The 54,185-nt window shown below is 64.0% G+C and carries 64 protein-coding genes and 1 tRNA gene (2 of these 65 cut by a window edge); 40 read left to right on the top strand and 25 right to left on the bottom strand.

From position 1 onward, the window contains the following. From ENE74_RS05045 to ENE74_RS05035, 3 genes are all read right to left on the bottom strand, one after another. Window positions 1–225: the 5' portion of a ParB/Srx family N-terminal domain-containing protein gene (locus tag ENE74_RS05045; protein ID WP_127689481.1), read on the bottom strand. It extends 432 nt beyond the left edge of the window; only the first 225 of its 657 coding nucleotides appear in the window; the start codon lies at window positions 223–225; the stop codon falls past the left edge of the window. Between the two features lie 67 nt (window positions 226–292). Further along, window positions 293–733: a hypothetical protein gene (locus ENE74_RS05040; protein ID WP_127689480.1), complete on the bottom strand. Its 441-nt coding sequence runs from the start codon at window positions 731–733 to the stop codon at window positions 293–295. Between the two features lie 431 nt (window positions 734–1,164). Then, a tRNA-Ser gene (locus ENE74_RS05035) sits at window positions 1,165–1,255 on the bottom strand. 94 nt (window positions 1,256–1,349) lie between these two features. On the opposite strand from ENE74_RS05035, the gene ENE74_RS05030 reads away from it, so the two are divergent. From ENE74_RS05030 to ENE74_RS05020, 3 genes are all read left to right on the top strand, one after another. Further along, complete coding sequence (locus tag ENE74_RS05030; protein WP_127689479.1) at window positions 1,350–2,255, top strand: peptidylprolyl isomerase; 906 nt, start codon at window positions 1,350–1,352, stop codon at window positions 2,253–2,255. Between the two features lie 154 nt (window positions 2,256–2,409). After that, entirely contained in the window at window positions 2,410–3,528 is a 1,119-nt protein-coding gene (gene ald / locus ENE74_RS05025) for an alanine dehydrogenase (RefSeq protein ID WP_127689478.1), read from the top strand. A 26-nt stretch (window positions 3,529–3,554) separates the two neighbouring features. Then, complete coding sequence (locus ENE74_RS05020; protein WP_127689596.1) at window positions 3,555–3,743, top strand: DUF5818 domain-containing protein; 189 nt, start codon at window positions 3,555–3,557, stop codon at window positions 3,741–3,743. Between the two features lie 13 nt (window positions 3,744–3,756). Here ENE74_RS05020 and ENE74_RS05015 read toward each other — a convergent pair whose 3' ends face one another. The 4 genes from ENE74_RS05015 to acnA all read right to left on the bottom strand — a co-directional run bounded on the left by ENE74_RS05015 (window position 3,757) and on the right by acnA (window position 9,059). Next, window positions 3,757–4,500, bottom strand: a complete 744-nt coding sequence (locus ENE74_RS05015; RefSeq protein WP_127689477.1) for a hypothetical protein — start codon at window positions 4,498–4,500, stop codon at window positions 3,757–3,759. Between the two features lie 8 nt (window positions 4,501–4,508). Further along, window positions 4,509–5,369, bottom strand: coding sequence for a D-amino-acid transaminase (locus ENE74_RS05010; RefSeq protein WP_127689476.1), 861 nt, complete (start codon window positions 5,367–5,369; stop codon window positions 4,509–4,511). A 205-nt stretch (window positions 5,370–5,574) separates the two neighbouring features. Continuing rightward, window positions 5,575–6,219 (bottom strand): hypothetical protein, encoded by a 645-nt coding sequence (locus ENE74_RS05005; RefSeq protein WP_127689475.1) that lies wholly within the window; start codon window positions 6,217–6,219, stop codon window positions 5,575–5,577. 167 nt (window positions 6,220–6,386) lie between these two features. Next, window positions 6,387–9,059 carry an aconitate hydratase AcnA gene (gene acnA / locus ENE74_RS05000; RefSeq protein WP_127689474.1) on the bottom strand — a complete coding sequence of 891 codons (2,673 nt, stop codon included), beginning with the start codon at window positions 9,057–9,059 and terminating at the stop codon, window positions 6,387–6,389. A 698-nt stretch (window positions 9,060–9,757) separates the two neighbouring features. Between acnA and ENE74_RS04990 the strand changes: the two genes are divergently transcribed. Both ENE74_RS04990 and ENE74_RS18150 read left to right on the top strand, forming a co-directional pair. Then, window positions 9,758–11,299 (top strand): diguanylate cyclase domain-containing protein, encoded by a 1,542-nt coding sequence (locus ENE74_RS04990; protein WP_164847379.1) that lies wholly within the window; start codon window positions 9,758–9,760, stop codon window positions 11,297–11,299. Between the two features lie 89 nt (window positions 11,300–11,388). Continuing rightward, window positions 11,389–11,565 carry a hypothetical protein gene (locus ENE74_RS18150; protein WP_164847378.1) on the top strand — a complete coding sequence of 59 codons (177 nt, stop codon included), beginning with the start codon at window positions 11,389–11,391 and terminating at the stop codon, window positions 11,563–11,565. A 9-nt stretch (window positions 11,566–11,574) separates the two neighbouring features. On the opposite strand, the gene ENE74_RS04985 is transcribed toward ENE74_RS18150, so the two are convergent. Beyond that, complete coding sequence (locus tag ENE74_RS04985; RefSeq protein ID WP_127689472.1) at window positions 11,575–12,177, bottom strand: TlpA family protein disulfide reductase; 603 nt, start codon at window positions 12,175–12,177, stop codon at window positions 11,575–11,577. Between the two features lie 28 nt (window positions 12,178–12,205). Here ENE74_RS04985 and argH point away from each other — a divergent pair, with 28 nt between their 5' ends. From argH to ENE74_RS04965, 4 genes are read left to right on the top strand one after another with little or no spacing between them, the layout of a single operon-like run. Further along, entirely contained in the window at window positions 12,206–13,579 is a 1,374-nt protein-coding gene (gene argH, locus ENE74_RS04980) for an argininosuccinate lyase (protein ID WP_127689471.1), read from the top strand. After that, window positions 13,576–13,824: a hypothetical protein gene (locus ENE74_RS04975; protein ID WP_127689470.1), complete on the top strand. Its 249-nt coding sequence runs from the start codon at window positions 13,576–13,578 to the stop codon at window positions 13,822–13,824. The genes argH and ENE74_RS04975 overlap by 4 nt, the downstream gene beginning before the upstream one ends. An 8-nt stretch (window positions 13,825–13,832) precedes the next feature. Then, on the top strand, window positions 13,833–15,095 hold the full coding sequence (gene lysA, locus ENE74_RS04970) for a diaminopimelate decarboxylase (RefSeq protein WP_127689469.1): 1,263 nt from the start codon (window positions 13,833–13,835) through the stop codon (window positions 15,093–15,095). Between the two features lie 4 nt (window positions 15,096–15,099). Beyond that, window positions 15,100–15,873 (top strand): precorrin-2 dehydrogenase/sirohydrochlorin ferrochelatase family protein, encoded by a 774-nt coding sequence (locus tag ENE74_RS04965; protein ID WP_127689468.1) that lies wholly within the window; start codon window positions 15,100–15,102, stop codon window positions 15,871–15,873. 133 nt (window positions 15,874–16,006) lie between these two features. Here ENE74_RS04965 and ENE74_RS04960 read toward each other — a convergent pair whose 3' ends face one another. Then, window positions 16,007–16,609, bottom strand: coding sequence for a response regulator transcription factor (locus ENE74_RS04960; protein ID WP_127689467.1), 603 nt, complete (start codon window positions 16,607–16,609; stop codon window positions 16,007–16,009). A 188-nt stretch (window positions 16,610–16,797) separates the two neighbouring features. On the opposite strand from ENE74_RS04960, the gene ENE74_RS18145 reads away from it, so the two are divergent. From ENE74_RS18145 to ENE74_RS04945, 4 genes are all read left to right on the top strand, one after another. Further along, window positions 16,798–16,938, top strand: a complete 141-nt coding sequence (locus ENE74_RS18145; RefSeq protein ID WP_164847377.1) for a hypothetical protein — start codon at window positions 16,798–16,800, stop codon at window positions 16,936–16,938. After that, window positions 16,938–17,813, top strand: a complete 876-nt coding sequence (locus tag ENE74_RS04955; RefSeq protein WP_127689466.1) for a hypothetical protein — start codon at window positions 16,938–16,940, stop codon at window positions 17,811–17,813. The genes ENE74_RS18145 and ENE74_RS04955 overlap by 1 nt, the downstream gene beginning before the upstream one ends. Next, on the top strand, window positions 17,810–18,697 hold the full coding sequence (locus ENE74_RS04950) for a transposase (protein WP_241241822.1): 888 nt from the start codon (window positions 17,810–17,812) through the stop codon (window positions 18,695–18,697). The genes ENE74_RS04955 and ENE74_RS04950 overlap by 4 nt, the downstream gene beginning before the upstream one ends. A gap of 63 nt (window positions 18,698–18,760) precedes the next feature. Then, on the top strand, window positions 18,761–19,375 hold the full coding sequence (locus ENE74_RS04945; protein ID WP_241241821.1) for a winged helix-turn-helix domain-containing protein: 615 nt from the start codon (window positions 18,761–18,763) through the stop codon (window positions 19,373–19,375). 16 nt (window positions 19,376–19,391) lie between these two features. Here the strand turns inward: ENE74_RS04945 and ENE74_RS04940 are convergent, their stop codons facing one another. After that, window positions 19,392–19,826: an acyl-CoA thioesterase gene (locus tag ENE74_RS04940; RefSeq protein WP_127689464.1), complete on the bottom strand. Its 435-nt coding sequence runs from the start codon at window positions 19,824–19,826 to the stop codon at window positions 19,392–19,394. A gap of 115 nt (window positions 19,827–19,941) precedes the next feature. On the opposite strand from ENE74_RS04940, the gene ENE74_RS04935 reads away from it, so the two are divergent. The 4 genes from ENE74_RS04935 to ENE74_RS04920 all read left to right on the top strand — a co-directional run bounded on the left by ENE74_RS04935 (window position 19,942) and on the right by ENE74_RS04920 (window position 24,640). After that, window positions 19,942–20,850 carry an SMP-30/gluconolactonase/LRE family protein gene (locus ENE74_RS04935; protein ID WP_127689463.1) on the top strand — a complete coding sequence of 303 codons (909 nt, stop codon included), beginning with the start codon at window positions 19,942–19,944 and terminating at the stop codon, window positions 20,848–20,850. 67 nt (window positions 20,851–20,917) lie between these two features. Then, the gene (gene cysD / locus ENE74_RS04930; protein WP_127689462.1) at window positions 20,918–21,826 is read left to right on the top strand and encodes a sulfate adenylyltransferase subunit CysD; all 909 of its coding nucleotides are present in this window, start codon (window positions 20,918–20,920) and stop codon (window positions 21,824–21,826) included. Between the two features lie 133 nt (window positions 21,827–21,959). After that, window positions 21,960–23,891 (top strand): sulfate adenylyltransferase subunit CysN, encoded by a 1,932-nt coding sequence (gene cysN, locus ENE74_RS04925; RefSeq protein ID WP_127689593.1) that lies wholly within the window; start codon window positions 21,960–21,962, stop codon window positions 23,889–23,891. Continuing rightward, window positions 23,888–24,640 (top strand): 3'(2'),5'-bisphosphate nucleotidase CysQ, encoded by a 753-nt coding sequence (locus tag ENE74_RS04920; protein WP_277601351.1) that lies wholly within the window; start codon window positions 23,888–23,890, stop codon window positions 24,638–24,640. Before cysN ends, ENE74_RS04920 begins: the two co-directional genes overlap by 4 nt. Before the next feature lie 130 nt (window positions 24,641–24,770). Here the strand turns inward: ENE74_RS04920 and ENE74_RS04915 are convergent, their stop codons facing one another. Both ENE74_RS04915 and ENE74_RS04910 read right to left on the bottom strand, forming a co-directional pair. Next, window positions 24,771–25,631, bottom strand: coding sequence for a S1/P1 nuclease (locus ENE74_RS04915; protein WP_127689461.1), 861 nt, complete (start codon window positions 25,629–25,631; stop codon window positions 24,771–24,773). Continuing rightward, window positions 25,631–26,569, bottom strand: coding sequence for an isoaspartyl peptidase/L-asparaginase family protein (locus ENE74_RS04910; protein ID WP_127689460.1), 939 nt, complete (start codon window positions 26,567–26,569; stop codon window positions 25,631–25,633). Before ENE74_RS04910 ends, ENE74_RS04915 begins: the two co-directional genes overlap by 1 nt. A 127-nt stretch (window positions 26,570–26,696) precedes the next feature. Here ENE74_RS04910 and ispG point away from each other — a divergent pair, with 127 nt between their 5' ends. From ispG to ENE74_RS04855, 11 genes are all read left to right on the top strand, one after another. Beyond that, complete coding sequence (ispG, locus tag ENE74_RS04905; RefSeq protein WP_127689459.1) at window positions 26,697–27,860, top strand: flavodoxin-dependent (E)-4-hydroxy-3-methylbut-2-enyl-diphosphate synthase; 1,164 nt, start codon at window positions 26,697–26,699, stop codon at window positions 27,858–27,860. 24 nt (window positions 27,861–27,884) lie between these two features. Then, entirely contained in the window at window positions 27,885–28,790 is a 906-nt protein-coding gene (locus ENE74_RS04900; protein ID WP_127689458.1) for a DMT family transporter, read from the top strand. Then, on the top strand, window positions 28,787–29,266 hold the full coding sequence (locus ENE74_RS04895) for a GNAT family N-acetyltransferase (RefSeq protein ID WP_127689457.1): 480 nt from the start codon (window positions 28,787–28,789) through the stop codon (window positions 29,264–29,266). The genes ENE74_RS04900 and ENE74_RS04895 overlap by 4 nt, the downstream gene beginning before the upstream one ends. 2 nt (window positions 29,267–29,268) lie before the next feature. After that, entirely contained in the window at window positions 29,269–29,589 is a 321-nt protein-coding gene (locus ENE74_RS04890) for a DMT family transporter (protein ID WP_127689456.1), read from the top strand. Between the two features lie 81 nt (window positions 29,590–29,670). Next, entirely contained in the window at window positions 29,671–31,977 is a 2,307-nt protein-coding gene (locus ENE74_RS04885) for an FtsK/SpoIIIE family DNA translocase (RefSeq protein WP_127689591.1), read from the top strand. A 99-nt stretch (window positions 31,978–32,076) separates the two neighbouring features. After that, window positions 32,077–32,325 carry a DUF5678 domain-containing protein gene (locus ENE74_RS04880; protein ID WP_127689455.1) on the top strand — a complete coding sequence of 83 codons (249 nt, stop codon included), beginning with the start codon at window positions 32,077–32,079 and terminating at the stop codon, window positions 32,323–32,325. Between the two features lie 34 nt (window positions 32,326–32,359). Further along, the gene (locus tag ENE74_RS04875) at window positions 32,360–32,725 is read left to right on the top strand and encodes a retropepsin-like aspartic protease (RefSeq protein WP_164847376.1); all 366 of its coding nucleotides are present in this window, start codon (window positions 32,360–32,362) and stop codon (window positions 32,723–32,725) included. 190 nt (window positions 32,726–32,915) lie between these two features. Then, window positions 32,916–33,536, top strand: coding sequence for a LolA family protein (locus ENE74_RS04870; protein ID WP_127689453.1), 621 nt, complete (start codon window positions 32,916–32,918; stop codon window positions 33,534–33,536). Window positions 33,537–33,798: 262 nt separating this feature from the next. Further along, window positions 33,799–34,596: an exodeoxyribonuclease III gene (locus ENE74_RS04865; protein ID WP_127689452.1), complete on the top strand. Its 798-nt coding sequence runs from the start codon at window positions 33,799–33,801 to the stop codon at window positions 34,594–34,596. Between the two features lie 7 nt (window positions 34,597–34,603). Continuing rightward, the gene (gene ribA, locus ENE74_RS04860) at window positions 34,604–35,668 is read left to right on the top strand and encodes a GTP cyclohydrolase II (RefSeq protein WP_127689451.1); all 1,065 of its coding nucleotides are present in this window, start codon (window positions 34,604–34,606) and stop codon (window positions 35,666–35,668) included. Further along, window positions 35,665–36,171, top strand: coding sequence for a L,D-transpeptidase family protein (locus tag ENE74_RS04855; RefSeq protein ID WP_127689450.1), 507 nt, complete (start codon window positions 35,665–35,667; stop codon window positions 36,169–36,171). Before ribA ends, ENE74_RS04855 begins: the two co-directional genes overlap by 4 nt. A gap of 4 nt (window positions 36,172–36,175) precedes the next feature. On the opposite strand, the gene ENE74_RS04850 is transcribed toward ENE74_RS04855, so the two are convergent. From ENE74_RS04850 to ENE74_RS04830, 5 genes are all read right to left on the bottom strand, one after another. Continuing rightward, on the bottom strand, window positions 36,176–36,418 hold the full coding sequence (locus tag ENE74_RS04850) for a hypothetical protein (protein WP_127689449.1): 243 nt from the start codon (window positions 36,416–36,418) through the stop codon (window positions 36,176–36,178). Window positions 36,419–36,542: 124 nt separating this feature from the next. Continuing rightward, window positions 36,543–37,142 (bottom strand): ABC-type transport auxiliary lipoprotein family protein, encoded by a 600-nt coding sequence (locus ENE74_RS04845; protein WP_206517636.1) that lies wholly within the window; start codon window positions 37,140–37,142, stop codon window positions 36,543–36,545. A gap of 14 nt (window positions 37,143–37,156) precedes the next feature. After that, window positions 37,157–38,116 carry an MlaD family protein gene (locus ENE74_RS04840; protein ID WP_127689447.1) on the bottom strand — a complete coding sequence of 320 codons (960 nt, stop codon included), beginning with the start codon at window positions 38,114–38,116 and terminating at the stop codon, window positions 37,157–37,159. Window positions 38,117–38,121: 5 nt separating this feature from the next. Then, complete coding sequence (locus ENE74_RS04835; protein ID WP_127689446.1) at window positions 38,122–39,003, bottom strand: ABC transporter ATP-binding protein; 882 nt, start codon at window positions 39,001–39,003, stop codon at window positions 38,122–38,124. Continuing rightward, a complete protein-coding gene (locus tag ENE74_RS04830; protein WP_127689445.1) occupies window positions 39,000–40,109 on the bottom strand; it encodes an ABC transporter permease in 1,110 nt (369 codons plus the stop codon). The genes ENE74_RS04835 and ENE74_RS04830 overlap by 4 nt, the downstream gene beginning before the upstream one ends. 168 nt (window positions 40,110–40,277) lie before the next feature. Here ENE74_RS04830 and ENE74_RS04825 point away from each other — a divergent pair, with 168 nt between their 5' ends. Both ENE74_RS04825 and ENE74_RS04820 read left to right on the top strand, forming a co-directional pair. After that, entirely contained in the window at window positions 40,278–40,925 is a 648-nt protein-coding gene (locus tag ENE74_RS04825; protein ID WP_127689590.1) for an HAD family hydrolase, read from the top strand. A gap of 151 nt (window positions 40,926–41,076) precedes the next feature. Continuing rightward, window positions 41,077–41,373 carry an SEL1-like repeat protein gene (locus tag ENE74_RS04820; RefSeq protein WP_127689444.1) on the top strand — a complete coding sequence of 99 codons (297 nt, stop codon included), beginning with the start codon at window positions 41,077–41,079 and terminating at the stop codon, window positions 41,371–41,373. A gap of 17 nt (window positions 41,374–41,390) precedes the next feature. On the opposite strand, the gene ENE74_RS04815 is transcribed toward ENE74_RS04820, so the two are convergent. The 4 genes from ENE74_RS04815 to ENE74_RS04800 form a co-directional block, all read right to left on the bottom strand. Then, window positions 41,391–42,527 carry a GNAT family N-acetyltransferase gene (locus ENE74_RS04815; protein ID WP_241241843.1) on the bottom strand — a complete coding sequence of 379 codons (1,137 nt, stop codon included), beginning with the start codon at window positions 42,525–42,527 and terminating at the stop codon, window positions 41,391–41,393. Between the two features lie 77 nt (window positions 42,528–42,604). Further along, window positions 42,605–43,066, bottom strand: coding sequence for a RidA family protein (locus ENE74_RS04810; RefSeq protein ID WP_127689442.1), 462 nt, complete (start codon window positions 43,064–43,066; stop codon window positions 42,605–42,607). Between the two features lie 45 nt (window positions 43,067–43,111). Then, the gene (locus ENE74_RS04805) at window positions 43,112–43,759 is read right to left on the bottom strand and encodes an HAD family hydrolase (protein WP_127689441.1); all 648 of its coding nucleotides are present in this window, start codon (window positions 43,757–43,759) and stop codon (window positions 43,112–43,114) included. After that, complete coding sequence (locus ENE74_RS04800) at window positions 43,756–44,040, bottom strand: DUF3572 family protein (protein ID WP_127689440.1); 285 nt, start codon at window positions 44,038–44,040, stop codon at window positions 43,756–43,758. The genes ENE74_RS04805 and ENE74_RS04800 overlap by 4 nt, the downstream gene beginning before the upstream one ends. A 59-nt stretch (window positions 44,041–44,099) precedes the next feature. Here ENE74_RS04800 and ENE74_RS04795 point away from each other — a divergent pair, with 59 nt between their 5' ends. Next, on the top strand, window positions 44,100–44,495 hold the full coding sequence (locus tag ENE74_RS04795; RefSeq protein WP_206517635.1) for a response regulator: 396 nt from the start codon (window positions 44,100–44,102) through the stop codon (window positions 44,493–44,495). Between the two features lie 95 nt (window positions 44,496–44,590). On the opposite strand, the gene rpmG is transcribed toward ENE74_RS04795, so the two are convergent. After that, on the bottom strand, window positions 44,591–44,758 hold the full coding sequence (gene rpmG, locus ENE74_RS04790) for a 50S ribosomal protein L33 (protein WP_127689439.1): 168 nt from the start codon (window positions 44,756–44,758) through the stop codon (window positions 44,591–44,593). A gap of 223 nt (window positions 44,759–44,981) precedes the next feature. Between rpmG and ENE74_RS04785 the strand changes: the two genes are divergently transcribed. The 3 genes from ENE74_RS04785 to ENE74_RS04775 all read left to right on the top strand — a co-directional run bounded on the left by ENE74_RS04785 (window position 44,982) and on the right by ENE74_RS04775 (window position 46,490). After that, window positions 44,982–45,299: a hypothetical protein gene (locus ENE74_RS04785; protein WP_127689438.1), complete on the top strand. Its 318-nt coding sequence runs from the start codon at window positions 44,982–44,984 to the stop codon at window positions 45,297–45,299. A 12-nt stretch (window positions 45,300–45,311) separates the two neighbouring features. After that, a complete protein-coding gene (locus ENE74_RS04780) occupies window positions 45,312–45,878 on the top strand; it encodes a TMEM165/GDT1 family protein (protein WP_127689437.1) in 567 nt (188 codons plus the stop codon). Between the two features lie 120 nt (window positions 45,879–45,998). Continuing rightward, window positions 45,999–46,490 carry a Dps family protein gene (locus ENE74_RS04775; RefSeq protein ID WP_127689436.1) on the top strand — a complete coding sequence of 164 codons (492 nt, stop codon included), beginning with the start codon at window positions 45,999–46,001 and terminating at the stop codon, window positions 46,488–46,490. Window positions 46,491–46,585: 95 nt separating this feature from the next. Here the strand turns inward: ENE74_RS04775 and ENE74_RS18630 are convergent, their stop codons facing one another. After that, complete coding sequence (locus tag ENE74_RS18630) at window positions 46,586–47,377, bottom strand: cold-shock protein (RefSeq protein ID WP_127689435.1); 792 nt, start codon at window positions 47,375–47,377, stop codon at window positions 46,586–46,588. Between the two features lie 277 nt (window positions 47,378–47,654). Between ENE74_RS18630 and ENE74_RS04765 the strand changes: the two genes are divergently transcribed. The 6 genes from ENE74_RS04765 to rpoN all read left to right on the top strand — a co-directional run bounded on the left by ENE74_RS04765 (window position 47,655) and on the right by rpoN (window position 52,803). Further along, a complete protein-coding gene (locus tag ENE74_RS04765) occupies window positions 47,655–48,446 on the top strand; it encodes a TerC family protein (RefSeq protein ID WP_241241820.1) in 792 nt (263 codons plus the stop codon). A 31-nt stretch (window positions 48,447–48,477) separates the two neighbouring features. Then, a complete protein-coding gene (locus ENE74_RS04760; protein WP_127689433.1) occupies window positions 48,478–49,095 on the top strand; it encodes a ribonuclease D in 618 nt (205 codons plus the stop codon). A gap of 6 nt (window positions 49,096–49,101) precedes the next feature. Then, window positions 49,102–49,752, top strand: a complete 651-nt coding sequence (gene lptC / locus ENE74_RS04755) for an LPS export ABC transporter periplasmic protein LptC (RefSeq protein WP_127689432.1) — start codon at window positions 49,102–49,104, stop codon at window positions 49,750–49,752. Then, entirely contained in the window at window positions 49,749–50,297 is a 549-nt protein-coding gene (locus ENE74_RS04750) for an LptA/OstA family protein (RefSeq protein ID WP_127689431.1), read from the top strand. Before lptC ends, ENE74_RS04750 begins: the two co-directional genes overlap by 4 nt. A 139-nt stretch (window positions 50,298–50,436) precedes the next feature. Further along, complete coding sequence (lptB, locus tag ENE74_RS04745; RefSeq protein ID WP_127689430.1) at window positions 50,437–51,216, top strand: LPS export ABC transporter ATP-binding protein; 780 nt, start codon at window positions 50,437–50,439, stop codon at window positions 51,214–51,216. 45 nt (window positions 51,217–51,261) lie between these two features. After that, complete coding sequence (gene rpoN, locus ENE74_RS04740) at window positions 51,262–52,803, top strand: RNA polymerase factor sigma-54 (RefSeq protein WP_127689429.1); 1,542 nt, start codon at window positions 51,262–51,264, stop codon at window positions 52,801–52,803. A gap of 2 nt (window positions 52,804–52,805) precedes the next feature. Here rpoN and ENE74_RS04735 read toward each other — a convergent pair whose 3' ends face one another. Continuing rightward, window positions 52,806–53,549, bottom strand: coding sequence for a glutaminyl-peptide cyclotransferase (locus ENE74_RS04735; RefSeq protein WP_127689428.1), 744 nt, complete (start codon window positions 53,547–53,549; stop codon window positions 52,806–52,808). 4 nt (window positions 53,550–53,553) lie between these two features. Further along, on the bottom strand, window positions 53,554–54,185 hold the 3' portion of the coding sequence (ygfZ, locus tag ENE74_RS04730) for a CAF17-like 4Fe-4S cluster assembly/insertion protein YgfZ (RefSeq protein WP_127689427.1). Its footprint extends 118 nt past the window's final position; only the last 632 of its 750 coding nucleotides appear in the window; the start codon falls outside the window, past its right edge; the stop codon is at window positions 53,554–53,556.

The following is a 54,185-nucleotide window of genomic DNA, read 5'->3' as shown; positions in this document are numbered from 1 at the left end:
GGCCAACCCCAGAGACCTGGCCGCCTCGACGCGGCCGTGCCCGGCTATGATCCGGTCCTTCTCATCGACAAGGACCGGGTTCACAAATCCGAAGCGGCGGATGCTCGCTTCGATCTGGCCAATCTGCTTCTTGCTGTGCGTACGCGGGTTGCGCGCGTGGGGCTTGAGGAGCGCTACGGCGCGCTCCTCCAGCTGCCGTGCGCCCCTAATGCCCATTTCTATCATGACTGCCTCCTTCTGAAGTGGAGGCGCTCAGATCCCAGATGCGGTGAACGGGCGCTCGCTCAATAATTCAGGCGGATTTCCGGGCGGCGCGCCGACGGTCGATGATGTTCAGCAGCGACTTCCCCCGCTGGATGCCCAGCAAGGTCCCAATCTCGATTGCAGCCTCCAGCCTGGGTTCCATGCGACCACGCTCTCCGGTTTTATTGGCCGCGCGCTCCTGTGCAATCTCCCTCGCGCGGTCCTCCAGCAGAACTTCTGCAATCAAAAATCTTGGATCATTGATGTCGACTGATGGTGGACGTCCGGCCTTCCGGTCGAGCCGACCTGCAAGGGCGTCAAGTATGATCGCGACCATTTCTGGCTCGGATGCGCTCGCGGAGTCAGCTTTCAGAACCCGCGTGACGTCTTCGCGGGTCAGCGGCTTTCCGGCTTCCGACTGCCTCAGAAGCCAACCCACGCTCTCGCGATCAAAAGAGTAAAATGGCGACCCCTGAGGTATGATAGGCATATGTCGAGCTCCCTCGCCGTTGACCGGACTGTATCGCGGAAAAGTCTACGTCCGGCGAACGTCCATCATTTTCCCATCAAACCCGGTTTGTATTCCCAGTTGAGAGTGGGGAAGTTCCCTGTTCTCGACAAACATAATTCCCAGTTCGTTTCGGTGCGATCCGGCGATCCACTGCCTGAAAACCCCTGATCTGCGCAATTTGTGCGCTGGCTTTGCATTTTTTGTTGGTTGTGGAAATCCCAGTTTCTTGCCCGAACTGGGAATTAGCGTTCAAACCGTACTGCGGCGTTTTCCGCAGAGAGAACGGCCGAAATCTGCTGACTCTTTCGAAGACTGACGCTCTCCACGCTACCGTCCGGGCCACAGTCCGGCGCAGTTGTGCGCGACTTTCGGGGTGTAAAGCAGGGCCTCGGCCGAAAGGGGGGACTGCTTGGCGGAGCGGGAGGGATTCGAACCCTCGATACGCTTTTGACGTATACTCACTTTCCAGGCGAGCGCCTTCGACCACTCGGCCACCGCTCCGCATTACGCTGGAAGGCGGCTCCCTATCGTGCGCGGACCATATAGGCAAGTGCCGCGGCTTTACTTTGGCGGCGCTTTCGCGTTGATTGTCGCAATGCATCCTATCTGCTTGAAGATCGCCGCGCTGGCCGCGCTTGTGCCTGTTACGCTATCGGTGGCGCAGGTGCCGCCGCCCGGATCGGCACCGACCCCCAATGGCGTGATCGCCGCGGCACCGGACAGCGCGTGGCAAGCCATCGCGCCGGACGATCTGCTGGTGATGACGCTGGAGGGCAATCGTCGTGTCGTCATTCAACTCGCCCCGCGTTTTTCGCAGGGCCATGTCGGCAACATGCGCGTGCTTGCGAAGGCGCATTTCTGGGACGGCACCAGCGTCTATCGCATCCAGGACAATTATGTTGCGCAATGGGGCGATCGCAGCGAGAAGAAGCCGCATCCTGCTGGCATGAAAACGCCGTTGCCGCAGGATTACAGCATTCCTTACTCCGATGAGCTGAAGATGACGGAGCTGCCGTCACGCGACAGCTATACTCATCTGACCGGGTTTATCGACGGCTGGCCGGTGGCGACCGACCATGACCAGGTCTGGATGACGCATTGCTACGCGGCGGTCGGCGTCGGGCGCAACGAACCGCCCGATGCGGGCACCGGCGCGGAACTATATGCCGTGATCGGGCATGGTCCGCGCCAGCTAGACCGCAACATCGCCCTCGTCGGTCGCGTCATCGACGGGATCGCCCATCTGTCCAGCCTGCCCCGCGGCACCGCCGAAATCGGCATGTACGGGCCGGAACAGGCGCCAACACCGATCCTGTCGGTTCGCCTGGCGAGCGACATGCCGGAAAGCGCCCGGCCCCGGTTCGACATGATGGACACGACGTCGAAGAGTTTCGCGGACTATGCCCATGTCCGCGCCAACCGGAGCGATGACTTCTACATTCGCCCTGCCGGTGGGGTCGATGTGTGCAATGTGCCGGTGCCGATCCGCAGCCGACCCTGATCGTCGCGCCGGGGCGCAGGCGCATGCCAGACGCCGAAGCCGACGACCAATCGTGGATTCATGCTTTTCAATTTTGCGGAATTATATTATCATTTCTGGTAATATAATTGCGGTTTGGCTGATGTGATGTGCTGGCCGCAGGTTGGAGAGTGTGATGATCGTCGGCACCGTCAAGGAAATCAAGAATCACGAATATCGCGTCGGCCTGACGCCGGAAAGCGTGCATGAACTGACCGCGCACGGCCATGTGGTACTGGTCGAAACCGGCGCGGGCACGGGCATCGGCGCGCGCGATGCCGCCTATGAAAAGGCAGGCGCGCACATCATCACGACGGCAGCGGAGGTGTTCGCGCGGGCGGAGATGATCGTGAAGGTCAAGGAACCGCAGCCGGACGAGCGCGCGATGCTGCGTGCCGGGCAGATTCTCTACACTTATCTGCACCTCGCGCCCGATCCCGACCAGACGCGTGATCTCGTACGCAGCGGCGCCGTCTGCATCGCCTATGAAACCGTGACGGACGCCAGCGGCGGCCTGCCGCTGCTGAAGCCTATGAGCCAGGTCGCTGGCCGGATGGCGATCCAGGCGGGCGCGACGGCGCTGGAAAAGGCGCATGGCGGGCGTGGCGTGCTGCTGGGCGGGGTGCCAGGTGTGCTCCCCGCCAAGGTCGCGGTCATCGGCGGCGGGGTCGTCGGGTTCAACGCCGCACAGATGGCGGCCGGGCTGGGTGCCGATGTCACCATCCTCGATCGCAGCCCGGAAGTGCTCGAAAAGCTGGGCATGTATTTCGAGGCGCGCGCCAAGACGCGCTTTTCCAATCGCGCGAACCTGGCCGAATGCGTGGCCGAGGCGGATCTTGTGATCGGCGCGGTGCTGATACCCGGTGCGGCGGCGCCCAAGCTTGTTACCGCCGACATGCTGAAGTCCATGAAGCCCGGCGCAGTGCTGGTCGATGTCGCGATCGACCAGGGGGGCTGTTTCGAGACCAGCCACGCCACCACCCATGCCGAACCGACCTATATCGTGGACGGAATCGTGCATTATTGCGTCGCCAACATGCCGGGCGCGGTCGCGCGCACCAGCACTTATGCGCTCAACAACGTGACATTGCCGCATGCGCTGCGCATCGCCGATCTGGGCTGGAAAGCCGCACTTTCCGCGGACCGGCATCTTCTGGCGGGACTGAACGTGTGGAACGGACAGGTGACCTATGAAGCGGTGGCGCAGGATCTCGGCCTGCCCTACACGCCCGCGGAACAGGCCGTTGCGAGTTGACCGGTACCGACGCAGAGCCTGATGGCATGCCGGTCAACGAAACCGGGCGCCTCGTGCGCGATGCCGGCGGATTCCTGCTGCATCGCGACCAAGGTGGCATCTGGCGCCTGATCCTCCATCGCGTCCCGGTCGATCTGGTCGAGAAGCATGTGCGCGTGCGGGGGACATTGCGGGCGGGGGATATCGTGGAGGCGGACGGCGTCGCCGCGGCCTGAGCGTCGCCCGTCGCTATTGCGCGACGCCCTGCACATAATCGATGCGGATGCGCACCCACGCCCCGATCTGCGCCTTTCCGCCGATGCGCGGGGGCTTCACGAGGAACTGCCAGGCCGCCTGCCGCACGGCGCGCGCAAAGCCCGAACCAAGCGGCGATTCGCCTATCGTCTGGCAGTTTTCGACATGGTAATTCTCGACTGTCTTGCAGGCGACCAGCCCCCAGCCGACCCGCGGCGCATCCGACGGCAGATAGGTCGACAGTTCTGCATTGGTCGGCTTGCGATACCAGTCGGCTTCGTAGAGTTGCGCGCCGCCCGGCCCCTGCCCCGGTCCATAAGCCGCGCGACTGTCGCTGCCACCGCCTGCATCCTGTGAACCGCCAGACCGGCGCATCCCGGCGATGTCCGCCGCCGCCAGATCATTTTTGCTCATCACGATGAATGGCAAAGGCGCATCGGCAACCGGCGGCGTCTTCGCGGGTGTGATGGCAACGGGCGGAGCAGGTGGCTTTGGCGTGATCTTGCCCGCGCTGTCCTCGCTGCGTTTCTCCACCGTTTCCGCCTCCGGCTTGGGCGCGAGGTCGAACGTGACCGGCAGGCTTTCAATCATCTTGCGCACCGGTACGGCCGGGCCGATCCGCATCAGCAGGACCAGCAGCAGCGCGTGCACCAGCACCGTCAGCAGAAGGGCCACGGCACGACGGCGCCGGACCGATGGGTCCGGGTCGAGAGCGTAGCGGGACGGTACGAAACCCATCGTAGTGCTCAAACCGCCGTTTTGCGCGCGAAATCCACGTAAAGTTCGCGCAGCCGCGTGGCGACCGGGCCGGGCGTACCGTCACCGATGATCTGCCCGTCGACGCGCACCACGGGCATGACGAAGGTCGAGGCACTGGTGTGGAACGCTTCTCGCGCGGCCAGCAGTTCCGCGACCGTGAACGCGCGCCGTTCTATCGTAGCGCCGGTCTCAACCGCCAGCGCCGCTACCGCGGCTCCGGTGCAGCCGGGCAGAACGGCTTGCGAATTGGGCCGCGTGACCAGGACATTGTCCTTCGTGAGGATGAACGCCGTCGCCGAAGCGCCTTCGGTGACATAGCCTTCGCTATCGACCATCCAGGCATCGTCGCATCCCGCTGCCTGCGATTCCCGCTTGGCCAGCACCTGCGCGAGCAGCGCGACACTCTTGATATCGCGCCGTGCCCAGCGCAGGTCGGGAACCGTGGCGATGCTGATGCCCAGCCGGGCCGCAGGCGATGCCACGATGCGCTTGGCGGTGGTGAACAGCACCAGCGTGGGGCCGAGGCCAGGCGACGAAAGAAAGTCGCGCCCGGTGTCGGCACCACGGGTGACTTGCAGATACACAAGGCCCTCCGCCAGCGCATTGCGCGCCACCAGGTCGCGCTGTACTGCCTCGATCGCGTCCAGTGGCAGCGGCAACGACAGACCGATCTCGTTACAGGACCGCTCCAGCCGGGCAAGATGCGCGGCGCTGTCCACGAGCCTGCCTTCGAGTACAGCGGCGACTTCGTAGATGCCATCCGCAAACAGGAAACCGCGATCCAGCACGGAAACCTGCGCCTCCGCCAAGGGCAGGACCATACCGTTCACATAAGCGAGAGATGTCAAGGCGCTGAGTCCCGTAGCGAAAGGGGCTGTTCGTGGAACCCATAGCAAGCTGCGCGCCGCACGGAAGGGAAAATGGGTTTCCCCATTATGACTGCCGCTTCAGCCGCCCCTGGATATAGTGTTGATGGGTGCGCCCGACTATCGTCCGACCCGTTCGCCCAAGGCAACGGCCCATGATCCGTGCGGGCGACGATCGACGATGCCGTCAGCCCCGCCTATGGCGATACAGGGCCTCCGCCAGATAGCCGCGCATTGTCAGCCGATCGATACGCAGCGCCGCATCATCACCGCTCAGACAGGATGACAGCGCCGCAGCGGTTTGCTGATAGGTTTGCTTTTCCTCGACGCTGCCGGGCTTCGCACGCAATACCGCGTCAGCCGCCGCGGGATCGCGGGTCACGACGCAGTTGCCATAGTCATGATAGGCTTTCGTGCTGTCCGGGCTGGTCCGCACCGGAGCGTCGGGTCGCGCAGGCGCGCGTACCGGATCGGGATAGGCCTGCAGATACATCTGTTCGGCAAGGGCCCCGCGCATCGCCCGGTTTTTCATGGCAAGACGTCCCTTGCCCAGACAGCGATTGCGGGAAGCGGCGATCTTGCGGAACATCGCTGTCTCTTGCGGTGAATCCGCTTCCGCTGCCAGCAGCGCGTTCGCCAGGGCGGGTTGTCCGCGCACCACACATTGCGCAAAACGCCGCAGATGCGATTCTGTAATCTCGCGTTTGGCGGGTGGCATGAACGCGCCGGGGGGCGGCGTGTAGGGATTGGCCAGCGGGTTCAATTCCCATTGTGCGACGGCTGGCGACACAAGACCGAGCATGGCAGCAAGCAGGATGATCTTCGTCTTCATGGGCATTCTCCCACAAAATCAGTCTGATGATGATTGGTTTCTGCTAGAAATCGTCTGCAACCACAAAGGCTTTACGGTGAACCGCCATGATATGTCTCTGGACCGATGCAAAAGGCCCCCGCTCCATCGGAACGGGGGCCTTTTCCTTATCCGCCTAGGTCAGTGGGTTACGCCGCCAGCTTCCGCAGGACATAGGGCAGGATGCCACCGTTCAGGAAATAATCCAGCTCGTTCACGGTATCGATGCGGCACAGGGCTTCGAATGTGAAACGGGTGCCATCGGCGCGCGTCACCTGAACCGGCACCATCTGGCGAGGCCGCAGATCTGCGACACCGGTGATCGTGAAGCTTTCGTCACCGGTCAGGCCCAGCGTTTCGCGGTTCTGACCGTCTGCAAACTGAAGCGGCAGAACACCCATGCCGACCAGATTGGAGCGATGGATGCGCTCGAAGCTCTCGGTGATGACGACGCGGACGCCAAGCAGGTTGGTGCCCTTTGCGGCCCAGTCGCGCGACGAGCCGGTGCCATATTCCTTGCCCGCGATCACCACCAACGGCGTGCCGTCCGCCTTGTGCCGCATGGCAGCGTCGTAGATGGGCATCACTTCGCCCTTGTAGCGTGTCATCCCGCCTTCGACGCCATCGAGCATCTGGTTCTTGATGCGGATATTGGCGAAAGTGCCGCGCATCATCACTTCATGATGGCCACGGCGCGCGCCATAGCTGTTGAAGTCCGCCTGTGCGACCTGATGCTCCTGCAACCACACCCCGGCCGGTGACGATGCCTTGATATTGCCGGCGGGCGAAATGTGATCGGTCGTGATCGAATCGCCGAAGATCGCCAGCGGCTTTGCCTCGATGATGTCGGCGACGGGCGCGGGGGTCATCCCCATCCCTTCGAAATAGGGCGGATTGGCGACATAGGTGGACCCGGCGCGCCAGCTGTAGGTATCAGACCCCGTGACATCGATCGCCTGCCAGCGCGCATCGCCGGTGAAGACCGAGGCATAGCGGCTCTGGAACATGTCGCGCGTCAGCGCGCCGTCCATGACCGAGCGGATTTCGTCGTTGCTGGGCCAGATGTCCTTCAGGAACACGTCCTGCCCGTCCTTGCCCTGGCCGATCGGGGTCGCGACGAAATCGGTGGTGACCGATCCCTTGAGCGCATAGGCGACGACCAGCGGCGGCGAGGCGAGGAAGTTGGCGCGCACGTCTGCCGATACGCGGCCTTCGAAATTGCGATTGCCCGACAGGACGGACGCCGCGACGATGTCGTTGCCGTTAATGGCCTTGCTGATCGGATCGGCGAGCGGGCCGGAATTGCCGATGCAGGTGGTGCAGCCGTAGCCGACGAGGTTGAAGCCGACGGCATCGAGATAATCCGTCAGCCCTGCCTTGTTGAGATAATCGGTCACGACCTGCGATCCGGGGGCAAGCGACGTCTTGACCCAGGGCTTCGGCTTGAGGCCGAACTCGACGGCCTTTTTCGCGACCAGACCGGCGGCGACGAGGACGGAGGGGTTCGACGTGTTGGTGCAGGATGTGATGGCGGCGATCACCACGTCGCCATCGCCGATGCCGTGATCGGCACCCTCCACAGCCACGCGGGCCGGAGCGGCTTTTTTATACACCTTTTCCAGGTCGGCGTTGAACACATCGTCCACGTCGCCCAAAAGCACCTTGTCCTGCGGGCGCTTCGGCCCGGCCAGCGAGGGCTGCACGCTGCCCATGTCCAGTTCCAGCGTATCGGTGAATACGGGATCGGCATCGGACGGGTTGAGCCAGAAGCCTTGTTCCTTGGCATAGGCTTCGACCAGCGCGATATTCTCTTCGCTGCGGCCGGTAAGGCGCATGTAGTCCAGCGTCTTGCCGTCGATCGGGAAGAAGCCGCAGGTTGCACCATATTCGGGCGCCATGTTGGCGATCGTCGCGCGGTCGGCGAGCGACAAGGCCGACACGCCTGGCCCGTAAAACTCGACGAACCGGCCGACAACGCCCTTGGCGCGCAGCATCTGTGTCACGGTCAGCACCAGATCGGTCGCGGTGATGCCTTCGGCCAGCGTACCGGTCAGCTTGAAGCCGACGACTTCGGGGATCAGCATGGAGACCGGCTGGCCAAGCATCGCGGCCTCCGCCTCGATGCCGCCGACACCCCAGCCGAGCACACCCAAGCCGTTGATCATCGTAGTGTGGCTGTCGGTGCCGACACAGGTGTCGGGATAGGCGACGGTTTCGCCCGACGGATCGACCGAGGACCAGACAGCCTGCGCGATATTCTCAAGGTTCACCTGATGGCAGATGCCGGTGCCGGGCGGCACCACCTTGAAATTGTCGAGGGACTTGCTGCCCCATTTCAGGAAGTCGTACCGTTCCGCATTGCGGCTGTATTCCAGCTCGACATTGTCCTCGAACGCCTGCGGCGTGCCGAACGCATCGACCATGACGGAATGGTCGATGACGAGATGGACGGGCACGAGCGGATTGATCTTGGTCGCGTCCGCGCCCAGCGCGTTCATCGCGTCGCGCATCGCCGCGAGATCGACGACGCAGGGGACGCCGGTGAAATCCTGCATCAGCACGCGCGCGGGGCGATACTGGATTTCGCGGACGGACTTGCGCTCCACCTGCCAGTCGACGATCGCCTGAATGTCTTCGACCGTCACGGTCACGCCGTCCTCGAACCGGAGCAGATTTTCCAGCAGGACCTTCATGCTGAACGGCAGACGGGAGACATCGCCCAGCTTTGCCGCCGCCTTTTTCAGGCTGTAGATGGCGACATTCCTGCCGCCCACCGCGAGGGTATCACGGGTGCCGAGGGTATCCTGTCCGATCGCTGTCATAAATGTGCGTCTCCGTCGCAAAGGCAGTTGGCCGCGCGGATGAGAGGATGCGGACAGGCACGGCCGGACCGGCGGAGCGTCATGCGAAGGGCGCCCCCGGCCCTGGTCGCACCCTAGCGTCAACCGGCGGTCAAAGCGGGTGAATCCCGATGCGCCTGCGCCATAGCGCATGGGGGGCGGGAGTCAACGGCTGGCGGGGGCTTGACCGGCCTTGCGGTGCCGATTGCGAACTATCGGAGGCGCCGTGTCAGATGGCGAAGGCTCCACAATCCTGTTCCGTTCGTCGCGGGTGGAACACTTCTCACCGGTGGTCGGTTATGCTGCCGACCATTCGCCAAGAAAGATCGCCATGTCCCCGTCCCGCGTCTTTGCCGAAATGCGATCTGACGAATGCTCCGTTCTGGCGCTATCGCCGTTGCTATATCATGGGGATGCCGAAAACGCCTGTCCGGGATGCGGACGAAGCCAGTGGCTCGTCGGTCGCCTGACGGCACAGTGCGCCTGCTGCGACACCGCGCTGCCGCTGGCGCACGGCTGGCGATGGACCGATCAAAAAACGCGCCGCTGAAAGTCGCGTCCACTCACTCCAATTTGGACCTATGCTGAGCGGCTTGTTAGGCATCGCCTGACATTTTCGGCGCATGGGGGACGCAGCGTCATTTCCGGGGGAGATGGCGATCAAAGGGTGCAGCGGGCATATGCGCTCGATACGGACGCGGCTGAGCCTGAGCTTTGCCGCCATCATCATTGCGACGCTCGGGCTGTTCCTGGCGGCCGTGCATCTGGCAGCCGTGACGGCGATCGAGACGCATGTTGCGGACCAGATGCGGACGGGCATGACGATGTTCCGTGCTGACTGGCAGCGGCAGCAGCGGCAGATGGCGCAGCTTGGCCATGTGCTGGCGCAGGATTTCGGATTTCGCGCCGCGGTTGCGACCGGCGATCACGCCACGATAGCATCGGCCCTCATCAATGCAACGCGGCGGTCTGGACTGTCGGCTGCGCTGCTGATCGGGCCGGAGGACAAGCGTCTGGCGCAGGGCGTCGCCCCGGCAACGGCGGACTGGACGCGAATCATACGCGCAGTGGATGACGGCGCACGATCCGGTGTGCTCATGATCCGAGGGCAGCCTTTTCAGGCCGTCGCCATTCCGGTGCGGGCGCCACAGCCGATTGCGACGCTGGTCATAGGCCGGCACATTGGCCCGACGCAGCTGGCCGCTTTTCGCGATACAGTCTCCATTGCGCTCGATGCCTCGATCGTGCCTGCACCGCAGCATGACGCTCAAGCGCCTACCTCAGCCGAAATGACGGCCGCGCGGATGGTGACGCTCGATTATCCGTTGCCGCACTTTGGCACGACTGGGTCCGGTGAGGCGCATAAAAATGCCGCTATCCTGCGTCTGACCTATCCCATCGCCAGAGCCTATGCGCCGTTTCGCCCGATCCAGCTTGCGCTTGGGCTGATATCGGCAGGCGCATTGGCGGCAGCGTTGCTGGCAAGCTGGTTTCTGGCACGCGACATCACCGGACCGCTGCGCATGTTGCGCGATGCCGCAGCGCGTCTGGGATCGGGCGAAGTTGCCAGCGTCCCGGCCTTTCGTGGCGCGGAGATCGGTGGCCTGGCCGACAGCTTCAACCGCATGGCGCAGGCCGTCGCCCAGCGGGAAGCGCGCATCACGCATCTTTACACACTGGCCTGCCATGATGCGATGACCGGCCTGCCGAACCGCACCGTGATGCAGGAGGCGCTGACCGAGGCGCTGGCGGACCCCGCGCGCCATGGCATGGCAGGCGTGTTCTTCATCGACATCGACGGGTTCAAGCAGATCAACGATCGGCTGGGGCATGCGGCGGGCGATGCCCTGATTTGCGGATTCGCCGAGCGGTGCCGCATCATCCTGGGCGAGGCATTGCTGGCACGGATGGGCGGCGACGAGTTTGCAGCGCTGGTGCCTGGGGACCATGACCGGTTGCGCGCGGTGGCGCAGGCACTGGTCAGTGCGGCGGCGCTGCCCTTCGATCTTGGCGGACAGATGGCATATTGCGGCGCGAGCGTCGGGATAGCCATCGTCGGAGAGGAAGGGCTGACGCCCGACCGCCTCCTGCATCATGCCGATATTGCACTCTACGCCGCGAAGGCAGCGGGCAAGGGCTGTTGCCGTTTCTATCATGAGGGCGGCGTGGGCGAACCGAACCGATATCGCAACCGGCCGGCACTGACGCTCGTCACCGTTTGAACGCGGCAGATCGCGCAATCGGCGAAACCCGCTACGCAGGCGAAATGTTCAGGCTGGAGACAGGTTGTGCGCGTAATGATCACAATCCGATGAGCCTGCTTGCCCTTCTCGTCGCGATCTTCGCCGCGCTGCTGTCCGGCCTGACGCCGTCAGCCAGAGTGGAGCCATCCACCGACAGCCGTTGCTTGGAAGACCGGTCTGTTTCGCAACAGCAAGTCGATGCGAGTCATGGTTCGTCGAGCAAACGCCGCTACATGCTGATGTGACACGCGGCGTCAGCCGACCGTTTCGTCGAGTAGCGCCTTTGCTTCAGCGCCCTGCCAGTCCATCGCCCCGATCACCCGTGCCACTTCCCTGCCATTGGCATCATAAAGAACACTGGTCGGCAACAGACCGGTCGCATAATGGAAGCCGAACTGATTTTCCGGGTCCAGCCATGCCTTGAGATGCGTGAACTTGCGTCGGGCGAAGAACGGATCAACCTGCGCCGCGCCCTGCGTATCCTGGGAAATGGTCAGGACCTGAAGCCCCTGGGGCGCATATTGGCCCGCGACCGCGTCCAGCGTCGGCATTTCCGCGACGCAGGGCGTACACCAGGTCGCCCACAGGTTGACGAGCAGCGGCTTGCCCGTGAAATCCTGCAAGGTCGCGTCGCCCCCGCCGGGCGCGACGAACACGAACTTTGGCGCGGCCGCCCCCGCCTTGCCGCGGTCGAGCGTGAATTTGAACGCCGTATCATTGGTACCCGAACCGCTGCTGGGCACTTCGTCGGGCGTCACCGCAGCCGAGATGTTCGCGGTTGCGGCATTGTCTTGCCCGGACGGCGGGGATTGCCTATCGCAGGCACCAAGGACGCCGGTCATCAGGAGCAAGACCATTACCGATCGCAAGACAGTCTCCAACACTATGTGGGGCGGGCGATTTGCCGCCGGCCCGGCTTCCGTGATGCGCGAGATAAACGCCTCCATCCCCTTCGACAAGCGATTGTGGAAACAGGACATCGCCGGATCGAAGGCGCATGTCGCGATGCTGGGCGCGCAGGGGATCGTTTCCGCCCAGGATGCCGCGACGATCGCCGCCGGGTTGGACCAGGTGGCGGCCGAGTATGAGAACGAAGGCGTGCCCGTGAACCTCGACCTTGAGGACATTCACATGGTCACCGAATCGCGTCTGGCCGAACTGATCGGTCCGGTCGCCGGGCGACTGCACACGGCACGGTCGCGCAACGACCAGGTGGCGACCGATTTCCGCCTCTGGGTGCGCGATGCCATCGACGATGTTGCCGCTGGGCTGGTCGCGCTGCAATCCGCATTGCTCACGCGCGCGGAACAGCATGTCACAGACGTGATGCCGGGCTTCACGCATCTGCAATCGGCACAGCCAGTGACATTGGGTCATCATCTGATGGCCTATCATGCGATGATCGGGCGGGACCGGTCGCGCTTTGCCGATGCGCGGGCGCGGATGAACGAATGTCCGCTGGGGGCGGCCGCGCTGGCCGGCACCGGCTTTCCGATCGACCGGCAGATGACGGCGGCGGCGCTCGGCTTCGACCGGCCCACCGCCAACAGCCTCGACAGCGTGTCGGACCGCGATTTCGCACTCGATTACCTGATGGCCGCGACGCAATGCAGCCTGCATCTGTCCCGCCTGGCCGAAGAGTTCGTGATCTGGGCGAGCCAGCCCTTCGCGTTCGTGACGCTTCCCGATGCGTATTCGACCGGCAGTTCGATCATGCCGCAGAAGCGCAATCCCGACGCCGCCGAGCTGGTGCGCGGCCATGCCGGACGGATCGCAGGATGCATGACCGCGCTGGTCGTCACCATGAAGGGCCTGCCGCTGGCCTATTCCAAGGACATGCAGGACGACAAGCCGCCGGTGTTCGAGGCCCATGACCTGCTGGCCCTTTCCATCGCCGCGATGACCGGCATGATCGAGACCGTGACGTTCCGCACCGACCGGATGCGCGCGCTGGCCGAAAGCGGCTATGCCACGGCAACGGACTTAGCCGACTGGCTGGTGCGAGAAGCGGATGTGCCCTTCCGCGAAGCGCATCACATCACCGGCCGCGCCGTGAAACTGGCGGAGGACCGGGGCGTGTCGCTTGCGGCTCTGCCGTTGGGCGACTTGCAGGCCATCGACGCCCGGATCACGGACAGCGTCCATGCGGTGCTGACGGTCGATGCGTCCGTCGCCAGCCGCCGCAGCTATGGCGGAACCGCGCCCGACCAGATCCGCGCGCGCATTGCGGATGCCCGTGCGCAGGAGCAGGGCGCATGACCCGCCGTCTCGCTTTCGGCCTTGCTCTTGTCATGACGCTGTCTGCTTGCGGCGGACGGCAGGCGCTTAAACCGGCTGCAGGCGCCTCCGCGATCCCGACGGCGCGCGGTGCGGCGGCGCCGCAGACGCCGCCCGAGCTTATGGCCCCTTCGCCCCAGTCGCGCCCGGAACGCAATGCCGAGCTGCTCACCCAGTCGCGGGAGCGGACGGTCGACCCGTTCGACCTTCCGCCACAAGGGCAATAGGCCCCGGCATGGACCATTTCGAATATCGCGACGGCATGATGCATGTCGAACAGGTGCCGATGGCGGAGATTGCGGCTGCGGTCGGCACGCCTGTCTATGTCTATTCGACGGCGACGCTTGTCCGCCACGTCACCGTCTTTCGCGAGGCGCTGGGCGCGCTGACCGATCCGCTGATCGCCTTTGCGGTGAAGGCCAATCCCAACGCCGCCGTGCTCGCGACGCTCGCGAAGCTGGGCCTGGGTGCCGACGTCGTTTCGGGTGGCGAGCTGTTGCGCGCGCTGGCGGCAGGCATTCCGGCCGATCGCGTCGTCTTTTCCGGTGTCGGCAAGACCGAGGCGGAAATGCGTCTGGCGCTGGAAAGGGACATTTTCCAGTTCAATCTGGAAAGCGAGCCGGAAGCGGAGATGCTGAACGCCGTCGCCGTAGCGATGGGCAAAGTGGCGCGCGTTGCCTATCGCATCAATCCCGATGTCGATGCGGGCACCCATGCCAAGATTTCGACGGGCAAGTCGGAAAACAAGTTCGGCATTCCCTATGACCGGGCGCTTTCCGCTTATGATCGCGCGGCGCAGCTTCCCGGGCTCGACGTGCGGGGCGTCGCCGTCCACATCGGCAGCCAGTTGACAGACCTTGCGCCGCTCGAAGCGGCGTTCGTGAAGATGGGCAGGCTGATCGAGGCGCTGGGGGACCAAGGCCATGCCATCCGCACCGCGGATCTGGGGGGCGGGCTTGGGGTGCCCTATGACCCGGCATTGCCGGTGCCGCCAAGCCCGGCCGCCTATGGCGAAATGGTGACCCGCGTGACCAGGGGATGGAACGTGCGGCTGATGTTCGAGCCGGGGCGTGTGATCGTGGGCAATGCCGGGGCGCTTCTTTCCCGCGTGATACGCGTGAAGCAGGGGGCGACGCAGCCTTTCGTGATCGTCGATGCGGCCATGAACGACCTGCTGCGCCCCAGTCTCTACGACGCGTGGCACGACATTCGGGCCGTAAAGCCGAATGGAAAGTCGACGACCGCAAACGTGGTCGGCCCGGTCTGCGAAAGCGGCGATACCTTCGCCACCGACCGCGCGATGGACCATGTGAAGGCCGACGATCTGGTCGCCTTCATGACGGCAGGCGCCTATGGCGCGACGATGGCCAATACCTACAACAGCAGGGCGCTGACCCCCGAAGTGCTGGTGTCGGGCAGCCAATGGGCGATCGTCCGCCCGCGTCCGCCGATCGAGGCGCTGATCGAAGGCGACATCATCCCCGACTGGGTGCGCTGACCGCATGCACAGCCTGCCGCTGTTCGTGCGCCTGAAGGATCGCCCGGTGATCCTGTTGGGGACAAGCGAGGCGGCGGACGCCAAGCGTCGGCTTCTCGATCGGGCAGGCGCGCGGATTGTGGGCGAGGACGCACCGGCGGCACTCGCCATCGTCGCGATCGAGGCGGATGGCGAGGCGGAAGCCGCAATCGCGCGACTGAAGGCGCGCGGGGTGCTGGTGAATGCGGTCGATCGTCCGGCGCTGTGTGACTTTACCTTGCCCGCGATCGTGGATCGCGATCCGGTGCTGATTGCCGTCGGCACCGGCGGCGCATCGGCGGGGCTGGCGAAGGCGGTACGTCAGCGCATTGAGGCCCTGCTGCCCGCGACACTGGGTACGCTGGCGCAGGCGCTAGAGGACGCCCGGCCAGCCATGAAAGCCCGCTGGCCGCTGGCTGCGCAGCGCCGCCGGGCATTGGACGCGGCACTCGCTGAGGGCGGGCCGCTCGATCCGCTGCGGACGCAGGATGCCGATGCCGTTTCCCGCTGGCTGGACCGTGACGGAGCGCAAGCAACCGACCACCTGATTGCCATAACCCTGATCTCCGGCGATCCCGATGACCTTACATTGCGCACAGCCCGGCTGATGGGTGAAGCGGATCGCATCTACCACACCGCCGATGTGCCCGCCGCCATCCTCATCCGCGCGCGCGCCGATGCGCAGCGGATCACAACCGATCATGTGCCGGAGGAGGCGGGACCGGGGCTATCGCTGTGGCTGGAGATGGCGTCTCGTTAGCACCTTTCGTCATCCTGACGAAAGTCAGGATCCATTGGTGCTGACTTTGCGCGCATGCGCCAATGCATAGCTAATGGATGCTGAAACGAGTTCAGCATGACGAGATTTGATATCTTATGTAACAACGACCCAATTAGCTGGCGCGCGCCGCATTCAACATTTCAAGCTGCGCATGCAAAGCGGCCATGGATTCGACGACATGCGTGCGGTCGGCGGCCAGCGCCGCGAGTTGACTGCGCGCTTCGCCCAGCTCCACCGCACGGCGGGCGATGCGGGCGTCCAGCGCGGCATTGTGCTGTGTCAGTTCCGCCAAGCGGCGGGCACGCGCGACACTGTGCCGGATGCGCGCATCGAGCACGTCGAAGTCGAACGGCTTGACGATCTGGTCATCCGCCCCGGCCTCCAGCGCCTCGACGATCGCCGAGGGATCGCTGCGGCCAGTGATCATCAGGACAGCCGCCCCGCGCATCATGCCGGACGCCTGCATTTTCCGCAGGGTCTCGACCCCGCCCAGTGCCGTCATGCCCATATCGATCAGAATGAGGTCGAATCGCTGCGCCGCGAGGATCGAAATGCCGGCAAAGCCGCTGTCTGCGGGTACGACATCATGCCCCATGTGCGACAACCGCCGCCCGATAACAGACAGTGCGGTCGGATTCTCATCGACGACGAGCAGCCGCAGGCGATGCTTCGACGGAAGGGGCGTTTTGTCGGCGTGGCTGGACAAGAGAGGCATGAACCTGCGCGGTCCTGAAAAAATGGGATCGGACGCAGCATAGTCACAGCATCGCCAACAACTGGTTAACGCCGCGCTTACCGTGAACAGGCCGATTACGGATTGTTAATTTGGTGCCGGGCGGCCGCCTTCCTAACGTCTGTGCGGCGCAGGCATGTCGCCTGGGCTTTTTCGACAAGGAATGCATCATGCCGCAGACCGTGCTGCCACTGCCCATCGAGGATATCGCCGATATCAGCGACCCGATCAGCCTGTTCGGCGGCGCTTGCGGCCCTGCGCCACTCGACATCAGCACCATCGACATCGTGATCGCCATCATCACCCAGTAATGACGGCGTCGGCACAGATTTTGCCCGAAGGGCTGCGCGACATGCTGGGCCGGGCGGAGGCCATGAAATCGGCAGCGTCTGTCGCCAGGATGCTGCGCCCGTGGATGCAGGATTGCCGATGGCTCGACACCGTCATTGCCGACCAGATCGCCCGAATGCGCGCCGATCCGCTGCACCTGCCCCCGGCCCGTGCCAGCCGCGCGGGATTGCAGCGGCATCTGGTGCTGGCCCGCCTGCCGCGGCTGTCGCTCGCCATCGTCCTGCTGCCCGCCGCTGCCATGACCGGGCAAGACGAGGCACCAGTGCATTTCTCGGGGCAGCGGACGCTGACGCACGTACTGGCGGGAGCGCCCTTGCACGCCACGCTCTTCATGCGCGACGCGCACGGCATTGCGCGGCAGCAGGAGGATATCGGTGTGCTGCCGGGCAGCATGCTGGAACTGGATGAGCGCCGCCAATCCGCACGCATCCGCCCCGGACCCCGCCCGGTCGCGGTGCTGCGCGCGGCGATCGCTGATGACGACCCACCGCTTGCGACCAGCCATGATCCTGCCAGCGGCATGGTCATCGCCAGGGCCAGCCGCGAAGAAGAAGCCGCCCGGACCCTGATGCTGCTGTCTTTACTGCGCGTCAGCGGGCGACGTGATGCCGCCGCATTGTTCGAGACGGCAACGCAGGCCAGGCACCCGCATCAGCGGTGGGCCGCGATGCGGGAATATCTGGCGGTGGATACAGGTGCGGCGCTGCCCCGCTTGCAGGACATGGCCCGACGTGATGCCGACACGGAGCTGCGGCGGCTGGCATCTGCGACCCTGGCGCAGATCGCTGCGTTAACGGCCTCAGCGGCAACGGAGCCCATGCCTTGCCGCGCGTGATCGATACGCCAACCGATGCGGTCATCGATCTCGACACGCTGGTCGCGCATATCGAAACCGCCCCGTTCGACCCGGATGACAGCGATGCGCTGGTGGCCCTTGGTCCGATGCTGCGCGCGCTGGCGAACAACCGGACATTCCTGACCGACATGGCGATTGCCGAACTCAAGACGCGATGCGCGGGGCAGATCCGCGACAACGGCTATTCGGCGCAAGTGATGATGCTGCGCCCGCCCGGCGGCCGCTATCTGCTCCGCGCCGCCTTCTGGCCCGCGATGCAGGATCATGTCGTGCGGATGAGCGGCACCGCACCCTTTTTCTATCATGTGCCGCATGACCATGCCTTCCATTTCCTCACAATTGGCTATCTCGGCCCCGGTTACCGTTCGGACTATTACGAGTATGACGGTGCCAAGGTGGCAGGCGCGCCGGGCGAGCATGCCGGGCTGCGCTTTGTCGAACGGTCCCGGCTGGATGAAGGCCGCATGCTGCTGTACCGCGCCAACATCGACGTGCACGACCAGTTGCCGCCGGACGCGCTGTCCGTGTCGCTCAGTATCATGGGTGTTGCGCCCGATCAGGGCTGGAGGCGGCAGTATCGGTTCGACACCGCCACCGGATGCATTGCCGAGGCGATGACGCTGAGCAGCGCGGAATTGCTGCTTGCGCTCGCGGTGCAATGCGGAACAGACAATGGCCTCGACATGGCGGAAGACTTTGCGCGCCGCCACCCATGTGACGCGATGCGCTGGACCGCGTGGGAAGCGATAGCCTCCACCCTGCCAAAGGAACAGGGCGCGGCCGATCATTGGCACCGGGGCATGCGGAACGACAGCGCGCTGGTGCGGATGGCAAGCCGTGCGCGGCTGGAGGCCGAGAGCTGATCCCGTCCGAAATGGCGGCAACTCCCATTGCGCTGGCGGCGCGCGCGCGATGGGTGGCAAGTGATGTCCGCACCCGTTCCGCCGCTGCTGATCCATTGCGCCATTGCCGACCCCGGCTTTGCGCCGCTGGCAGCAGCGCTGACCGGTGCGGGCATGGTCCTGCTGCCTGACCGCGCCGTTACGCCCGATGCGATGCCCGGCATGCGGGCAGGTGGGCAGTGGATCGCCTGGCAGGCCGCTGACGTCGCCGAAGACCGCATAGCAGCCTTTCGAAACGGCGCGGCCGATGTCGTCGGCCCGTTGATGGACATGCGCGAAGCGGTGCTGCGCATCCGGCGGTTTGCGGCGGACAGGCCTTCGCCGCAAGGCAGCGACATCGCATGCGGCGAACTGACGATCAGCGCGACTCAGCCCGATGTCACACGGGGCGGGCGGCCAATTGCCCTGTCGCAGCGCGAACACCGGCTGCTGCTGCACCTTGCACGTTATCCCGAGACGCCGTTCGACCGCCGGGCGCTGCTACGGGCGGTGTGGCGGCTGGATTTCGACCCCGGCACCAACAGCGTCGAGGTGCATATCTGGCGGCTGCGGTCCAAGATCGATCGCGATTTTGCCTGGCCCATGCTGCGCACGGTGAAAGGCGCAGGCTATGCACTGTACCGCGAGCCGCCCCTGTAGCCGACGCAAAGGGCGATCAGTCGCGACGGATGGCGTTCGTTTCCATCGCCGCACGCAGCGTATCGTCGATCCGCCGCCGCCCGCCCGGCCCATGCGTCACGACCACGCAGTCGCAGGTGGCGACGCATTCGCCATTCTGGAAGGCGGCGGCATACACCGTCCAGCTTGTATTGCCGATATGGCCGATGGCAGAGCCAACGGTGATTTCGTCTGGAAAATGGGCTTCCTGAAGATATTCGACATGGAGCGACGCAATCAGCCAGCGGACCCCCTGATCGTGGGGATGCCGCCCCAGATGCCGGTGGAAGCGAACCCGCGCGGTTTCGAATATGGCCGCAAGCGCCACATTGTTGATGTGACCCATGATATCGAGATCGCGAAAGCGCGTTTCGGCCGTCGTGATGAAGGGATAGCGGTCGATTTCGAGGCGCCAGGGATCGGGCTTTGCCATATCCTGCCTTTCAGGGTCGGAAACGAAAAATGCTGCGCTTGTGCTTAGCCCCCCGTCCGCAATATGCAATCGGCGAGGGCCACAAGGGTCGTGAAAATCAGGAATTGCAGCCTTTATGACACAATCTGAATCATTAGGGGCTGAATCATCGCGGCCTGAGGTTGCGCTGGCAGCGCAGGCGATGCTGGGCGAAGGGCCGCGCTGGCATGCGACGGAAAAGCGGCTGTACTGGGTGGATATCGCCCGCAACGCCCTGCACCGGTTCGATCCGGCCAGCGGCGATAACGAAACGCGCCTTTTCGATGCGCCGGTGGGCTGTTTCGCCTTTCGCGCCGGTGGCGGCCTGCTGCTGGCCATGAAGGACGGTTTTGCGACCCTCGACCAATGGGACGGAACACCGGTGCCGTTCGGCGCGCAGATTTTCACCGACCGGCCCGACCTTCGTTTCAACGACGGGCGGACCGACCCGGTCGGCCGTTTCTGGGCGGGCAGCGTCAACATGACGAAATCAGCGTCGGACGCTGCACTCTACCGGCTGGAAGGGGACGGCGGCATCACACAGATTGAAGGGGGTATGCTGACATGCAACGGCGCGGCGTTCGATGCCGCGGGCGCGCGCTTCTTTCATGCCGATACGCCGTCCCACGCGATACGCATCTATGATTGCGATACAGCCAACGGCACGCTGCATGGCCGCGCCCTATTCCACCAGTTTCCGATGGGCGAGGGCCGCCCGGATGGCGGATCGGTGGACGCGGACGGCTGCTACTGGACTGCGCTGTTCGATGGCGGGCGCGTCGTGCGCCTGTCACCCGAGGGCGCGATCATCGCCGAAGTCCCGCTGCCCGTCACGCGGCCGACGATGATCGCCTTTGGTGGCGATGATCTGCGAACCGCCTATGTGACGACCGCGCGTACCGGCCTGTCGGAGGCGCAGCTTGCCGCCCAGCCGCTGGCAGGGGCGCTGTTCGCATTCCGGGTCGATGTGCCGGGCCTGCCCGAACCGCCGTTTGTACAGGCATAGATTTTCTTGGTCGAACGCATGGCCCTTGCGGCGCTAGAGGCGCGGCACAGCATAAAGGCCCGGTTCCATGTCCCTTACCCATCTGCAACGCCTGGAAGCCGAGAGCATCCACATCATGCGCGAGGTGGTGGCCGAAGCGGAAAAGCCCGTGATGCTTTATTCGGTGGGGAAGGATTCCGCCGTGATGCTGCATCTTGCGAAAAAGGCCTTCCATCCCGCGCCGCCGCCGTTCCCGCTGTTGCATGTCGACACGACGTGGAAGTTTCAGGCGATGTACGCGTTGCGCGAAAAGGCCGCGCATGAGGCTGGCATGGAATTGCTTGTCTATCAAAATCCCGAGGCGAAGGCGCGCGCCATCAACCCCTTCGACCATGGCCCGCTGCACACCGACATGTGGAAGACCGAAGGGCTGAAACAGGCGCTCGATCTCCACGGCTTTGACGCGGCATTCGGCGGCGCGCGACGCGACGAGGAGAAAAGCCGGGCAAAGGAACGCGTCTTTTCCTTCCGGTCCGCCAACCACAGGTGGGACCCTAAGCAGCAGCGGCCGGAGCTGTGGCGACTTTACAATGCGCGCAAGAGCAAGGGCGAAAGCATGCGCGTCTTTCCCATCAGCAACTGGACCGAGCTGGACATCTGGCAATATATCATGGCCGAGCGCATCGAGATCGTGCCACTCTATTTCAGCGCGCCGCGCCCGACCTACGAATATGAAGGCGGGCTGTTCATGGCGGATGACATTGCCCGGCTGGAGCGGGTGATGGGCCGTCGCCCGGAGATCGTCGAACGGTGGGTGCGGTTCCGGACGCTGGGCTGCTTCCCCCTGACCGGTGCCGTGGAAAGCCGGGCGACGACGCTGCCCGAAGTCATCCAGGAAATGCTGCTGACGACGACTTCGGAACGCCAGGGCCGTGTCATCGACAAGGATGCAGGGGGCGCAGGGATGGAGAAAAAGAAGCAGGAGGGGTATTTTTGACGTGCCACGGAATACACACGTCAGCCGCTGCGAAGGTGGGCCTATACTGCGGCCAGCCACAGTGTCGCGCGGACTCCAGCCGGCGCCGCGATGAACGAAATGCCAGCCTGCGCCGGGATGACGGGATGATATGATGACCCAAGCGACGACCGAACCCGTCTACAAAGCCGACAGCCTGATCGCATCGGACATCGACGCCTATCTGGAGGCGCATCAGCACAAGACGATGCTGCGTTTCATCACTTGCGGGTCGGTGGATGACGGGAAGTCGACGCTGATCGGAAGGCTGCTCTACGACAGCAAGCAGATATTCGAGGATCAGCTTGCCAGCCTTGAGGCCGACAGCAAGCGCATCGGCACGCAGGGGCAGGACATCGACTTCGCGCTGCTCGTCGACGGCCTAGCCGCCGAACGCGAGCAGGGAATCACGATCGACGTCGCCTACCGGTTTTTCGCCACCGAAAAGCGCAAGTTCATCGTCGCCGACACACCGGGGCACGAGCAATATACGCGCAATATGGTGACGGGCGCGTCCACCGCGGACCTCGCCGTCATTCTGATCGACGCGCGCAAGGGCGTGCTGACGCAGACCCGCCGCCACAGCTATCTGGCGCATCTTATCGGCATCAGGCATATCGTGCTGGCGGTGAACAAGATGGACCTGGTCGGCTATGATCAGGCGACCTATGATGCGATCGTGGCGGACTACGCCGCCTTCGCCGCCGATATCGGCATCGCGCAGTTCACCGCTATGCCGATCAGCGGCTTCAGGGGCGACAATATCACGGCCCCGTCCCCGAACACGCCGTGGTACGGCGGGCCGAGCCTGATCGCCCATCTGGAACAGGTGGAAATCGACAGCGAAGCCGACGCAGCGGCGCCGTTCCGCATGGCGGTGCAGTGGGTGAACCGCCCCAATCTCGATTTCCGGGGCTTTGCCGGGCTGATCGCCAGCGGCGCGATCGCGCCGGGCGATGCCGTCCGCATCCTGCCGAGCGGCAAGACGAGCACGGTGGCGCGCATCGTTACGCTGGACGGCGATCTCGATCGCGCCGTCGCAGGCCAGTCGGTCACGCTGACGCTCACCGACGAAGTCGACTGTTCGCGGGGTGATGTGATCGCCGCGGCCGCCGATCCGGTCGCCACCGCCGACCAGTTCGAAGCGACGATCGTATGGATGGACGAGGCGGAGATGCTGCCCGGTCGCCCCTACTGGATGAAGATCGGCACGCAGACCGTCAGTGCGACGATCCAGCAGCCCAAATATCAGGTCAACGTCAACAGCATGGCGCAGCTTGCGGCCAAGACGCTGGAACTGAACGCCATCGGCGTCGCCAATCTTTCGGTCGATCGGGCTATTCCCTTCACGCCATATGCCGAAAACCGCGATCTGGGCGGCTTCATCCTGATCGACCGGATGACCAACCGTACCGTCGGGGCAGGGATGATCCATTTCGCGCTGCGCCGGGCGGACAATATCCACTGGCAGGCCGTCGATGTCAGTCGCGAGGCGCATGCCGCGCAAAAGGGGCAATCGCCGAAACTGCTGTGGTTCACCGGCCTTTCCGGTTCGGGCAAATCGACCATCGCCAATATCGTCGAGAAAAAGCTTTACGCGCTGGGCAAGCACAGCTTCCTGCTGGACGGGGACAATGTGCGCCATGGCCTGAACCGCGACCTGGGCTTTACCGATGCCGACCGGGTGGAGAATATCCGCCGGGTAGGGGAGGTAGCCAAGCTGATGACCGACGCGGGGCTGATCGTCATCACCGCCTTCATTTCGCCCTTTCGCGCCGAACGCGATATGGTGCGCGCCATGCTGCCTGCGGGCGAGTTCGTCGAAATCCATGTCGACACGCCATTGGCGGAGGCCGAGGCGCGCGACGTGAAGGGCCTCTATGCCAAGGCGCGCAGCGGGGCGCTCAAGAACTTCACGGGCATCGACAGCCCCTATGAGCCGCCCGAACGCGCGGAAATCCATATCGACACGACCAGGATGAGCGCGGAACAGGCCGCCGACATCATCGTCGAGCATGTCGTGGGCGTATGGAGCTATGATCTGTGAGCGATCCGACCCCCGATCTGGCCGCCGATGCCGCGCTGGCGGCGCAACTGGCGGAGGAAGCCGGGCGCATCCTGATGCAGGTGCGGGCCGATGGCCGGTTCGAGGGCAAGGCGATGGGTGCCGAAGGCGACCGGATAGCCAATCATTATCTCGTTGAGGCGCTGACGACGGCACGGCCCGACGACGGCCTGCTTTCCGAGGAGCGCAAATGCGACGGGACGCGCCTCTATCGCGAGCGCGTGTGGATCGTCGATCCGCTCGACGGCACACGGGAATATGGCGAGGGGCGCGACGACTGGGCGGTGCATGTCGCTTTGGCGATCCGCGGCAAGGCGCGCGTCGGCGCGGTGGCGCTGCCGGGGCTGGGGCTGGTTCTGCGATCGGACCGGCTGCAGCCGATCCCACCGCTGGGCAATCCGCTGCGGATGCTGGTGTCGCGCAGCCGCCCGGCGGCCGAGGCGCTGGCTGTCGCAGAGAAACTGGGCGCGGTCCTCATCCCCATGGGATCGGCAGGCGCGAAAGCCATGGCGGTGGTGCGCGGTGAGGCGGATATCTATCTGCACAGCGGCGGGCAATATGAATGGGACAATTGCGCGCCTGCCGCCGTTGCGATCGCCCACGGACTGCACTGCGTCCGCCTCGACGGCCTGCCGCTCGTCTACAACCGTGCGGACCCCTATCTGCCCGATCTGCTGATCTGTCGCGCCGAAGTGGCGGACGCCGTGACGGCGGCGCTGGGCGGTATGTAATCTTCCATCGTCACCCCGGCGAAAGCTGGGGTCTCTCGGCTTTCCGGCGCTGCCGCAGAAAAGAGAGATGCCAGCTTTCGCTGGCATGACGGATCGCGGGCAAGCAACCGGAACTGTCGGCGGGGTGGCCCTATCCCAAAGCCTCGTCCAGCAACCGCGCCAGCCGCAGCCCTCCGCGCTCGATCTGGAGGCGCAGGACCGGCACCTGCGCTGCGATCTGCGCGTCGCTCATCTTGCCGCGCGCCTCGCCATGCGGCGCGCAGGCGTCACCGCCGCGGATTGTAGCATAAGCGACGTCGCGGCTGATCTGCCAGCTTTCGCGGCTCCAGTCCTCGGTGGTGCCCGCCGCCATCTGCGTCCGTTCCGCCGCGCTGTAGATGCGCACCAGCGACGGGGGCTGCGACAGGCCGCGTTCGGCCAGATAGCCGTCCCAGATGCTGTGCAGATTGAGGCGCGGATTGACGACGATGCCATAATCGCTACGGGCGCGGTTGCCGCCCAGGTCATTGTCGTCACCCGCGTGGAGCGGCTGGTGCAGATCGCCCACGAAATGTACGAGAAATGCCAGCGCCATCAGCCGTTCGCGCGCGGGAAGGCTGCGGTCCTTCAGCAGCCGGGCATTGCGGTCGATCTGTGCGGAAACGCAATTGCCGTCCGGGCAGGCGGCCTTGAGATCGAACGGCTTGCAGATACCGACATTCTGGTAATGCCAGTTGTAGGCGTAGCTGAAGCGATCCCCGAGCGGCTTGATGCAGTCCGCCCAGACGCTCGCATCCTCGATCGAGCGCAGCGGGCAGGTCGGCGTCGCAAGATCCGGCGCATGGCGCAGCAGCGCGACGATTTCGCGCCGGGTTTTTGCGCTGACATTGGCCTTGGCGATACTGGCAATCGTCTCATGCCCATATTCCCACCAGGCCAGGGCAGGCGTGGGCAACAGCGCGAGCATCGTAGCGATCAGGGCGGCGATCGAGGCGAACAGGCGGGCGCGCATCAGCCTTCGTCTCCGTAGATGGCGATGCGGCGCGTACCGTCGCCCTTCGCCATGCCGCGATACATGGCGGCCGTGTTGAAATGCCAGCCGCCCTCACCGCCCGGTGCGGCGGTGATGACGCCGCCGACGCCGCCCATCGCCGCCAGTTCGGCAAATACGGCCTGGGTTGCGACCGCAGGCGCCTCCCCCGCCAGTCGTACCCGCGCGGCAATCTCATGCGCGATGCCGATCCGGATGAAATATTCGCCCGCACCCGTCGCCGATACCGCGCAGGACCGGTCATCGGCATAGGTGCCTGCCCCGATCAGGGGCGTATCGCCCACCCGGCCCCAGCGTTTGCCCGTCAGCCCGCCGGTGGATGTCGCCGCCGCGACATGGCCCTGGCTGTCGCAGGCGACCGCGCCCACGGTGCCATATTTCATGGCGATGTCGAACGCGCCGTCGGGGCGGCGCTTCAGTTCCTCCAGTTGCCGCAACCGTTCAGGCGTGGCGAACCATGCCGGATCGGCCTGCTCCAGCCCCTGTTCGCGCGAGAACAGGTCCGCGCCTTCGCTGCCGAGCAGGACATGCGGGCTGTCCGTCATGACCCTGCGCGCCAGGCTGATCGGGTTACGGGTGGCGGTGGTACGCGCTACTGCGCCTGCCGCCCGGTCCATACCGTTCATGATCGCGGCATCCATTTCATTGGCGCCTTCATAAGTGAAGACGGAACCACGCCCGGCATTGAAATGCGGATCATCCTCCAGCACCTTCACCGCCGCCTCGACGGCATCCAGCGCGCTGCCGCCGTCGCCGAGGATCGCCGCACCTGCATCGAGCGCCGCGGATAGGCCCGCGCGTGCGCCTGCATCCTCCGCCTGCGACATATGGTCGCGCGCCATGCTGCCTGCCCCGCCGTGGATGACGAGCGTCCAGTTCGGATCGGCGGGCGATGACATCGGGAACGACTCCGGGCAAGACGAGCGTGGGGGAAGCCTCCTTTAGCAATGTCCGGTCAATCGACAACCGCGGCTTCTAACGCGCCGGCAAACGGTCTATAGGCGGGGCATCAACTGGAGCCTTCCCATGTCCGACCACAATCCCGGCCTGCGCCCCTGGCGCGACATCGCACGACGGCAGTGCCGCCAGATCATGGTCGGCAATGTGCCCGTCGGCGGCGGCGCGCCGGTGACGGTGCAGACGATGACGAACACGCTGACGCATGACGTGCGCGCCACCATCGACCAGATTCGCCGGTGCGAGGAAGCAGGTGTCGATATCATCCGCGTCTCCTGCCCCGACGAGGAGTCGACCGCTGCGCTCAAGCAGATCGTGCGCGCGGCGAAGGTGCCGATCGTCGCCGATATCCATTTTCACTACAAGCGGGCGCTGGAAGCGGCAGACGCAGGCGCGGCCTGCCTGCGTATCAATCCGGGCAATATCGGATCGGCGGCGCGCGTGAAGGAAGTGGTGGACGCGGCCAAGGCGAACGGCTGCGCGATCCGCATCGGCGTGAATGCCGGCAGCCTGGAGCGCGACCTTCTGGAGAAATATGGCGAACCCTGTCCCGAGGCGCTGGTCGAAAGCGCGCTCGACCATATCAAGCTGCTTCAGGATCAGGATTTCCACGCATATAAGGTCGCGGTGAAGGCCAGCGACGTGTTCCTGGCCGTCGCTGCCTATATGCAACTGGCCGACGCGGTGGATTGCCCGCTGCACCTGGGCATCACCGAGGCAGGCGGCCTGATCGGCGGCACGGTGAAAAGCGCGATTGGCATCGGCAACCTGCTGTGGGCAGGGGTGGGCGACACCATCCGCGTCTCGCTGTCCGCTGAACCCGAGGAGGAAGTGCGGGTCGGCTACGAGATACTCAAGTCCCTGGGCATCCGCACCCGCGGCGTCCGCGTCGTTTCCTGCCCGAGCTGCGCGCGGCAGGGCTTCGACGTGATCCGTACGGTGCAGGCGCTGGAGGCGCGGCTGGCGCACATCAACACCCCTCTGTCGCTCTCCGTTCTCGGCTGCGTGGTCAACGGTCCCGGCGAGGCGCGCGAAACCGATATCGGCATCACCGGCGGCGGCAACGGCAAGCATATGGTCTATCTGTCGGGCATCACCGACCATCATGTGCAGGACGCCGACATGATCGACCATATCGTCAAGCTGGTGGAGGCGAAAGCGGCGGAGATCGAGGCGGCGACAACCGACGCGGGCGGCGCGGATGCCGGGGCGGAGAGCGTGGCGGCCGAATAACTTGCCTGTTCGCCGCATATCCTGATGAACAAGAAAGCGCCCGCATCCCCCGCCATCGCCTTTGCCGTGTGTTGCGCGGGGGTCGCGCTGTTTTCCGTGATGGATGCGGCGATGAAGGGGCTGAGCCTCTGGATCGGCGTCTACAATGCGCTGCTCTGGCGGGCGCTGGCGGGCAGCGGGATCGGCATCGTGGGCATGGTGGCGCTGCGCAATGCCTGGCCGACGGGCGCAGTCCTGCGCATCCACGTCCTGCGCGGCGTCGTGGTCGGGTTCATGGCGTTTTTCTTCTTCATCGGGCTGACAAAGCTGCCGATGGCCGAAGGCATCGCCCTCACGTTCGTCGCACCGCTGATCGCGCTGTATCTGGCCGCGCTGCTGCTGAAAGAAAGCATCGGGCGCCACGCGGTCATTGCCTCCCTGTTGGGATTGGCGGGGGTGGGGGTGATCCTTTCCGGGCGGTTGCAAGGCGACTATGATCCCGACGCCCTGATCGGTGCGGGCGCGACCCTGATTTCCGCGGTTCTCTTCGCCTGGAACCTCATCATCCAGAAGCAGCAGGCCGATGTCGCTTCGCCGGTCGAAGTCGCCTTTTTCCAGCATCTGGTGATGTTTGCCCTGTTCCTGCCTGCCGCGCCATGGCTCGCGGTTGCGCCGGGCTTCGCGCAGGTGCCGCTTATCCTGGCGGCAGCCGGCCTCGCGTTCGCCTCGCTGATGTGCCTGAGCTGGGCCTATGCACGGGCGGAAGCGCAGCGGCTGATTCCGGTGGAATACAGCGCCTTCGTCTGGGCAGCGATCATGGGCTGGCTGGCCTTTGGCGAGACGATCAGTCTCGCCACGCTGGCGGGGACGGTGCTGATCGTCGCAGGGTGCCTGATCTCCGCACGGCGTGAGACCGCGCTTGTGCCGCATGTCGAGGGAAGCACCGCATGACCATTGCGATCCGAGAGGCGACACCGGACGATATCGACGCGATCCACGGCTTCATCCTGGCGCTCGCGGCCTATGAAAAGCTGTCGCATGCCGTGCGCGTCGACCGCGCCACGCTGGACCGCCACCTGTTCGGGCCCCGGCCCATGGCCGAAGTGCTGATTGCAGAGCGGGGTGCGGTGGCCGTCGGCTTCGCACTCTTCTTCCACAATTTCTCGACGTTCGAGGGGCGACCCGGCATCTATCTGGAGGACCTGTTCGTTTCCCCCGAGGCGCGCGGATCGGGCGCAGGCAAGGCGCTGCTCGTGCGGCTGGCGCAGATAGCCCTGGCGCGCGATTGCGCCCGTCTGGAATGGTCGGTGCTGGACTGGAACACGCCCGCAATAGACTTTTATCGCGCAATAGGCGCGCAGCCCATGGACGAATGGACGCTCCAGCGCCTTGACGGCAACGCGCTGGTCGCCCTGGCGGAGACCTGAAGATGGCATGGCTGATGCTGCTTGGCGCGGGACTGTTCGAAGTCGGGTTCACAACCTGTCTGCGCTATGCCGACGGCTTTCGTCATCTGGGCTGGAGCGCAGGCTTCCTCGTCTGTGCCTTCATCAGCTTCAGCCTGCTGGATCAGGCGGCACGCACTATTCCGCTCGGCACCGCTTATGCCATATGGGTCGGCATCGGCGCGGTGGGCACGTTGCTGGTGGGTGTCGCCACCGGGGCGGAGTCCCTGGGTATCGTGCGGCTGGGGCTGATATTGTTGCTGGTCGCCTGTATCGTGGGACTGAAGCTGACCGGCGATCATTGACAATTGCCCCGGACTCTTGACGTGGAGTCATGATTAACGGACAAGGGCGCAGCGGAACATTTGAAGCACGAAACGGGGATCATGGTGGCCAGCCGGGCATCGAAGCGCACGCCGGAATGGCGGCATATGCTGAAACGCAGCCTGATCCGCAGCGGCGCGTTGATCGGCTCGATCGCGCTCTATGCCTTCGCCCTGTTCCTGTTGCTCGCGCTGCTCAGCTATCAGCCAAGCGATCCTTCCATGAACACAGTGGCGGGCGGCACGGCGCAGAATGTCATGCGGGCACCGGGGGCCTATGTTGCCGATTTTCTGTTGTGGCTGCTGGGCGTGCCGGGTGCGTTGCTGCTGCCCCTCATCCTCGTGTGTGCGCGGCGGCTGTGGGGCGATCAGGACATGGCCGGATGGCAGGGGCAGGTTGGCCGGTGCGTAACGGGCATCATATTGGTCGGCATCGGGCTGGCGCTGTTTCAGGCAGAGCCGCTGGTCGCGCTGCCCGCGGGATGGGGCGGCATCGTTGGCCTGCTGACGGCACGCGGCATCTTCAGCCTGACGGCCATGGCGCCCGACACCGCGCAATCCTGGATCACCGGCACGCTGACTGTGCTGACGCTCGTGGTCGGCGGACGGCTGTGGTATCGCAGCCTGGCGCTGGAAAAGCCGCTGATTCACCTGACGCGGCCCAGCATGCCGCGCTTTGCGCTGCCGCGCCTGCCCGCACGCGACGCAGGCGAAAGCCCACTGCCGGAGGCGCGCGAAGCAGCCCCGCGTCGCGCGGTATCGAACGAGCCGAAACCGCCGATCACCATCCAGACGCCAAAGCCAGCCGCCCCGCCCCGCCCCTTCGCACCCGTCTCACGGCAGGACGACCTGTTCGGGCAAGGTGCCCTGCCCTCGACCGATCTGCTGACGCAGGCCGCACCGAGCCAGGCCGTGAAGATCGACAAGGCCGCGCTGGAGCGCAACGCCCGTCTGCTCGAAAGCGTGCTCGACGATTTTCATGTGAAAGGCCACATCACCGAAGTGAAGCCCGGCCCGGTCGTCACCATGTATGAGCTGGAACCCGCCGCCGGGATCAAGGCAAGCCGCGTCGTGGCGCTGGCCGACGATATCGCGCGCAACATGTCTGCGCTCTCCGCCCGTGTCGCGACCATCCCAGGCCGGACCGTCATCGGGATCGAGCTGCCCAATGCCAAACGCGAATCGGTCGTCCTGCGGGAGCTGATCGAAAGCGACCAGTTCGCCGATCAGCATGCTGCGCTTCCGATCGTGCTGGGCAAGAATATTTCCGGCGATGCGGTGATTGCCGATCTTGCCCCGATGCCGCATCTGCTGATCGCGGGCACGACGGGATCGGGCAAGTCGGTGGGTCTCAACTGCATGATCCTGTCGCTGCTCTACCGGATGACGCCCGACCAGCTTCGCCTCATCATGATCGACCCCAAGATGCTGGAGCTTTCGACCTATGACGATATTCCGCACCTGCTGTCGCCCGTCGTCACCGAACCGCAGAAGGCGATCCGCGCGCTGAAATGGGCCGTCGAGCAGATGGAGGACCGCTATCGCATGATGGCGTCGATCTCCGTGCGCAACCTCGCCAATTACAACGAGAAGGTTCGCGCCGCCAAGGCGAAGGGCAAGCCGCTCGGCCGCCGCGTCCAGACCGGATATAACCCGGAAACCGGCCAGCCGATCTACGAAGAGGAACAGCTCGACTTTCAGCCGTTGCCGCAGATCGTCGTCGTGGTGGACGAGCTTGCCGACCTGATGATGACCGCAGGCAAGGAAGTCGAGTTTCTCATCCAGCGACTGGCACAGAAAGCGCGGGCGGCGGGCATCCACCTGATCCTCGCGACGCAGCGCCCCTCGGTCGACGTCATCACCGGCGTCATCAAGGCCAACCTGCCGACGCGCATCAGTTTCTTCGTGACGTCGAAAATCGACAGCCGCACCATTTTGGGCGAACAGGGGGCAGAGCAGCTGCTGGGCAAAGGCGACATGCTGTATATGGCGGGCGGCAAGCAGCTGACCCGCGTCCATGGCCCCTTCGTCAGCGACGACGAAGTGCGCCTGGTCGCCGATCACTGGCGCGCGCAGGGCAAGCCCGATTATATTTCCGCGGTGACCGAGGAACCCGAAGAAGGCAGCTTTGCCCTCGACGGCGTCGACCTGGGCGACGACAGCCCCGACGCGCAGCTTTACCGCAAGGCATGCCAGTTGGTGTTCGAGAATCAGAAAGCCTCGACAAGCTGGCTGCAACGCCAGCTCCGTGTCGGCTACAACAGCGCCGCCCGGCTGATCGAACGCATGGAGGAAGAAGGCCTCGTCGGCCCGCCCAACCATGTGGGACGGCGGGACGTGCTGCGAGATGAGAGCGGAAATCCGTTGTGAACGGCTCGACTCATATTTGAGTCCTTTCGTCGCAGAGGCCGCTCTATTCTGATCGCGTTGCCCCCGGATATGATAGCTTACAGGAGAAGGGGATAAGCCGTGAGCCAACCATTAGCGATCGAAGTCGATGCCAATTATGACTTCTTTCTGCGGCACCTGCGAGAATATGTGGAAAGCCATGCGGGGCAATATGCGCTGATGAAAAACCGGAGCGTCATCGAGTTTTTCGACAAGCCCGGCGATGCCTACCGCTACGCCAAAAGGGCATTTGAAGACGGCATCTTTTCCATTCAGGAAGTGACCGAGGAACCCATCGATCTGGGATTTTTCTCGCATGTCGGAAATTAGATGGCGACACGATAACCGTCGGATAGTCTTGCCTGTGTACATATTCGGCGCTGACAATCCCGCCGATTTGACTCATGTCACGGCGACCGCCTTGGTCGATACCGGGGCGACCGTCAGCGCCATAGACCAACGCATTGCAGAAGAACTGCGCCTAGAATCGCATGGAAAACGACCCCTTCAGTCTGCGCACGGCCTTGGCCATGCGGAACGATTCATTTTCCGCATAGGTCTTTTTCCCGACAATAGTGCCGCCAATGCCCTGCCGTTCATTTTTGAGGAAACCTATGGCTTCAGCTTGAAAAGCAGCGAACATTTTGCCGCCTTGATTGGCATGGATGTATTGCGCCAATGCGATTTCTCCATTGATCGTGCCGGAAACTGCTGTTTGGTATTTGGTTGAAAGTCCCCCATCCTACAGCCCAATCGCCCGTCATCCTCCCTAAGCGTACCATCACGATGTTCCAGCAGAACGGCGACTCGCCATGCGGGATATTGGCAAACGGAGGGAAGTTCGGACGGGGACAGGTTCACCACGGGTTCAACGCCGCGCCGCTAGTGCGACCGCATATCAACGATCTGGAGATGACATCATGAAGCGCATGGCTCTTGCCCTTGCCGCTGTTCCGCTTGCGCTTTCGGCTACCCTGCCCGCCTCCGCGCAGCAACAACCCGCGTCCGAGCTGGCGAAGGTGAACGCCTATATTCGCGCCGTCACGACGATGACCGCCGATTTTACCCAGACAGACCGCAATGGCCGCAGCGTGACTGGTCAACTGACGCTCAAGCAACCGGGCAAGATTCGCTTTCAGTATCAGAAGGGCGTGTCGCTGCTGATCGTCGGCGACGGCAAGGCGCTGACCATGATCGATTATGATGTGCGGCAGGTGCAACGCTGGCCGATTGGCAGTTCGCCGCTGGGTGCGCTGCTCGACCCTTCGAAGGATCTGTCCCGGTTTGGCAAGGTGATCCAGACCGGGGACGCAAGCATATTGAGCGTAGAGGCACGCGATCCCAAGCGCCCCGAGTTCGGCACGATCACGCTGGTGTTCAAGCGCAAAGCCGCCGCCCCTGCCGGGCTGGAACTTTATGGCTGGGTTGCGCTCGATTCGCAGAACAATCGCACCACCATCCGCCTTTCCAACCATCGCTACGGCATGCCGATTGCCGATTCGGTGTTTCGCTGGACCGACCCGCGCCCGCGGACGCGCTGATCGCGGCAAAAAATGCATGGGCCGCATGCTGAACATTTCCGTTCATCTGCCGCTCATATCCGGGCCGCTAATAACAGACCCACGGCAAGAGCGGCCCCTGGGATTTCCCCCCTGTTACCCAGCCGCCGTCTCTTGTCGCGAAGCGCATGATGGCGCGATCGAGACCCCCGTTCCACGCCCCCGGAGCGGGGGTCTTTCCTTGCGCGGCGGATCGCGCCCGACACGGGTTGCGATGACCGATTTTGCCCCCTAGGGGAGGGGCATGGCCGACACGATCAGCATCGCTTCCTGGAACATCAACTCCGTCCGCGCGCGGCTCGACATCGTCGAGCGTTTTCTGGCCGAAGAAGGTCCCGACATCCTGTGCCTGCAGGAAACGAAGGTGGTCAACGACACCTTCCCGGCCGGGCTGTTCCGCCAATATGGCTATAATCACCAGATGCTGAACGGTCAGCCGATGCACCACGGCGTCGCGATCGTCAGCCGTATTCCGATCCGCGAGGACGACCGGCTGGACTGGCAGGCGAACGGCGAGGCGCGTCATATCGGCGTGCGGCTCGACAATGGCGTGCGGCTCGAAAATGTCTATGTGCCCGCAGGGGGCGAGGAGCCCGACCGCACGATCAACCCAAAGTTCGGGCAAAAGCTGGATTTCCTGGAGCGGATGATCGAATGGTCCTCCGCGCTGTCGGACAAGCCGACCATCCTGACGGGCGATTTCAACATCGCCCCTCTCGAATGCGATGTGTGGAGCCACAAGGCTCTCATCAATACAGTGAGCCACACGCCTGTCGAAATCGCGCTGCTGGCGCGCCTGCAGGCTTCGCACGACTGGGTCGATCTGGGGCGTCATTTCGTTCCGGCACCCGAACGCCTTTATACCTGGTGGAGCTATCGCGCGCGAGACTGGTCCGAGAGCGATCGCGGGCGACGGCTGGACCATATGTGGGTCAGCCGCAGTCTTGCCGACAAGGCCGTAAGCCACCGCGTGGTGGAGCCTGCCCGCGGCTGGGCGCGGCCATCGGACCATGTGCCGATCATCACCGAGTTCGCGTTCTGACACGCCGATGACCGACCCGCGCGCCGCCGCCCGCGCCATCGATGCGCTGCGCCGTGGCTGGCCGGTCCGCATCGGCGCGCACGACGGTGCAGTGCGGGTGATGGCGATCGAAGGCGCGGACGCCGTCACCCTGACGCAGTTTGATCCCGACTCCCGCGCGGACTTGCTGATTTCGGCGGCGCGGGCGCAGACGCTGAAGCTCGCGAACCAGCGCGATGCCGCCGACCCGGAAATGCCGGTGCAGATCGCCCGGGTTCCGTGGATCGACGGTGACGTCGCAATGGCGATTGCCGATCCCGTGCGCGACCTCGCCTCCCCCCTGAAAGGACCGTTCCGTGCACGGGCGCTGGCCGCGCCGATGGCGGCGGCGGCGGCGCTCCGGCTCGCCCGGCTCGCCGGAATACTGCCCGCGTTTTTCATCGGCGATGCGGACGGCGCGGTGGATGCCGATGTCACCGCCGCAGACATCTCCGCCTATGACAGCGCGGCGCGGTTGCAGATTGCCACCCGCGCGCACCTGCCTGTGGCCGCGAGCGAGTCGGCGGAAATCGTCGCGTTCCGCAGCCCGGAGGAACCGCGCGAACATGTCGCGCTGATCGTCGGCAGGCGCGACGCCTCTCCGCCCGTCGTGCGGCTGCACAGCGAATGCCTGACCGGCGACGCACTGGGATCGCTGAAATGCGATTGCGGGCCGCAACTGGATGAGGCGCTGCACCGCATCGCCGATGCGCCCTGGGGTGTGCTGCTTTATCTGCGGCAGGAAGGGCGCGGCATTGGCCTTGTCAACAAGTTGCGCGCCTATGCCTTGCAGGATCAGGGGTTCGACACCGTGGATGCCAATGTCCGTTTGGGTTTCGCGATCGACGCGCGCGACTTTTCGGTCGCGGCGCGAATGCTCGATCTGCTTGGCATCGATACCGTCCGCCTGCTCACCAACAACCCCGCCAAGGTTGCGGGGCTGGAAGCGGCGGGCATCCGGGTGGCCGAACGGTTGCCCCTCGCCATCGAATCCAATCCGCATAACGACCGCTATCTTGCCACGAAGCGCGACCGGACCGGACATCAATTATGAGCGTGATCCATGTCGATACCGCTGCTTGTCGGCTGCGGTTCGACGATATCGACATCCCCTGCGCGATCGGCAAAGGCGGTGCCTGTCCAGCGGATGAAAAGCGTGAGGGGGACGGGTGCACACCGCTAGGCACATGGCCAATACGCGGCGCACTGCTGCGACCCGAACGGGTAACCTTGCCCTGGCCTCTGACGCTGCCATGGCGCTGGACCCGTAGCGGCGACGGCTGGTCGGATGGCGTGGATGATCCACAATATAATCGGCCGGTACAGCTGCCGCATCGCTTTTCGGCTGAAACGCTGCATCGGACCGACCAAGCCTATGACATCGTCGTCGTGCTGGGCCATAACGACGCCCCGCCGATGCCGGCGGCAGGCAGCGCCATATTCTTCCATTGCTGGGTCGATGCCCGACCGACCGAGGGCTGCGTGGCCATAGCCAAGGCTGAAATGATCGCGTTGTTACCCCGTCTGACCCCGGCGAGCGTGATGCAGATCGTCTGAGCGGTCAGCGCGGACGGCGGCGGCGACGGTCGCGGCGGTCATCCTGATCATCGCCGATCACCGCCCCTGCGGCACCGCCAATCAGCGCGCCTTCCGTCGTTCCGAGGCCGGTGACACTGCCGACGACCGCACCGCCAGCACCGCCGATAAGGCCGCCGCGTGTCGCGCCGCGCGAGCAGCTGGCCACCATCGTGACCGAGGCCAGTGCTGCGCCGAGTAGGAAGATACGAGACAGGGGCTGGGACATCGGGTTGCTCCAATCGGTCAGGCCATGCAGGCGGGCGATACTGACCGAAGAAGCCGCCGCGATCCGATTCGTTCCGTGGCGATTATGTAATCTTTTGTGTCTTTTAGCGGAACTTCAGGGTGCTCTATCCCGTTGTGCCGACCCATGCGGCGACCTCTGCTGCCACCTTGTTCGCAGCCTGGTTGATCGGATTGCCGACGCCGGTCGCATCGATTGTGCCGACCGGGACGCTGGCGGAAAACCGCTTGCGTTGCACCGGCTGGCCACCGACCGGCGCAAGCGTCGCATCATAGGTAACGATGGCACTGTTGGTTCGCGCATCGATTCCGAAATCGACGAGGACACCCAGCAGACGCCTGCCAGGGTCGGCGCTGTACTGGCCGGGATCGAGCACGATGGCGCTGCCGCTTGCCGCGATCGTTTCCGACAGCAGATGCTGGAACATCTGACGCGGACTATCGACCCATCGCGCGTCCTTCACATAAGCGACCGATACCGCATCGACCTGCACCGGCACCCGCACCGTATCAAGCTGCTTAGGCGTTTCAGGCGGCAGCACGGTGATGCTTTTGCCACTGCCGCCGATGCGCGTCGTGCCTGGCGCGACGCGCGCATCCGAACTGAGCGAAAGCAACTGCGTGGGTGCCTTGTCGCCGAACGAAACGCAGCCGGCCAATGCCGTGCAAAGCAGCATTCCGGCCAGTATCCTCGATGAATTGCGCATCATTTCGGCACCTTTCATGGCTTGTAATCCGGCAGCTTGGGCGAACCGATGAGCGATCCGGCACCCTGCTGGTCGAGCTTTTCGGAAACGGCGCGAACCGAACGCGCCATCTCGCGCAGGTCCGTGATCAACAACCCGACTTCGGGCATCGTCTGTTGCGAGAAGGCGCGGACGCCCGGCTGCGCCTCGGCCAGCGTCTTTTCAAGCTGGTCGATCGTCCTGTTCGCCGATGCGAGTGTCTTGCGCAAATCCGAAACGAGCGGCTTGCCGTCTTCGTTGATGAGGCCGGTCGTCGCAGCGGAAAGCTTGCCGATTTCCTCGGCGGCGATGCCTGCCTTCTGCACGGCAAGGCGCGTTTCGGCCAGCGTCGCGGCGATTTCCGGCCCGCGATCGGCCAGATTGCCCGACAGTTTTTCGACATTGGTCAGGATACCGGCGAAACTCTGCTGGTTCTTGTCGTTCATGAGTTCGGTCAGCCGCTCGGTCAGCGTCGAAAGGCGCTGCAAAAGTTGCGGCGCGCTGTTGAGCAATTCGCCGAAAGCCCCCGGCTTGGTCGGGATCACCGGCACGCCATCAGGGCAGGCCGCTTCGGGATTGGTTTCGGGACAGATAATAGGCGGCGCGCCCTTGACCGCGCCATCCAGCACGATTTCGGAAAGGCCGGTAAAGCTGCCCTGAATGGTGGCGGTCGTCCCTTGCAGGATCGGCGTCCCTTCCTTGACCGTGATGCGGACTTTCACGAAGCCGGGGTCGCGCTTCCACAGTTCGATATCCTTGATCTGTCCCGACGGGACGCCCGCGAAGGTTACCGCAGAACCCTTGGCGAGGCCGTTTACCGATTGCTTGAAGTAGATGTCATATTCAACATCGCTGCCACCCGATATGCGCGAGAACCAGAAGGCGGCAATCATGATGGCGGCGAGCAGTATCAGCACTACCGCCCCGACCAGTACGTTGTTCGACCGTGTTTCCATGATGCCTATTGCCTTTCCGCAAGCCCAGCGCCGCCCTGCGCCTGCCCGCTATGGGCCTTTTGGGCGGAGACGGCGGCGCGCCCGCGCGGTCCGTTGAAATATTCCTGTATCCAGGGATGATCGGTCGCGAGCAGTTCCGCTATCGTACCGACGGCGATCACTTTCCTGTCGGCCAACACCGCCACCCGGTCGCAGATCGAGAACAGCGTATCAAGATCATGGGTGATGAGGAACACGGTCAGACCCAAAGTCTGCTGCAACTCGCGGGTCTGCGCGTCGAAGGCCGCGGCGCCGATCGGATCGAGACCGGCGGTCGGCTCATCGAGGAACAGCAGGTCCGGGTCGAGCGCCAGCGCGCGCGCCAGGCCCGCACGCTTCTTCATGCCGCCCGATAGCTCGGAAGGATATTTCGGCCCTGCCTCGCACGGTAAACCCGTCATGCGAATCTTGTAGGCCGCAATTTCGTCCCGCAGAGTCGCATTGATGTTCGGATAATATTCGCGCAGCGGCACTTCGACATTTTCCGCGACAGTCAGTGTGGAGAACAGCGCCCCGCCCTGAAACAGCACCCCCCAGCGTTTGCGGACAGCCAGCGCCTCTTCATCGTCCAGCCGGCCGATCATCGGTTCCCCGAACACATGCACTTCGCCCGCATCGGGGATCTGCAAACCGATGATCGAGCGCATCAGCACCGACTTGCCGGTGCCCGAACCGCCAACCACGCCCAGTATCTCGCCCTTGCGCACGTCTAGATCAAGGTCTTCGTGGACGATCTGGTCGCCGAAGCGGTTACGCAGGCCGCGTACCGAAATCGCGAACTCGGCATGCTCGACGGCTTCCTCCAGCCGCTGCTCGCTTTCCAGAACGCGCTGTTCCTCGTCCGTCATATCCACCCCACCCAAGTGAAGAAGACCGCGAAAAATGCGTCGAGAACGATCACCAGGAAGATCGCCTGCACGACCGCCGCCGTGGTGCGGTTGCCCACTTCCTCGGCGTTGGATTCAACCTGCATCCCCTGATAACAGCCGCAGATCGCGATGATGAGGCCAAAGACCGGCGCCTTGATCATCCCGACATAGACGTCGGTGATCGGCACGACCTCGCGAATGCGCTGCACGAAGGTGACGGGCGGAATGTCGAGCGCGACGGCGCACAGGAAGCCGCCGCCGATGATTGCGACGATCGATGCATAGAAACCCAAGAGCGGCATCATGACGACGGCGGCGATGACGCGCGGCATCACCAGCGCCTCCATGGGCGAAACGCCGATGGTGCGCATCGCGTCAATTTCCTCGGTCAGCTTCATCGTGCCAAGTTGCGCGGCAAAGGCCGATCCTGACCGCCCCGCGACCATGATTGCCGTCATGAGGACGCCCAGCTCGCGGAACGTGAGACGCCCCACAAGGTTGATCGTCATCACCTCCAGGCCGAACTGGCGCAGTTGCACCGACCCTTGCTGGGCAATGACGATGCCGATGAGGAAGCTCATGAGGCCGATGATCGCCAGCGCGGAAACGCCCACCACCTCCAGACGCTGCACGATGGCGTGCATCCGCACCCGGCGGGGATGGCGAATCAGTGTCCAGGCGGTGACAAGCGTGCCGCCGAAGAATCCGAGCAGACCAACCATCGTGTGCCCGGCGGTGCGAGTCGCGACGCCGATTTCGCTCAGCACGCGGATCAGCGGATATTCGGCTTCGGGACGGATGGCGACCGGCTCGCATTCCTTGCCGACCTCGTCGATCAGGCGCCGCGCTTCATCGCTGACACCGCGCAGGCTTGCGTTGTGCGCCAATGCGAAGCGATGCACCGTCCACGCGCCGATGGTGTCGATATGCGTAACGCCGCTCAGATCGACCGTGGCCACTGGCCCGCGGAGCGCATCCAGCCGGTCGGGCAGCGAACCGAGATGCGCAACCGCAAGATTGCCCGCGAGGCGGACGATCGTGCCATCGTCACCCTGTTCCTGCTGAAGTTCGGCCGATTGCATCATCTGCCTGGATTACTGGTCCATTATCGGTTGCGCGGCAAGCCGAAACGGCCCATCTGAACTGGCAGAACGAAAGGGCATGCGGAAAGTTTCGGACGCGGCATGGAAACAGACGAGACATGCCGGGCCGACGGGATCATCACCCCCCTATCCCGTCTGGCGATCTACGATATGGATCGCACCGTCACCTTCACCGGCACCTATAGCGGTTTCCTGATTCACATTGCCTGCGCCCTGTCGCCGTGGCGCCTGATCTTTCTGCCGTTCGTGCCCTTCGTGATGCTGGCTTATGTGGTCCGCCTGATCGACCGGGCGACCGTGAAGGAATGGAACCAGCGGCTGATGATAGGCCGCAAGGTCCGGCGGGACAGGCTCATGCCGCATGTCGAAAGCTATGCCGACAAGGTGATGGCGACCAACATACGCGGCGGGGCGCTGGCACAGATTGCGCGGGACCGCAGTGAAGGCTGCCGCCTCGTGCTGGCAACCGCTTCCTATCGCCTCTATGTCGAGGCGATCGCCCGGCGGCTGGGCTTCGACGCAGTGATCGCCACGGACCATCTGAGCCAGGACCTGACCTATGTCCGCGCCCGCATTGCCGGGGAAAACTGCTATGACGAAGGCAAGCTGCGGATGATCGAGGCCTGGATGGCGCAGGAAGGCATCGCCCGCGCGCAGGCGCATATCCGCGCCTATTCCGACCATGTGTCGGATGCCCCGATGCTGGACTTCGCGGACGAAGCCTTTGCCGCGAACCCGCATGTACCGCTGGCCACGCTGGCGCGGAAGCGCGGCTGGACGCGCGTCGACTGGACCTGAGCGGATCGGCGTTAACCGTAATTTCCCGCCTGTTATCCGCAACCTCGCCAATTTCAGCTGGCCGTGCCGTTAACCATTTATTATTCCCGGCGCGCCAATCTGCACCCGAACACACGTCCATCAGGGGATCATGTAACGGGGATTGGGAACCATGGGTAACAGCGTACGGACTGCACAGTTTCTGATAGAAAGCCGCCTTGCGGATGCCGCACGCGGCAACGGCCAGGCGCTGTTTGACCTGGGGATGGCCTACAGCACCGGCCATGGCGACCTTGCCGTCGATTATGTCGCAGCACATAAATGGTTCAATCTGGCGGCGCTCGCGGGGATCGAGGAAGCCCAATATCTGCGCGCCGAAGTCTCCGAGGAAATGACCGCGCGTGAAATCGCCGAAGCGCAGCGCCAGGCCCGCGCCTGGGTAGCCGCCACCAGCCGCGCCGCCGCCTGAGACAGCCAAAGCCTGAGCTAATCGCCCTTCCGAAACGGCGCATGCGCGTCCAGAAAGGCGCGATCCTGCGCCACGGCCTCCCGCTCCTGCGCGAGAAAGCCCGCCACTGCCCGGCGAAAACCGGGATCCGCAATGAAATGCGCCGAATAAGTCGGCTGCGGCGTGTAGCCCCGGGCCAGCTTGTGGCCGCCTTGCGCACCGGCCTCCACGCGATCGAGCCCCAAGCCGATCGCCGCGTCAATCGCCTGATAATAGCATAGTTCGAAATGCAGGAACGGCACGTCCTGCGTACACCCCCAATAGCGCCCATAGAGCGCATCCGTGCCGATGAGGTTGAGTGCCCCGGCGATCGGAATGCCGTCACGCAACGCCAGAATCAGCAAAATGCGATCGGCCATCCGTTCGCCCATCAGCGAAAAGGCCATCCGCGTCAGATAGGGCCGACCCCATTTGCGCGCGCCGGTATCCTGATAGAAGCGCCAGAAGATATCCCAGTGCGCTTCGGTCAGCGTGCTGCCGGTCAGATGCGCGATCTCCAGCCCCGCGACCGCCCGTGCGCGCTCCTTGCGGATGGACTTGCGCTTGCTGCTCGACAGATCGGCCAGAAAATCGTCGAAGCTGCGATAACCGCGATTGGTGAAATGAAACTGGCTGTCTTCCCGGATGAGCCATCCAGCCGCCTCGAACAGCGGCACCTGGTCTGCCGCGACAAAGGTGGCATGCCCGGAGGAAAGGCCGTTGTTCATGACGAGTTGCTCGATCCCGGCAATCAGCGCAGGCGCAAGCGCATGATCGCGCAACAAAAGCCGCGGGCCGGGCACCGGCGAAAACGGCACGGCAAGCTGAATCTTCGGATAATAGTGCCCGCCTGCCCGCTGCCACGCATCCGCCCAGCTGTGGTCGAACACATATTCGCCCTGGCTGTGCGTCTTGGCGTAGCAAGGCGCGGCTGCGGCAAGGCGCCCGTCCGGCCCGTCGATCGTCAGCGGCAGCGATTGCCAGCCGGTACCGGTGCCGACGCTTCCCGACTCCTCCATGATGCTCAGAAAATCGTGGCTGACGAAAGGATTGTCCGGCCCGGCGCAGGCATCCCACTGGTTCCGGTCGATCGCGGATACCGCTTTGCCGACGCGGATGGTGGCTGGTTCGGGCACGGTCACGATCGTCGACGGGCCGATGACGCAGGCAGCCGTGTCACATGGACACCGCCGCCCCATCAGGCCGGGCGGAGTCAGGCCGGGCGGATGGCAATGATTGCATCGATTTCCACCGCAGCACCCAGCGGCAGGACCGGCACGCCGACTGCGCTGCGGGCGTGACGCCCTGCATCGCCGAAAACATCGACCATAAGGTCCGACGCACCGTTGGCGACCTGCGGCTGCTGCGTGAAATCATCAGCACTGGCGATGAAAGCGCCCAGTTTGACGATCCGTTCGACTCGGTCGAGCGACCCCAATGCCGCCTGCATCTGCGCCAGCAGCATCAGGCCGCACATCCGCGCCGCCTTCTGCCCGAAGGCGGTGTCGCGGTCCTCCCCCAGCCGTCCCTGCATCACAACGCCATCATCGAAAGGGATCTGGCCGGAGATGAACAGCAGTCCGCCGCTTTCGACGGCAGGCACATAGGAGGCAACCGGCGCGGCGGGCCGAGGGAGGGTGATGCCGAGGTCGGCCAGGCGGGTTTCGATGCTCATGGCGTCCTTCTGATCGGCGGGCGCTGTCGGGTCAAGCGCGAAGCATCAGATCGTTGACGGTGCCGGTTCGGCAGCGTCGAAACGCGCCATGATCCATGCCTCTGCGCGTGCCCAGTCGTCGATCCGGGCGTGGGCATGGGGATCCTGGGGTACGACCTGTGCGATTTCCGGTTCCCCGATCATGTGCAACCGCCAGACATCGGGCGCATGTTTCGCCACCGATTGATGATGTACGCCCAGATCGTCGACGAATATCGCAACAGGCGGCTGATGCCGTGCGACAATGCGCGCGAGCGGCGCGCCCTTGCCGCCCTGATTCCAGTGCACCGGATGGTCCAGGCCGAACCGGCGCAATTGCTCCACCCGCCCGGCATGGGCCTGTTCGCCGATGTTAGTCAGCACTTCGATGTCAGCGACGCGCGAAAGGCGCGCGAGGGATTCGATTGCACCGGCAATCGGCTGCTGCCGGTGCATCTCGGTAGCGAAAAAGGCGTTGAGCAGCGTCCAGACCAGTTCCTTTTCGACTAGGTCGCCACTGTCCTTATGCCGCAGCGCATCGGCAAAGGCCTGGCCCTGCATATCGAAATGGATGCCGTGCGCTTCGTCGAGCCACTGGCGGAACGGCACGACCATATGCAGCAGCACTTCGTCACAGTCGGTGACGATCAGCGGGCGATTCGCCGGGGCGTTCATGCCGTGAGCCTTGCGCGGGCATCGACGAGCGCCGCCGGTGTGCAGGCGATCGCGTCCGCGCAGGCCAGCAAATCGGGTTCGTGACTGGCGAGATGATCGAGAACCGCCGCCAGGACGGCAGGATTGCCGATGGCCGTCCGCAACATCGCCGGGCTAAGCCCGGTGAGCGCAAGAAAGCGTTCAGCGCGGGGTCCGTCCGCCATCAACCACGCCAGCGCCAGCAGCGCGAGCGTCTGTGCATCGGGAACCGCCTTCTTGCTTTCCATCGCATCGATCCGCATTTAGCTTAGCCTTGTGGAATGTGGTTCGATTTGCATTCCGATGATGTCCGGAGTGTCTGGTGGCAAAGCGCGTGCTCGTTGTCGAGGACAACGAACTCAATCTCAAACTTTTCTGCGACCTGTTGCGCGCGCATGGGCACGACGCGCTGGCCGTGCGCGACGGGCGCGACGCACTGGCGCAGGCGCGCGCTTTCAGGCCCGAACTGGTCATCATGGACATTCACTTGCCGCATGTCGGCGGTATCGACATCATCAAGGCGCTGAAGGCAGACGCCGGTCTTGCCGCCGTGCCGGTTATGGCGGTGACGGCCTATGCCGGGAAGGGCGACGAGGACAATATCCGCGCGGCGGGCGCGCAGGCCTATGTCTCCAAGCCGATATCGGTGATGAAGTTCATGGACGTGGTCAATGGCCTGATTGCGCCGCACGAGCCGGAGCCGTCAACCGACGCATAGCCCGAACACGGCAAAGGCCCGCACCGGAACCGGCACGGGCCTGATTGCGTCGAACAGCGGCAGACTGCGCAACATGCAGCCCTCGCCTGTCTGAATTACTTGATCTTGGCTTCCTTGAACTCGACATGCTTGCGCACGACGGGATCATATTTGCGGAAGCTGAGCTTTTCCGTCTTGGTGCGGGGGTTCTTCTTCGTCACATAGAAGAAGCCGGTGTCCGCCGTGCTGACGAGCCTGATCTTGACGGTGGCTGGCTTTGCCATGTCCGTATCCTTGCAAAAAACGAGGCACACGGCCCCGCGAATCTGTTGAAAAAGAAAGGCGGCATCGCAGCCGCCTCGTTTCAGCGCCGCCCAATGCGTCAGATTCGTGTCGCTGTCAAGCCGGAGACCCCCGCCCGATATACGGCGAGCGCACGCTTTACGTGCGGTTAACCATCGTCGGCGCATGATGGCGCAAAGGGACAGGCAACAGGGAGCCGCACCCATGAAACATGATGCCATGCTTGCCATCCGCGCCGACGTCGTGCGGCGAATCGATGCGATCGCCGAGCAGCGCGGCCATATGCCGCTCGCGGCGATGTGCGAGGAAGTCGATGGGATCCGCCATGTCGCACGCAGCTATGGGCTTGAGCCGCTCGAGCGGCTGGCATCGATGCTGGAATCGGCACTTGCCCTCGACGGCCATGGTCCGGTTGTCCTGTCCTATCTCGACATGATGCGCGACGCCGCCGCCTGCGAGGATGTCGGCCCGCATGTCAGCACCGCCTATCTCGCCGCTATGTCGCTGCGCATGGGCGCCTGATCGCCAATCTGCATGGACGCGCTGCTGGTTACGTTTCTCGCCTGCCTTCTGTGCGAGACGGGCGGCGCGATCCAGATGCTGGCGACCGGCCTGGCCGGTCGTAATCACTCCGCAGGCTTGCTGGCAGTCGGGCTTGTCGCCGCGGCGATTGCGCATGCCGCGCTCGCGGCCGTGGGCGGGGCATGGCTCGCCGGACTTATGGCGGCCGACGCGCGCAGCCTTTTCCTGGCCATCGCCCTAATATCTGGGGGCGCAGCTATTCTGCTGCCCGTGAAACAGCCCGACATGCTGGACGAATGGCGCATCGGCACCCTGGCAACGGCATTTCTGGGCTTTGTGATATTGGGGTTCGGCAATGCGGCGCAGTTCATCGTGATGGGCATGGCCGTGCGCACGGCGGATCCGGTCTGGGCAGCGACCGGCGGCGCGCTGGGGACTATTGTCGCCTGCCTGCCGTCTCTCATGGTCAAGGATGGCGTGGCGTCTTTCCGGGTCTTGCGGCATGTGCGCCGGGCGGGGGGTGCAGGCCTGCTGCTAATCGGCGCGCTTATTGGCCTGTCTGCCCTTCATTTGCTGTGATCGCGCGGAACGATCAGCCTCATCAACAATTCAGAACAATTATTTTGGCGATCCATGGCACAATTCGTGGCATGGATCATTATGTCTCCGTAACTTTTCCGCTCGATCAGGAGAAACTGCATGACAGCTGCTGACCTCAAGACACCGACCGACCTCAAGAGCAACGCCACGAAGTCCGTCGCGGAAGCGCTGAACGGCATATTGGCCGACAGCTATGCCTTGTATTTCAAGACCAAGAACTTCCACTGGCATGTGTCCGGCCCGCATTTCCGCGACTATCACCTGATGTTCGACGAACAGGCGGCGCAGATACTGGCGACGACCGATGCGATTGCCGAGCGTGTCCGCAAGACGGGGAACACGACTCTGCGCTCGATCGGCGATATCGCGCGCCACCAGACGTTGCAGGACAACGACGCCACCTTCGTCAGCCCGGACGACATGCTGGCCGAATTGCGGCAGGACAATCTGAAACTCGTCGAGGCGCTACGCGCTGCGAAAGAAGCTGCAGACGAAGCCAACGACAATGCCACGGACGGTCTGCTCGACGACTGGACCGATCAGGCCGAAGAGCGCGCGTGGTTCCTGTTCGAGGCCGGACGCAAGGGCTGAACCCTCGCTTCACGCTATTGAAATAGGGGCCGATACGCTATCGTATCGGCCCCTATTTCATTAATTACGATCACGGCAGGTTGACCCCGGCCCGGTCAGTCTGCCTTGGATTGCAGATTGACGGCGGCATATTTGCCGCGCCGATCGACTTCCAGCTCGAAATCGAGCCGATCGCCTTCGTTAAGCGCAGCCATACCCGCGCGCTCGACCGCGCTGATATGGACGAACGCGTCCGGCTGACCATCGTCGCGCTGGATGAAGCCGAAGCCCTTCATGGCATTGAAGAACTTGACGGTGCCGCTTGCGCGTTCACCGGTAAGCTGACGCTGCGGCCCCCGGTCGCCGCCACCGAAACCGCCAGGTGCGGCGCCCGCGCGCGGTTCACGCGGCGGACCGCGATCGGTTACCGGAAGCGGTTCCCCGTCGATCTTGAGATCGGTCGCCGAAATCTTGCCGCCGCGATCAACCAGCGTGAAACCGAGCGGCTGACCTTCGGCCAGACCCGTGAGACCGGCTTGCTCAACCGCGCTGATATGCACGAACACGTCTTCGCCGCCATCATCGCGCACGACGAAGCCGAAGCCCTTTTGCGCGTTGAAAAACTTTACGACGCCGGTGCCTTCGCCAACGACCTGCGCCGGCATGCCGCGCCCGCCGCCACCGCCTGCGCCACCGCCGCGAAAGCCGCCGCCTGCACCACCGCCACCAAAGCGATCGCCGCCACCGCCGAAGCGATCACCGCCGCCGAAACCGCCACCACCACCGAAGCGGTCGCCGCCACCGCCGAAACGGCTGCCGCTCTGCTCAACATATCCGCCGAAATTTTCGTCGCCGAAACCGTCCCGCTTGTCCTTGCCGCGCCCGCGGCGACCTCTATCAAAACTCATGCCCTGTTAGTCACTTTCGCTCGCCCATCAAATTTCGGATTGCCTGCCGGACGAAGGGACATGCAGAATCCGCCGCAAAACTACGGTTTGGGACTCACTATAGACAGATTTTTTCAGCGATGCGAATGATTTTCCCGCACGGTTTGGGCAACCAAACATCGCGTCGATGCTTTGGTCTTTCCGATCCATATTGTTTCATCTTCGTATCGGCCGTCGGCCACCCCCCGGCAGCTCCTCGCACACCTTCGTCCGCAGCTCTCTTCAGGAAGTTTTCGCAGTGACAGAGATTTTCGCCATATTCGCCGATCCCGCCGTTTGGGCCGCGCTGTTCGCGCTGGTTGTCATGGAAGTGGTGCTGGGCATCGACAATCTGATTTTCATATCCATCCTGTCCAACCGGTTGCCGCCAGAACAACAGGCAAAGGCCCGCAAGCTGGGCATCGGGCTGGCGCTTGGCCTGCGCCTCGCGCTGCTGTCAGGCATCGCTTGGCTGGTCGGGCTGACGGCCCCGATCATCGACCTGGGGATTACCGGGGCACCCGGCAGCCATGGCGAACCCACATTCGAGACCGCATTTTCATGGCGCGACATCATCCTGATTGCCGGCGGGCTGTTTCTCGTCTGGAAGGCGACGAAGGAAATCCACCACAATCTGGATGGCGAGGAGTCCGGCGAGTTGCTCGACAAGAAGAGCGGCGGCAAGGCCGTCAGCTTCGGATCGGTGATCGTACAGATATTGCTGCTCGACATGGTTTTTTCGATCGATTCGATCCTGACCGCCGTGGGCATGACCGACGATCTGCCCGTGATGGTGATCGCGGTCATCGTGGCGGTCACCGTCATGCTGCTTGCCGCCGATCCGCTCGCCAATTTCATTGCCCGCAACCCGACCGTGGTCATGCTGGCGCTGGGTTTCCTGCTGATGATCGGCGCGGTCCTGATCGCCGACGGCTTCGGCGTGCACGTTCCCAAGGGCTATATCTACGCCGCCATGGCCTTTTCGGCCTTCGTCGAGATGCTCAACATCGCCAGCCGCAGACGCAGGGTCGCGGCGAAAGGCACGCATTGAACGGCGGCGCTTACCTCTCTAAAGGGAAGCGATGACAGTCCATTTCCATGAAGAAGATTTGCCGCCCGGCGTACTGGCCGACGGGCCGGTTGCCATCGATACCGAAACCATGGGTCTGATAACCCCGCGCGACCGGCTGTGCGTCGTGCAGATCAGCGACGGGCGCGGTGACGAGCATCTGGTGCGTTTCAACCCCGGCAGTTCCTATGAAGCGCCCCATCTGAAAGCCGTCATCGCCGATCCGGCGCGCATCAAGCTGTTTCATTTCGGGCGTTTCGACATCGCGGCGCTCCAGCATTATCTGGGTGTGCTGGCGACGCCGGTCTATTGCACCAAGATCGCCTCGCGGCTGGTACGAACCTATACCGACCGTCACGGGCTGAAGGAACTGGTGCGCGAGCTCTTGGGGCAGGATCTGAGCAAGGTGCAGCAAAGCTCCGACTGGGGCGGCCCGGTGCTGTCGGACGCGCAGAAGGACTATGCGGCGTCCGACGTGCGCTACCTGCACTTGCTGAAGGACGAACTGGACGGGCGCCTGATCCGCGAAGGTCGCATGGAGATAGCACAGGCCTGTTTCGATTTCCTGCCGCACAGGGCGCTGCTCGACCTTGCGGGCTGGCCGGAAACCGACATTTTTGCGCATATGTAGGCGCTGATGTCGTTCCAGGCCGACCAGCAACGTACCAGCCGCCAGTCATGGGCGATACCCGGTGGCAGCCACGACCGGCTGATTGGGGCGCTCAAGAATGCGTTGCCGGTTCTGGTGGGCGTCCTTTCCGCCTTCCTGGCGACCGCGCCCTTCACAAGCGTCGGTGACGTGAGTTTCGTGCTCGACAAGAACAAGGTGGCCGTGGCCAAGGAACGGATGCGCGTGACCGAGGCACTGTATAGGGGCGAGGACAGCAGCGGGCAGCGATTCTCCTTGCGCGCTGGATCGGCCGTGCAGAAAAGCTCGCGTGAACCGATCGTGCATTTGCAGGATCTGTCAGCGCGAATCCTGTTGTCGGACGGTCCCGCCGTGCTGACGGCGCAGCGGGGTCGCTATGATATGGACAGCGAACGCGTCATGATCGATGGCGCGGTGCAGTTTCAGGCCGCAGGGGGCTATCGCCTGACCACGCGCGACGTTGGTATCGACCTCAAGACGCGGCAGATGCGCAGTGCTGGGCGAGTCGATGGCCGGATGCCGATAGGGACGTTCAGCGGTGACCGGCTGGAAGCCGATCTGGGCGCGCGGACCGTGACGCTGAACGGTCGCGCCCGCTTGCGTATCGACCAAAATGGCCTCAAAGGGCGATCACGATGACCCGGCATTTCCCCCTGATCGCGTTCTGCCTTTCGGCGGCCGCCCTCACGCTGTCCGTTACCGGCGCGCAGGCGCAGACACTCGCCAACCACAACAGCAACGCGCCGGTCAATTTCGCCGCCGACCGCATCGAAGTGCAGGATCGCGCCGACCGTGTCGTCGTATCGGGCAATGTCGTTGTCGATCAGGCAGGGCTGACGTTGCGCGCCGCACGCATGACCGTGGCCTATCGTCAGGTCGGCAGCATCGAGATAGACCGTATCGACGCATCAGGCTCCGTGGTGGTGACGCGTGGAAACGAAACCGCGCGCGGCAATGTCGCCATCTATGACCTTAACCGCCGGCTCATCACCATGCTGGGCAATGTCCAGCTGGTGCAGGGCAGCAATCGCCTGTCTGGCGGGCGGCTGCTGATCGACCTGGCAAGCGGACGCTCGACCGTCGATGGACGGTCCGCAGGTGGCCCGCCGGGATCGGTGACGGGTTCGGGCGGCCGCGTTTCCGGCACGTTCACCGTGCCCCAGCGCCCGGCGGCCAACCGCTGATCCGGCCACCACACCATAGTGGCCGACGCAAACCCACTTGCCCATTGTCATCGCGCCATGCAGAAAGCGTGCAAGATTGATGCCGAACCTGGGTCGGCTACGCGCGGATGGCGGACCAAGGGCGGCATGAGGATATTGCATGGATGATCTGACAAGCATCGCCCCCACCGCTGCGCCTGTGATTCCGCATGACCGCGGCGATGGTCTTTCGGTCGTTTCGATCGCCAAAAGCTATGACCGGCGGACGGTGCTGGCCGACGTGTCGCTGACGGTCGGCAACGGCGAAGTCGTCGGCCTGCTGGGTCCCAACGGCGCGGGCAAGACGACCTGCTTCTATTCGATCATGGGGCTGGTGCGCCCGGACAGCGGCCGCATCATGCTGGACGGCCATGATATCACGAGCCTGCCAATGTATCGCCGGGCGATTCTGGGCCTAGGCTATCTGCCGCAGGAAACCTCCATCTTTCGTGGCATGACGGTGGAACAGAATATCGGTGCCGTGCTGGAGTTGGCCGAACCGGACAAGGCGGCGCGGGCGGAACGGCTGGAAACCCTGCTGGCGGAGTTCGGACTGACCCGGCTGCGGGCCGCATCCGCCATGGCGCTTTCAGGCGGAGAGCGGCGGCGATGCGAAATCGCCCGCGCGCTCGCCGCCAGCCCCTCCATCGTGCTACTGGACGAGCCGTTCGCGGGCATCGATCCGCTGTCCATCGCCGATATCCGCGATCTGGTGAAGCAGCTCAAGACGCGCGGCATCGGCGTGCTCATCACCGACCATAATGTGCGCGAGACGCTGGAAATCGTCGATCGTGCCTGCATCATCTACGATGGCAAGGTGCTCTTTGCGGGCAGCCCGACCGAACTCGTCGCCAATGCCGACGTCCGCCGCCTGTATCTGGGCGAAAGCTTTTCGCTGTGACGCGATGAGCAGGCACGCACCCTTGCGGAGTGACAGGCAAGGCTGATGGCGCTGGGTCCTCGCCTCGATCTGCGGCAGAGCCAGTCGCTGGTCATGACGCCGCAGTTGCAGCAGGCGATCCGGCTGCTCGCGCTTTCCAATCTCGAAATCGAGACATTCATCGCGGGCGAGCTGGAACGCAATCCGCTGCTGGAATCCGGGCCTTCGGGCGCAGTCGAGGAAATCCCCCTGTCGGACATGGCGGACGGTGGCGCCGACGCCCCTGCCCTGTCCGCCGAAACCGCCAGCGCCGACAGCCTGATCGCACAAGGCCTGGGCGCATCCGACAATCCGCTGGATGTCGATTATGGCGCTGAAACCTTCATCGACGATGGCCCCGGCGACCGGCTGTCCGTGCATGCGGCCGTCGCGGACCGGAGCCTGAGCGGCGAGGCGCAATCGACCAGCGGCGGCTTTGGCGAGGACGGCCCGGATTTCGACAGTTTCGCCAGCGCCGATATCGGGCTGCACGAACATCTGATGGCGCAGGCGGGCACGCGATTGTCCGGCATCGAACTGCTGATTGCGCGACAGCTGATCGGGCAGATCGACGAAGCGGGCTATCTGGAAGCTGACCTGTCGGCGCTGGCGCGTGCGCTCGACGTGCCGCTCCAAACGGTCGAAGCGGTGCTGGGCGTGATCCAAAGCTTCGATCCCACCGGCGTCGGCGCGCGCAGCCTTTCCGAATGCCTGGCACTGCAGTCGAAGGAAGCCGACCGTTACGATCCTTGCATGGCGCTGCTGATCGACAATCTGGACATTCTGGCGAAGGGCGCGCTGCCGCATCTGCGGCGCATCTGCGGCGTGGACGAGGAAGACATGGCCGACATGATCCGCGAACTGCGCAGTTACGACCCTAAGCCGGGGCTGCGCTATGGTGGTGACAGCGCGCCTGCCGTCGTGCCGGACCTTTTTGTAGCCCCGCGCGGGCCGGGATGGGCGATCGAAATCAACGCGGCCACGCTGCCACGCGTTCTCGTCAACCGGAATTACTATGTCGAACTGGCCAATGGCGCGCATGACAAGCAATCGAAAGCCTGGCTGACCGATTGCCTGGCGAGCGCCAACTGGCTGGTGAAGGCCCTGGATCAGCGCCAGAAGACCATCATCAAGGTGGCGAGCGAAATCGTGAAACAGCAGGACGCCTTTTTCCGCGAGGGCGTAGCGCATCTGCGTCCGCTGACGCTGCGTATGGTCGCCGATGCGATCGAGATGCACGAGTCGACCGTCAGCCGGGTGACGTCCAACAAATATCTCTCCTGCCCGCGCGGCCTGTTCGAGCTGAAATATTTCTTCACGAGCGCCATTCAGTCTTCGGACGGCGGCGATGCGGTGTCTGCCGAAGCCGTCAAGAGCCATATCAAGGCGCTGATTGCGGGTGAGGACGGACGGAAAATCCTGTCGGACGATACGCTGGTCGATCTGCTGCGCGCCAAGGGATTCGACATCGCCCGGCGCACCGTCGCCAAATATCGCGAAGCTCTCGGCATCGGTTCATCGGTGCAGCGGCGCCGGCAAAAGGCGCTGGGCGGCAGCAAGGCCGCGTAACCTCACCGCAGCAGCTTGATCTCGAACAGACGGGGCCAGTATTTGCCCGTGACGAACAGGCGATCGCGCGTCGCGTCATAGGCGATGCCGTTCAGCACGGCTTCGGGGTCTTTTGCTTGTACCTGGTCGGCCAGCGACGACAGGTCGATCCAGTCGATGACGGCACCGGTGGCCGGGTCGATCCGGGCGATACGATTGTCGAACCAGACATTGGCCAGCACTTCGCCCTTCACATATTCCAGCTCGTTCAGGCGATCGACCGGACGGCCGTTCCACGTGACCGTGATGCGCCGGATTTCGGCCAGTGTGTCGGGATCGAGGAAGCGCAATTCTGCGGTGCCGTCGCTCATGATGAGCGCGCGCCCGTCCTGCGTCAGCGCCCAGCCTTCGCCTTCGTAGCGGAAATCGCCGATCCGTCTGAAATCCTTGCGGTTCCAGACGAACCCCTGCCGGTGCCGCCAGGTGAGGCTGATGATCCGGTCGCTCCAGTTCACGATCCCCTCGCCGAAATAGGGATCATCGATCGCGACACGGCGGAGCACCTTGCCGTCTTTCAGCCGCACCTGCCGGATGTCCGACTTTCCGGTCAGCCCGGTGCTTTCGTACAGGCTGTCATCGACCCACAGCAGCCCTTCGGTGAACGCCTTAGGATCGTGCGGATAGCTTTTGACGAGCGTCCAGCGCGTCTCGGCACCTGCGACCGTCGGACAGACGAACAGGGCCAGCGCAAGCAACGACCATCGCATGCGATCAGCCTTCTGCCGGTGCGGTGATCGCCGCTGACAGCCAATCGGGCAGCGCCAGCGTTACCATATCTTCCACCCTGCGATGCTCGATGGAAACCCCATATGCGACGAGTGCCAGCCGCTGCCGCTTCGAATCGGCCTGCGCCAGAGGCACCGCGACAAGCCGCCGGTTCACCTTTGACCGATAATGCATCCGCGCCGTATTTTCCTGGCCGATGTAGCAGCCTTTGGTAAAGTCGACGCCGTTCAGTGCCTCCGCATTGGCTTCGAGCCAGAGAGTCTGGTCCTGACCCAGCTCGGCAACGCCCTCGAACACCTGGAGCGAGAGCCGATGTCTGCGCCAAGCGGCGCTGACGTCCTGTCCATCGGCGGGGGCCAGCCACCGATAGCCGAGCGTCGGCAAGCGCGGATCGCGCGATTGGCCAGGCTCGTCCAGCGCCCAATGCACGGCCATGGCGGGATCCCTCGCGATCGTGACGGGGCGGCGCAGGCGGTACATCGAAAGGCGCCGCATCAGCGCATCGCCCTGCGCCGCCTCGCAGTCGATCAGGACATCGTCTCCATCGGCCCACAGCATGAAATCGAACAGCGCCTTGCCCTGCGGCGTGAGCAGCCCGGACCAGCGCGGCACGCCGG

Origin of the sequence: Sphingobium algorifonticola (genome assembly GCF_004005485.1) — a bacterium.
In the GTDB taxonomy this organism is placed as follows: domain Bacteria; phylum Pseudomonadota; class Alphaproteobacteria; order Sphingomonadales; family Sphingomonadaceae; genus Sphingobium; species Sphingobium algorifonticola.
Note: the sequence above shows the minus strand (reverse complement) of the source record. Positions and strands in the feature narration are given on the sequence as shown.

Excerpts from the sequence above, each read along its gene's own strand:
- ENE74_RS04865 (WP_127689452.1), top strand. The coding sequence starts at position 33,799 with ATGGCCGACACGATCAGCATCGCTTCCTGGAACATCAACTCCGTCCGC.
- lptC (WP_127689432.1), top strand. The coding sequence starts at position 49,102 with ATGTCGTTCCAGGCCGACCAGCAACGTACCAGCCGCCAGTCATGGGCG.
- ENE74_RS04965 (WP_127689468.1), top strand. The coding sequence starts at position 15,100 with ATGCACAGCCTGCCGCTGTTCGTGCGCCTGAAGGATCGCCCGGTGATC.
- ENE74_RS04850 (WP_127689449.1), bottom strand. The coding sequence starts at position 36,418 with ATGTCCCAGCCCCTGTCTCGTATCTTCCTACTCGGCGCAGCACTGGCC.
- cysN (WP_127689593.1), top strand. The coding sequence starts at position 21,960 with ATGACCCAAGCGACGACCGAACCCGTCTACAAAGCCGACAGCCTGATC.
- ENE74_RS05005 (WP_127689475.1), bottom strand. The coding sequence starts at position 6,219 with ATGAAGACGAAGATCATCCTGCTTGCTGCCATGCTCGGTCTTGTGTCG.
- ENE74_RS18630 (WP_127689435.1), bottom strand. The coding sequence starts at position 47,377 with ATGAGTTTTGATAGAGGTCGCCGCGGGCGCGGCAAGGACAAGCGGGAC.
- ENE74_RS04910 (WP_127689460.1), bottom strand. The coding sequence starts at position 26,569 with ATGTCATCGCCCGCCGATCCGAACTGGACGCTCGTCATCCACGGCGGG.
- ENE74_RS04960 (WP_127689467.1), bottom strand. The coding sequence starts at position 16,609 with ATGCCTCTCTTGTCCAGCCACGCCGACAAAACGCCCCTTCCGTCGAAG.
- ENE74_RS04985 (WP_127689472.1), bottom strand. The coding sequence starts at position 12,177 with ATGGTCTTGCTCCTGATGACCGGCGTCCTTGGTGCCTGCGATAGGCAA.
- ENE74_RS04800 (WP_127689440.1), bottom strand. The coding sequence starts at position 44,040 with ATGCGGATCGATGCGATGGAAAGCAAGAAGGCGGTTCCCGATGCACAG.
- ENE74_RS05040 (WP_127689480.1), bottom strand. The coding sequence starts at position 733 with ATGCCTATCATACCTCAGGGGTCGCCATTTTACTCTTTTGATCGCGAG.
- rpoN (WP_127689429.1), top strand. The coding sequence starts at position 51,262 with ATGGCGCTGGGTCCTCGCCTCGATCTGCGGCAGAGCCAGTCGCTGGTC.
- ENE74_RS04810 (WP_127689442.1), bottom strand. The coding sequence starts at position 43,066 with ATGAGCATCGAAACCCGCCTGGCCGACCTCGGCATCACCCTCCCTCGG.
- ENE74_RS04785 (WP_127689438.1), top strand. The coding sequence starts at position 44,982 with ATGAAACATGATGCCATGCTTGCCATCCGCGCCGACGTCGTGCGGCGA.
- ENE74_RS04775 (WP_127689436.1), top strand. The coding sequence starts at position 45,999 with ATGACAGCTGCTGACCTCAAGACACCGACCGACCTCAAGAGCAACGCC.
- ENE74_RS04855 (WP_127689450.1), top strand. The coding sequence starts at position 35,665 with ATGAGCGTGATCCATGTCGATACCGCTGCTTGTCGGCTGCGGTTCGAC.
- ENE74_RS04885 (WP_127689591.1), top strand. The coding sequence starts at position 29,671 with ATGGTGGCCAGCCGGGCATCGAAGCGCACGCCGGAATGGCGGCATATG.
- ispG (WP_127689459.1), top strand. The coding sequence starts at position 26,697 with ATGTCCGACCACAATCCCGGCCTGCGCCCCTGGCGCGACATCGCACGA.
- ENE74_RS04760 (WP_127689433.1), top strand. The coding sequence starts at position 48,478 with ATGACAGTCCATTTCCATGAAGAAGATTTGCCGCCCGGCGTACTGGCC.
- ENE74_RS04840 (WP_127689447.1), bottom strand. The coding sequence starts at position 38,116 with ATGGAAACACGGTCGAACAACGTACTGGTCGGGGCGGTAGTGCTGATA.
- ENE74_RS18150 (WP_164847378.1), top strand. The coding sequence starts at position 11,389 with ATGAGCCTGCTTGCCCTTCTCGTCGCGATCTTCGCCGCGCTGCTGTCC.
- ENE74_RS04945 (WP_241241821.1), top strand. The coding sequence starts at position 18,761 with ATGTCCGCACCCGTTCCGCCGCTGCTGATCCATTGCGCCATTGCCGAC.
- ENE74_RS04870 (WP_127689453.1), top strand. The coding sequence starts at position 32,916 with ATGAAGCGCATGGCTCTTGCCCTTGCCGCTGTTCCGCTTGCGCTTTCG.
- ENE74_RS04735 (WP_127689428.1), bottom strand. The coding sequence starts at position 53,549 with ATGCGATGGTCGTTGCTTGCGCTGGCCCTGTTCGTCTGTCCGACGGTC.
- argH (WP_127689471.1), top strand. The coding sequence starts at position 12,206 with ATGTGGGGCGGGCGATTTGCCGCCGGCCCGGCTTCCGTGATGCGCGAG.
- acnA (WP_127689474.1), bottom strand. The coding sequence starts at position 9,059 with ATGACAGCGATCGGACAGGATACCCTCGGCACCCGTGATACCCTCGCG.
- ENE74_RS05020 (WP_127689596.1), top strand. The coding sequence starts at position 3,555 with ATGCCGGTCAACGAAACCGGGCGCCTCGTGCGCGATGCCGGCGGATTC.
- ENE74_RS04835 (WP_127689446.1), bottom strand. The coding sequence starts at position 39,003 with ATGACGGACGAGGAACAGCGCGTTCTGGAAAGCGAGCAGCGGCTGGAG.
- ENE74_RS04845 (WP_206517636.1), bottom strand. The coding sequence starts at position 37,142 with ATGCGCAATTCATCGAGGATACTGGCCGGAATGCTGCTTTGCACGGCA.
- ENE74_RS04990 (WP_164847379.1), top strand. The coding sequence starts at position 9,758 with ATGCGCTCGATACGGACGCGGCTGAGCCTGAGCTTTGCCGCCATCATC.
- ENE74_RS04935 (WP_127689463.1), top strand. The coding sequence starts at position 19,942 with ATGACACAATCTGAATCATTAGGGGCTGAATCATCGCGGCCTGAGGTT.
- ENE74_RS04820 (WP_127689444.1), top strand. The coding sequence starts at position 41,077 with ATGGGTAACAGCGTACGGACTGCACAGTTTCTGATAGAAAGCCGCCTT.
- ribA (WP_127689451.1), top strand. The coding sequence starts at position 34,604 with ATGACCGACCCGCGCGCCGCCGCCCGCGCCATCGATGCGCTGCGCCGT.
- ENE74_RS04915 (WP_127689461.1), bottom strand. The coding sequence starts at position 25,631 with ATGCGCGCCCGCCTGTTCGCCTCGATCGCCGCCCTGATCGCTACGATG.
- ENE74_RS04750 (WP_127689431.1), top strand. The coding sequence starts at position 49,749 with ATGACCCGGCATTTCCCCCTGATCGCGTTCTGCCTTTCGGCGGCCGCC.
- ENE74_RS04900 (WP_127689458.1), top strand. The coding sequence starts at position 27,885 with ATGAACAAGAAAGCGCCCGCATCCCCCGCCATCGCCTTTGCCGTGTGT.
- ENE74_RS04780 (WP_127689437.1), top strand. The coding sequence starts at position 45,312 with ATGGACGCGCTGCTGGTTACGTTTCTCGCCTGCCTTCTGTGCGAGACG.
- ENE74_RS04955 (WP_127689466.1), top strand. The coding sequence starts at position 16,938 with ATGACGGCGTCGGCACAGATTTTGCCCGAAGGGCTGCGCGACATGCTG.
- rpmG (WP_127689439.1), bottom strand. The coding sequence starts at position 44,758 with ATGGCAAAGCCAGCCACCGTCAAGATCAGGCTCGTCAGCACGGCGGAC.
- ENE74_RS04825 (WP_127689590.1), top strand. The coding sequence starts at position 40,278 with ATGGATCGCACCGTCACCTTCACCGGCACCTATAGCGGTTTCCTGATT.
- ENE74_RS04830 (WP_127689445.1), bottom strand. The coding sequence starts at position 40,109 with ATGATGCAATCGGCCGAACTTCAGCAGGAACAGGGTGACGATGGCACG.
- cysD (WP_127689462.1), top strand. The coding sequence starts at position 20,918 with ATGTCCCTTACCCATCTGCAACGCCTGGAAGCCGAGAGCATCCACATC.
- ENE74_RS18145 (WP_164847377.1), top strand. The coding sequence starts at position 16,798 with ATGCCGCAGACCGTGCTGCCACTGCCCATCGAGGATATCGCCGATATC.
- ENE74_RS05030 (WP_127689479.1), top strand. The coding sequence starts at position 1,350 with ATGCATCCTATCTGCTTGAAGATCGCCGCGCTGGCCGCGCTTGTGCCT.
- ENE74_RS04890 (WP_127689456.1), top strand. The coding sequence starts at position 29,269 with ATGGCATGGCTGATGCTGCTTGGCGCGGGACTGTTCGAAGTCGGGTTC.
- ald (WP_127689478.1), top strand. The coding sequence starts at position 2,410 with ATGATCGTCGGCACCGTCAAGGAAATCAAGAATCACGAATATCGCGTC.
- lysA (WP_127689469.1), top strand. The coding sequence starts at position 13,833 with ATGGACCATTTCGAATATCGCGACGGCATGATGCATGTCGAACAGGTG.
- ENE74_RS04895 (WP_127689457.1), top strand. The coding sequence starts at position 28,787 with ATGACCATTGCGATCCGAGAGGCGACACCGGACGATATCGACGCGATC.
- ENE74_RS05015 (WP_127689477.1), bottom strand. The coding sequence starts at position 4,500 with ATGGGTTTCGTACCGTCCCGCTACGCTCTCGACCCGGACCCATCGGTC.
- ENE74_RS04940 (WP_127689464.1), bottom strand. The coding sequence starts at position 19,826 with ATGGCAAAGCCCGATCCCTGGCGCCTCGAAATCGACCGCTATCCCTTC.
- ENE74_RS04805 (WP_127689441.1), bottom strand. The coding sequence starts at position 43,759 with ATGAACGCCCCGGCGAATCGCCCGCTGATCGTCACCGACTGTGACGAA.
- lptB (WP_127689430.1), top strand. The coding sequence starts at position 50,437 with ATGGATGATCTGACAAGCATCGCCCCCACCGCTGCGCCTGTGATTCCG.
- ENE74_RS04975 (WP_127689470.1), top strand. The coding sequence starts at position 13,576 with ATGACCCGCCGTCTCGCTTTCGGCCTTGCTCTTGTCATGACGCTGTCT.